Origin of the sequence: Rhizobium sp. 2MFCol3.1 (assembly GCF_000377565.1) — a bacterium.
Classification (GTDB): Bacteria; Pseudomonadota; Alphaproteobacteria; order Rhizobiales; family Rhizobiaceae; genus Rhizobium.
Genome location: NZ_KB898364.1, coordinates 112638 through 170308 on the forward strand (window position 1 = coordinate 112638; position 57671 = coordinate 170308).

Annotated in this window: 52 protein-coding genes, 1 pseudogene and 1 riboswitch (1 of these 54 only partly in view); of the genes and pseudogenes, 13 read left to right on the forward strand and 40 right to left on the reverse strand. The window is 59.8% G+C overall.

Annotation, left to right across the window (positions count from 1 at the left end; all coding sequences use genetic code 11):
• Positions 1–71: 71 nt before the first annotated feature.
• From D460_RS0121375 to D460_RS0121390, 4 genes are all read right to left on the reverse strand, one after another.
• Positions 72–1157, reverse strand: coding sequence for an ABC transporter ATP-binding protein (locus D460_RS0121375; RefSeq protein ID WP_018900635.1), 1086 nt, complete (start codon positions 1155–1157; stop codon positions 72–74).
• Between the two features lie 3 nt (positions 1158–1160).
• Positions 1161–2087, reverse strand: coding sequence for a carbohydrate ABC transporter permease (locus tag D460_RS0121380; RefSeq protein WP_026283375.1), 927 nt, complete (start codon positions 2085–2087; stop codon positions 1161–1163).
• A 4-nt stretch (positions 2088–2091) separates the two neighbouring features.
• Positions 2092–2997, reverse strand: coding sequence for a sugar ABC transporter permease (locus tag D460_RS0121385; protein ID WP_018900637.1), 906 nt, complete (start codon positions 2995–2997; stop codon positions 2092–2094).
• A gap of 219 nt (positions 2998–3216) precedes the next feature.
• The gene (locus D460_RS0121390) at positions 3217–4452 is read right to left on the reverse strand and encodes an ABC transporter substrate-binding protein (RefSeq protein WP_018900638.1); all 1236 of its coding nucleotides are present in this window, start codon (positions 4450–4452) and stop codon (positions 3217–3219) included.
• A 453-nt stretch (positions 4453–4905) separates the two neighbouring features.
• Here D460_RS0121390 and D460_RS0121395 point away from each other — a divergent pair, with 453 nt between their 5' ends.
• Entirely contained in the window at positions 4906–5946 is a 1041-nt protein-coding gene (locus D460_RS0121395) for a LacI family transcriptional regulator (protein ID WP_018900639.1), read from the forward strand.
• Positions 5947–5972: 26 nt separating this feature from the next.
• Positions 5973–6530, forward strand: coding sequence for a cysteine hydrolase family protein (locus tag D460_RS0121400; RefSeq protein ID WP_018900640.1), 558 nt, complete (start codon positions 5973–5975; stop codon positions 6528–6530).
• Positions 6531–6603: 73 nt separating this feature from the next.
• Here D460_RS0121400 and gndA read toward each other — a convergent pair whose 3' ends face one another.
• Complete coding sequence (gene gndA, locus D460_RS0121405) at positions 6604–8034, reverse strand: NADP-dependent phosphogluconate dehydrogenase (protein ID WP_018900641.1); 1431 nt, start codon at positions 8032–8034, stop codon at positions 6604–6606.
• A 229-nt stretch (positions 8035–8263) separates the two neighbouring features.
• Here gndA and D460_RS0121410 point away from each other — a divergent pair, with 229 nt between their 5' ends.
• Both D460_RS0121410 and D460_RS0121415 read left to right on the forward strand, forming a co-directional pair.
• The gene (locus D460_RS0121410; protein ID WP_018900642.1) at positions 8264–8662 is read left to right on the forward strand and encodes an SRPBCC family protein; all 399 of its coding nucleotides are present in this window, start codon (positions 8264–8266) and stop codon (positions 8660–8662) included.
• A 9-nt stretch (positions 8663–8671) separates the two neighbouring features.
• The gene (locus tag D460_RS0121415) at positions 8672–9025 is read left to right on the forward strand and encodes a VOC family protein (protein ID WP_018900643.1); all 354 of its coding nucleotides are present in this window, start codon (positions 8672–8674) and stop codon (positions 9023–9025) included.
• On the opposite strand, the gene D460_RS0121420 is transcribed toward D460_RS0121415, so the two are convergent.
• From D460_RS0121420 to D460_RS0121485, 14 genes are all read right to left on the reverse strand, one after another.
• Positions 9026–9760 (reverse strand): PAS domain-containing protein, encoded by a 735-nt coding sequence (locus tag D460_RS0121420; protein ID WP_037111805.1) that lies wholly within the window; start codon positions 9758–9760, stop codon positions 9026–9028.
• A 170-nt stretch (positions 9761–9930) separates the two neighbouring features.
• On the reverse strand, positions 9931–10863 hold the full coding sequence (locus tag D460_RS0121425; RefSeq protein ID WP_018900645.1) for a lipid A biosynthesis lauroyl acyltransferase: 933 nt from the start codon (positions 10861–10863) through the stop codon (positions 9931–9933).
• Positions 10864–10867: 4 nt separating this feature from the next.
• Complete coding sequence (locus D460_RS0121430) at positions 10868–11896, reverse strand: zinc-binding dehydrogenase (protein WP_018900646.1); 1029 nt, start codon at positions 11894–11896, stop codon at positions 10868–10870.
• A 120-nt stretch (positions 11897–12016) separates the two neighbouring features.
• Positions 12017–13303: a beta-ketoacyl-ACP synthase gene (locus D460_RS0121435; RefSeq protein WP_018900647.1), complete on the reverse strand. Its 1287-nt coding sequence runs from the start codon at positions 13301–13303 to the stop codon at positions 12017–12019.
• Between the two features lie 11 nt (positions 13304–13314).
• Positions 13315–14511, reverse strand: a complete 1197-nt coding sequence (locus D460_RS0121440) for a beta-ketoacyl-ACP synthase (RefSeq protein ID WP_018900648.1) — start codon at positions 14509–14511, stop codon at positions 13315–13317.
• Positions 14508–14990, reverse strand: a complete 483-nt coding sequence (locus D460_RS0121445; protein ID WP_026283376.1) for a 3-hydroxyacyl-ACP dehydratase FabZ family protein — start codon at positions 14988–14990, stop codon at positions 14508–14510. The genes D460_RS0121440 and D460_RS0121445 overlap by 4 nt, the downstream gene beginning before the upstream one ends.
• 222 nt (positions 14991–15212) lie before the next feature.
• Positions 15213–15491 (reverse strand): acyl carrier protein, encoded by a 279-nt coding sequence (locus D460_RS0121450; protein WP_018900650.1) that lies wholly within the window; start codon positions 15489–15491, stop codon positions 15213–15215.
• Between the two features lie 432 nt (positions 15492–15923).
• Entirely contained in the window at positions 15924–16352 is a 429-nt protein-coding gene (locus tag D460_RS0121455) for a L,D-transpeptidase (RefSeq protein ID WP_026283377.1), read from the reverse strand.
• A gap of 108 nt (positions 16353–16460) precedes the next feature.
• On the reverse strand, positions 16461–17441 hold the full coding sequence (cbiB, locus tag D460_RS0121460; protein ID WP_018900652.1) for an adenosylcobinamide-phosphate synthase CbiB: 981 nt from the start codon (positions 17439–17441) through the stop codon (positions 16461–16463).
• Positions 17438–18439: a threonine-phosphate decarboxylase CobD gene (gene cobD, locus D460_RS0121465; protein ID WP_018900653.1), complete on the reverse strand. Its 1002-nt coding sequence runs from the start codon at positions 18437–18439 to the stop codon at positions 17438–17440. Before cobD ends, cbiB begins: the two co-directional genes overlap by 4 nt.
• Positions 18436–19776, reverse strand: a complete 1341-nt coding sequence (locus D460_RS0121470) for a cobyrinate a,c-diamide synthase (RefSeq protein ID WP_018900654.1) — start codon at positions 19774–19776, stop codon at positions 18436–18438. Before D460_RS0121470 ends, cobD begins: the two co-directional genes overlap by 4 nt.
• Complete coding sequence (gene cobA, locus D460_RS0121475; RefSeq protein WP_026283378.1) at positions 19773–20615, reverse strand: uroporphyrinogen-III C-methyltransferase; 843 nt, start codon at positions 20613–20615, stop codon at positions 19773–19775. Before cobA ends, D460_RS0121470 begins: the two co-directional genes overlap by 4 nt.
• A gap of 177 nt (positions 20616–20792) precedes the next feature.
• On the reverse strand, positions 20793–21743 hold the full coding sequence (locus tag D460_RS0121480) for a nucleoside hydrolase (protein ID WP_018900657.1): 951 nt from the start codon (positions 21741–21743) through the stop codon (positions 20793–20795).
• An 89-nt stretch (positions 21744–21832) separates the two neighbouring features.
• Positions 21833–22252: a cobalamin biosynthesis protein gene (locus tag D460_RS0121485; protein WP_018900658.1), complete on the reverse strand. Its 420-nt coding sequence runs from the start codon at positions 22250–22252 to the stop codon at positions 21833–21835.
• 106 nt (positions 22253–22358) lie between these two features.
• Between D460_RS0121485 and D460_RS0121490 the strand changes: the two genes are divergently transcribed.
• Positions 22359–23144 carry a TSUP family transporter gene (locus D460_RS0121490; RefSeq protein WP_018900659.1) on the forward strand — a complete coding sequence of 262 codons (786 nt, stop codon included), beginning with the start codon at positions 22359–22361 and terminating at the stop codon, positions 23142–23144.
• A gap of 3 nt (positions 23145–23147) precedes the next feature.
• Here D460_RS0121490 and D460_RS37170 read toward each other — a convergent pair whose 3' ends face one another.
• From D460_RS37170 to cobU, 6 genes and pseudogenes are all read right to left on the reverse strand, one after another.
• Complete coding sequence (locus D460_RS37170; RefSeq protein ID WP_348625643.1) at positions 23148–23276, reverse strand: EamA family transporter; 129 nt, start codon at positions 23274–23276, stop codon at positions 23148–23150.
• Positions 23217–23572 (reverse strand): annotated as a pseudogene (locus tag D460_RS33450) (EamA family transporter); the annotation flags it as partial. The gene D460_RS37170 and the pseudogene D460_RS33450, both read right to left, overlap by 60 nt.
• Positions 23572–24216 carry a cob(I)yrinic acid a,c-diamide adenosyltransferase gene (gene cobO / locus D460_RS0121500; protein ID WP_018900660.1) on the reverse strand — a complete coding sequence of 215 codons (645 nt, stop codon included), beginning with the start codon at positions 24214–24216 and terminating at the stop codon, positions 23572–23574. The pseudogene D460_RS33450 and the gene cobO, both read right to left, overlap by 1 nt.
• A gap of 1 nt (position 24217) precedes the next feature.
• Entirely contained in the window at positions 24218–28330 is a 4113-nt protein-coding gene (gene cobN / locus D460_RS0121505; protein ID WP_018900661.1) for a cobaltochelatase subunit CobN, read from the reverse strand.
• Positions 28331–28595: 265 nt separating this feature from the next.
• Positions 28596–29645: a cobalamin biosynthesis protein CobW gene (gene cobW, locus D460_RS0121510; protein ID WP_018900662.1), complete on the reverse strand. Its 1050-nt coding sequence runs from the start codon at positions 29643–29645 to the stop codon at positions 28596–28598.
• Positions 29646–29649: 4 nt separating this feature from the next.
• On the reverse strand, positions 29650–30168 hold the full coding sequence (gene cobU, locus D460_RS0121515; RefSeq protein ID WP_018900663.1) for a bifunctional adenosylcobinamide kinase/adenosylcobinamide-phosphate guanylyltransferase: 519 nt from the start codon (positions 30166–30168) through the stop codon (positions 29650–29652).
• 110 nt (positions 30169–30278) lie between these two features.
• A riboswitch (cobalamin riboswitch) is annotated at positions 30279–30672 on the reverse strand.
• A 246-nt stretch (positions 30673–30918) separates the two neighbouring features.
• On the opposite strand from cobU, the gene D460_RS0121520 reads away from it, so the two are divergent.
• Positions 30919–32709: a chloride channel protein gene (locus D460_RS0121520; RefSeq protein WP_018900664.1), complete on the forward strand. Its 1791-nt coding sequence runs from the start codon at positions 30919–30921 to the stop codon at positions 32707–32709.
• Here D460_RS0121520 and D460_RS0121525 read toward each other — a convergent pair.
• Positions 32706–34160: a cobyric acid synthase gene (locus tag D460_RS0121525; protein WP_018900665.1), complete on the reverse strand. Its 1455-nt coding sequence runs from the start codon at positions 34158–34160 to the stop codon at positions 32706–32708. The two genes, D460_RS0121520 and D460_RS0121525, sit on opposite strands and share 4 nt — an antisense overlap.
• 447 nt (positions 34161–34607) lie before the next feature.
• Here D460_RS0121525 and D460_RS0121535 point away from each other — a divergent pair, with 447 nt between their 5' ends.
• Positions 34608–34955 (forward strand): hypothetical protein, encoded by a 348-nt coding sequence (locus D460_RS0121535; RefSeq protein WP_018900666.1) that lies wholly within the window; start codon positions 34608–34610, stop codon positions 34953–34955.
• A gap of 6 nt (positions 34956–34961) precedes the next feature.
• Here the strand turns inward: D460_RS0121535 and D460_RS0121540 are convergent, their stop codons facing one another.
• Positions 34962–35117: an entericidin A/B family lipoprotein gene (locus D460_RS0121540; protein ID WP_018900667.1), complete on the reverse strand. Its 156-nt coding sequence runs from the start codon at positions 35115–35117 to the stop codon at positions 34962–34964.
• A 153-nt stretch (positions 35118–35270) separates the two neighbouring features.
• Positions 35271–36212 carry a LysR family transcriptional regulator gene (locus D460_RS0121545; RefSeq protein ID WP_026283379.1) on the reverse strand — a complete coding sequence of 314 codons (942 nt, stop codon included), beginning with the start codon at positions 36210–36212 and terminating at the stop codon, positions 35271–35273.
• Between the two features lie 36 nt (positions 36213–36248).
• On the opposite strand from D460_RS0121545, the gene D460_RS0121550 reads away from it, so the two are divergent.
• The gene (locus D460_RS0121550) at positions 36249–36524 is read left to right on the forward strand and encodes a hypothetical protein (protein WP_026283380.1); all 276 of its coding nucleotides are present in this window, start codon (positions 36249–36251) and stop codon (positions 36522–36524) included.
• On the opposite strand, the gene D460_RS0121555 is transcribed toward D460_RS0121550, so the two are convergent.
• The 5 genes from D460_RS0121555 to D460_RS0121575 all read right to left on the reverse strand — a co-directional run bounded on the left by D460_RS0121555 (position 36521) and on the right by D460_RS0121575 (position 44408).
• Complete coding sequence (locus D460_RS0121555; RefSeq protein ID WP_155947804.1) at positions 36521–38149, reverse strand: hypothetical protein; 1629 nt, start codon at positions 38147–38149, stop codon at positions 36521–36523. The two genes, D460_RS0121550 and D460_RS0121555, sit on opposite strands and share 4 nt — an antisense overlap.
• Positions 38150–38475: 326 nt before the next feature.
• The gene (locus D460_RS0121560) at positions 38476–40092 is read right to left on the reverse strand and encodes a hypothetical protein (protein WP_155947805.1); all 1617 of its coding nucleotides are present in this window, start codon (positions 40090–40092) and stop codon (positions 38476–38478) included.
• 226 nt (positions 40093–40318) lie between these two features.
• Positions 40319–41275 (reverse strand): ATP-binding protein, encoded by a 957-nt coding sequence (locus tag D460_RS0121565; RefSeq protein WP_155947806.1) that lies wholly within the window; start codon positions 41273–41275, stop codon positions 40319–40321.
• 21 nt (positions 41276–41296) lie between these two features.
• Positions 41297–43528: a DDE-type integrase/transposase/recombinase gene (locus D460_RS0121570; RefSeq protein WP_196809351.1), complete on the reverse strand. Its 2232-nt coding sequence runs from the start codon at positions 43526–43528 to the stop codon at positions 41297–41299.
• A gap of 67 nt (positions 43529–43595) precedes the next feature.
• Positions 43596–44408 (reverse strand): hypothetical protein, encoded by an 813-nt coding sequence (locus D460_RS0121575; protein ID WP_018900674.1) that lies wholly within the window; start codon positions 44406–44408, stop codon positions 43596–43598.
• Positions 44409–44549: 141 nt separating this feature from the next.
• Here D460_RS0121575 and D460_RS0121580 point away from each other — a divergent pair, with 141 nt between their 5' ends.
• Positions 44550–45152: a hypothetical protein gene (locus D460_RS0121580; RefSeq protein ID WP_155947807.1), complete on the forward strand. Its 603-nt coding sequence runs from the start codon at positions 44550–44552 to the stop codon at positions 45150–45152.
• 425 nt (positions 45153–45577) lie between these two features.
• Here D460_RS0121580 and D460_RS36045 read toward each other — a convergent pair whose 3' ends face one another.
• Positions 45578–45730, reverse strand: a complete 153-nt coding sequence (locus D460_RS36045; protein WP_018900676.1) for a hypothetical protein — start codon at positions 45728–45730, stop codon at positions 45578–45580.
• 1863 nt (positions 45731–47593) lie between these two features.
• Here D460_RS36045 and D460_RS33455 point away from each other — a divergent pair.
• Together D460_RS33455 and D460_RS33460 are read left to right on the forward strand one after the other, a co-directional pair.
• Positions 47594–48097, forward strand: coding sequence for a hypothetical protein (locus D460_RS33455; protein WP_018900678.1), 504 nt, complete (start codon positions 47594–47596; stop codon positions 48095–48097).
• Positions 48098–48210: 113 nt separating this feature from the next.
• The gene (locus tag D460_RS33460; RefSeq protein WP_037111796.1) at positions 48211–48405 is read left to right on the forward strand and encodes a hypothetical protein; all 195 of its coding nucleotides are present in this window, start codon (positions 48211–48213) and stop codon (positions 48403–48405) included.
• A gap of 164 nt (positions 48406–48569) precedes the next feature.
• On the opposite strand, the gene D460_RS34615 is transcribed toward D460_RS33460, so the two are convergent.
• The 3 genes from D460_RS34615 to D460_RS0121625 form a co-directional block, all read right to left on the reverse strand.
• Positions 48570–49745, reverse strand: coding sequence for a GAF domain-containing protein (locus D460_RS34615; RefSeq protein ID WP_196809352.1), 1176 nt, complete (start codon positions 49743–49745; stop codon positions 48570–48572).
• A 139-nt stretch (positions 49746–49884) separates the two neighbouring features.
• A complete protein-coding gene (locus D460_RS0121615) occupies positions 49885–50283 on the reverse strand; it encodes a response regulator (RefSeq protein ID WP_018900680.1) in 399 nt (132 codons plus the stop codon).
• Positions 50284–51268: 985 nt separating this feature from the next.
• Entirely contained in the window at positions 51269–51592 is a 324-nt protein-coding gene (locus D460_RS0121625) for a hypothetical protein (RefSeq protein WP_018900682.1), read from the reverse strand.
• Positions 51593–52317: 725 nt separating this feature from the next.
• Here D460_RS0121625 and D460_RS0121640 point away from each other — a divergent pair.
• Both D460_RS0121640 and D460_RS0121645 read left to right on the forward strand, forming a co-directional pair.
• A complete protein-coding gene (locus D460_RS0121640; protein ID WP_018900685.1) occupies positions 52318–53208 on the forward strand; it encodes a Ku protein in 891 nt (296 codons plus the stop codon).
• A gap of 3 nt (positions 53209–53211) precedes the next feature.
• Positions 53212–54033, forward strand: coding sequence for a Ku protein (locus D460_RS0121645; RefSeq protein ID WP_018900686.1), 822 nt, complete (start codon positions 53212–53214; stop codon positions 54031–54033).
• A 146-nt stretch (positions 54034–54179) separates the two neighbouring features.
• Here the strand turns inward: D460_RS0121645 and D460_RS0121650 are convergent, their stop codons facing one another.
• The 3 genes in view from D460_RS0121650 to ligD are tightly spaced (at most 44 nt apart) and all read right to left on the reverse strand, a layout consistent with a single transcriptional unit that may run on beyond the window.
• Positions 54180–54461, reverse strand: a complete 282-nt coding sequence (locus tag D460_RS0121650; protein WP_018900687.1) for a hypothetical protein — start codon at positions 54459–54461, stop codon at positions 54180–54182.
• Positions 54462–54505: 44 nt separating this feature from the next.
• On the reverse strand, positions 54506–55522 hold the full coding sequence (locus D460_RS0121655; protein ID WP_018900688.1) for an ATP-dependent DNA ligase: 1017 nt from the start codon (positions 55520–55522) through the stop codon (positions 54506–54508).
• A protein-coding gene (ligD, locus tag D460_RS0121660) for a DNA ligase D (protein ID WP_018900689.1) crosses the window boundary here: on the reverse strand, positions 55522–57671 show its 3' portion. It continues 496 nt past the right edge of the window; only the last 2150 of its 2646 coding nucleotides appear in the window; its start codon lies beyond the right edge, outside the window — the gene reads right to left on this strand; it ends in the stop codon at positions 55522–55524. Before ligD ends, D460_RS0121655 begins: the two co-directional genes overlap by 1 nt.

Below are 57671 nucleotides of genomic sequence, written 5' to 3' on the forward strand. Positions count from 1 at the left end.
GCTGCGGCCGAATGTAGTATAGGAAGAACGGGCGGAACCGCTTGGGACGGCCCCGCCCGCAGCGTAGTCGTCTAAAGGCGCAGTTCCGTCTCGGCGTCGAAGATCGACGCCAGCGACATATCGAAGCCGAGCTTGACCTGTGAGCCCGGGCTGAAGCGGCGGGCGCCGTTGATGCGCACCGACATCGTATGTCCGGCATGCTTCAGCCAGAGCAGGTTGTCGGCGCCCATCGGCTCCTCGATATCGACGGTCGCGTCGTGAACCTCGGCGCCGAGGTTCTCGTTGACCTTGATATGCTCCGGCCGCACGCCGAGCGTCACCTTCCGGCCCGCCTGCAGCGGCCCGCTCGCCTCATAGGCATCGACATTGAAATCGACACCGTTCGCGGTGAACACGGTGGCGTCGCCCCGCTTGGCGATCTCGCCGCGAAGGAAGTTCATCGACGGCGACCCGATGAAGCCGGCAACGAACAGGCTGCGCGGCTTGTTGTAGATCGTCGTCGGATCGGCAAGCTGCTGAATCTCGCCGTTCTTCATGATCGCGATGCGGTCGGCGAGCGTCAGGGCCTCGATCTGGTCGTGCGTCACGTAGATCATCGTGTTCTTCAGCGACTGGTGCAGCCGCTTGATCTCGACGCGCAGCTCCGAACGCAGCTTGGCGTCGAGGTTGGAGAGCGGCTCGTCGAACAGGAACACGTCGACATCGCGCACCAATGCACGACCGATCGCCACGCGTTGGCGCTGGCCGCCGGAAAGCTCGGCCGGCTTGCGCTTCAGGAGCGGCTGGATCTGCAGGATTTCGGACGCGCGGGCCACGCGCTTGTCGATATCGGATTGCGGGATCTTGGCGACCTGCAGGCCGAAGGAGAGGTTCTTCTCCACCGTCATCTGCGGATAGAGCGCGTAGGACTGGAACACCATGCCGATGCCGCGGTCCTTGGGCTCTTCCCAGGTGACGTTCCGGCCCTTGATGTGGATCTGTCCCTCGCTGATGTCGAGCAGGCCGGCAATGCAGTTGAGCAGGGTCGACTTGCCGCAGCCGGACGAGCCGAGCAGCACCAGGAACTCGCCGTCATTGATCTCGAGGTTGAGATCCTTGAGCACGCTGACGGCGCCGAAGTTCAGCGAAAGGTCTTTGATGGAAACGCTTGAATTCATGGATCAGCCTTTCACTGCGCCGGCGGCGATACCGCGGACGAACAGACGTCCCGACACGAAATACACGATGAGCGGCACCAGACCCGTGAGGATGGTTGCGGCCATGTTGACGTTGTATTCCTTCACGCCCTGGACGGAATTGACGATGTTGTTGAGCTGCACGGTCATCGGATAGTATTCCGGCCGGGTGAAGACGACGCCGAACAGGAAGTCGTTCCAGATGCCGGTGACCTGCAGGATCATGGCGACGACGAAGATCGGCAGCGACATCGGCACCATGATCTTCAGGAAGATCTGCCAGAAACCGGCGCCATCGACGCGGGCGGCCTTGAACAGCTCCTGCGGCAGCGATGCGAAATAGTTGCGGAAGAGCAGCGTCAGGATCGGCATGCCGAAGATCGAATGCACGATGATCAGGCCCGTGAGCGTGCCGTAGATTCCCATTTCACGCAGCACGATAACAATCGGATAGATCATCACCTGGTAGGGAATGAACGCGCCGATGACGAGGATCGAGAAGAACAGTTCCGATCCCTTGAAGCGCCAGTTGGCGAGCGCATAGCCGTTGACCGAGGCAATCGCGATCGAGACGATCACGGATGGCACGGTGATCCTCACCGAGTTCCAGAAGCCGCGCGAGAGACCGTCGCAGTTGAGGCCCGTGCAGGCCGTGGCCCAGGCTTTGACCCACGGCTCGAAGGTGATTTCCATCGGCGGCGAGAAGATGTTGCCCATGCGGATTTCGGGCATCCCCTTCAGCGACGTGACGATCATCACGTAGAGCGGCAGCAGGTAGTAGGCGGCGGCGACGAACAGCGTGCCGTAGAGCATGATGTTGCGCGGCGAAAGCACCCGCTTCGGCTTCTTGCCGTTCGGTCCGTCGAAGGACTTGACCGGTGCCAGTGCGACGTCTGCCGTCTTGAGAGCGATGGTATCAGGCACGTTTACGCCCTCCCCCGAATTCCAGATAAGCCCATGGAATGATGATGATCGCGACCGTGATCAGCATCATGGTCGAGGCGGCGAAGCCCTGCCCCAGGTTCTGCGCCTGGAACATGTAGTCGTAGACATACTTGGCCGGCACTTCCGACGAGATGCCGGGTCCGCCCGACGTCTGCGCCACCACGAGGTCGTAGACCTTGACGATGCCGGAGGCGATGATGACGAGCGTGGTGATGAAGACGGGACGCATCATCGGGATGACGATGAAGAGATAGGTCTTCCACATCGGAATGCCGTCGACGCGCGAGGCCTTCCAGATGTCCTCGTCGATCCCGCGCAGGCCGGCGAGCATCAGGCACATCACAAGGCCCGTCCCCTGCCAGAGTGCTGCGATCAGCACGCCGTAGATGACAATGCTCGGCGTATAGAGCGGATCGAAGGTGAAGCTCGTCCAGCCGAGCGAACGCACCACCGACTGCACGCCGAACTCGGGATTGAGCACCCACTGCCAGACAAGGCCGGTGACGATGAAGGACAGCGCGAAGGGATAGAGAAAGATCGTCCGGAACGCATTCTCGAACCGGATCTTCTGATCCATCAGGGCGGCCAGCGTAAAGCCGATCACCAGGCTGAAGATCAGGGAAAAGATGCCGTAAAGGGCGAGATTCTCGATGGACACGATCCATCGCGGCGCGGCCCAGAGCCGCTTGTATTGGTCGAAACCAACGAAGCTCATCCTTGGCAGGAGCTTCGAGTTGGTGAAGGAATAGAACACCGTCCAGACCGTACCGCCGAGAAAGATGACCAGGGCGGTAAGGATCATTGGGATGGATGCAATTTTGGAATTCAGATTGCGCAGCAACTGATTTGGCCGGCCGGCTTTCGCTGGACCCGTCATTGTGTTTCCTCCTGACACGCACTTGCTTTTTTGACCGAGAGCAGCGGCCGATGCCGGACACCGCTCCCGTCTCTTGCCCCGGATGGTTCCGGCCGCATCCTCCGCAGCCGGAAATCATCGGGAAAGCACTGCCACGAGCCCGCCGCCACCGGCGGTTAGGGCAAATCCGGCTCCCCGTTCCTGGGCGGAAAGCCGGATCGCGGCAGTACGAGCAGACGATCAGTCGGCGGAGCCGATGATTTCGGCAAAGCGCTTCTGCGCCGCCTCAGGCGTCATCGAGGCATTGGCGAAGAACTCCGAGAAGAGGTCTTCCTTCTGCTTCTGGCTGTCGGCCGAAAGCAACTGGTCGGTGCCTTCGACGATGTTGCCCTTCTTCAGGATCTCGAGACCCTTCTTCATGCAGTCGTTGGCAGCCTCGAGATCGACATCACCGCGAACCGGCAGCGAGCCCTTCTTGAGGTTGAAGGCGACCTGGGTCTTCGGATCGAGCAGCGTCTTGGCGAGAACATCCTGCGCCTTAGACTTGGCTTCGTCCTTGAGCAGCGGGAAGTAGAACGCATCACCACCGGTGGAGATGATTTCGTTCACGCCCAGCCCCGGAAGGCAGGTGTAGTCGGTACCGGCCTTCTGACCGGCGAGAGCGAATTCGCCCTGCGCCCAGTCACCCATGATCTGGCCGCCGGCCTTGCCGGTGATGACCAGATTGGTTGCCTGGTTCCAATCCTGGACGTTGCTGCCCTTGGACATCTTGCGGGCGTCGTCTGCAGCCTTGAAGACCTTGGCGATCTCGGGACCGGCAGCCACGTCGGCGTCCTTGTCCTTGAATACCTTGTTGAACGTGTCCTTGCCGGCGATCGCCACCATCAGCGTGTCGAAAGCGCCTGCTGCCTGCCACGGCTGACCGCCGACGGCGAGCGGCACGATACCGACCTTTTCGAGAGCCGGAGCGGCGGCGACGAATTCATCCCAGTTCTTCGGCACGTCAACGCCGGCCTTCTTGAAGGCGGCGTTCGAGAGCCACAGCCACTGCCAGGAGTGGATGTTGACGGGGGCGCAATAGATCTTGCCGTCGATCGTGCAGCTGTCGAGCAGGCTTGCCGGACGGATGATGTCCTTCCAGTGCTCGGCGGTCGCGACATCGGTCAGGTCGCGCATCAGACCAGCCTGAACGAGTTCTTCCGCCTGACGGCCGTGGTTGAACTGGGTGGCGCCCATCGGATCGCCGCCGGTGATGCGGCTGACCATGATCGGACGCGCCGTGCCGCCGGAACCGGCGATGGCACCGTCAACCCACTTATTGCCGGTCGCGTCGAATGCCTTGGCGAGTTCGGCCACCGCAGCGGCTTCGCCGCCCGAGGTCCACCAGTGCGTGACTTCGAGATCGGTGGCGTGTGCCGCACCAAGCGGCAGGGCGACGGATGCGCACAGCGCTGCCGCCATCAAACGAATATTCATGAGTTCTCCTCCCTCACTGAAACGTTGCCGGAAAAACTTAGTTCAATCGATATTGCCGCGCAACAGCCACCCCTTAAAATTTTCTTTCAGGCCATGCTTTGCTACCTTTGCCTGCTGAAACAACGCCATTCCCGCAAGCCGGTGCAAAGGCGTGGCGCACCCATGTGCAAGTGCAAATCGCTTCTATATATCTGTTTTTATGTCTTTTATTCGACTGGTATCATGACGTAATTTCTCATTATCGTTCGCAGGTGCAAAAATTTCGCGCAAAAACCACCGATTCAACCATTGGGCGCATACGCGACAGAACCATCGCAAAAATCGCTCGACAATTTCACTGTAACGTTACAGATTTTAAGGCCCGTGGGAGGGAACGGCATTTGTGTATTCAGGCTTACAGCACTGCGAAAAGCATCTATAAGCGAACCAAATCGCGTAGGACGGCCTAGAGGGATGAAAAACAAAGCGAATTTCGGGACGACGGTGACCGAGGCATCTCGGGAGAGACCGACACTGAAGACGATTGCCTTCATGACCGGCCTCGGCATCACCACTGTGTCGCGCGCGTTGAAGGATGCACCCGACATCGGCGCGGAGACCAAGGAACGCGTGCGGATGGTGGCAAGCCAGCTCGGCTATCAGCCGAACCGCGCCGGCGTGCGCCTCAGAACCGGCAAGACAAACGTCATTGCGCTCGTTCTGAGCATAGATGAGGAGATCATGGGCTTCTCGAGCCAGCTGGTCTTCGGCATCTCGGAGGTCCTGACCGGCACGCCCTACCACATCGTCGTCACGCCGCATTCGCACAGCAAGGACCCGATGCTGCCGGTGCGCTACATCCTGGAGACAGGCTCGGCCGATGGCGTCATCATCTCCCGCATCGAGCCAGATGATCCGCGTGTGCGCCTGCTCAGCGAGCGCAACATGCCGTTCGCCACGCATGGACGCACCGACGCCGGGCTGATGCACCCGTTCCACGACTTCGACAATGAAGCCTTCGCCCACCAGGCCGTCGAGAAGCTGGTCGCGCGCGGTCGCAAGCGCATCGCCCTCCTCCAGCCTCCAAGCAAGCTAACCTATTACACGCACACGCGTATCGGCTTCCAGACCGGCCTGCATGACTACGGCGCCGAGGAAGTGCCGCTGCGCGTCACCATCGACACGCCGCTGGACGATATCCGCAACGCCGTCGAGACCATGATGCGCTCCAGCAACGCACCTGACGGCATCGTCTGTCTCGCCGGCAGCGCCGCCATCGCCGTCAACGCCGGCATCGAAGCCGCCGGCAAGCGCCTCGGCCACGATGTCGACATGGCCTCGAAGGAATCGGCGCCGATCCTCAACTGGATCCGCCCGGAGATCATCACCGCCTATGAAGACGTCCGCCACGCCGGCCGCGAAATGGCCAAGGCCGTCATCGCCCGCATCGACGGCGTCGAGCCGGAGCTGCTGCAGAGCGTCAGCCAGCCGGTCTGGACACGACCGGGCAGCTGAGGGAAGTCAACAAGGAAAGACAACGCATGACCAAGGCTCTCCTCATCATCGATGTGCAGAACGCCATCGTTGCGGGCAAAGGCACGCCCGAACGGCAGCCATTAATCGACGCCGCGCTTGATGAGACCGTCGCCCGCCTCGCGGCGCTCCGGGAACGCGCATGGCATAGCGGCGTCCCCGTCGTCCTCGTACAGCACGACGGCGATCCGGGCCATCGCCTCGCGATCGGCACGCAAGGCTGGGAAATCAGGCAGGAACTCGCGCCTGGCAGCGGCGACACCGTCGTTCACAAGAAGAGCGCCGACTCTTTCTTCGAGACTGATTTGACCGAGCGGCTGACGGAGCGCTCCGTGACCCATCTCGTCGTCGGCGGCTGCATGTCGCAGTTCTGCGTCGACACCACGGTGCGCCGCGCCGTCTCGCTTGGCTACAACGTCACCCTTATCGCCGACGGCCACACGACCGCCGATTCGGGCTCATTGACCTTCGCCGAGATCGTCTCCCACCATAACGAGACGTTGGATGATTTCGATGCCGGGTCCGCGCTGGCGATCGTTCGCGCCGCCGCCGAAATCCAGTTCTGAACCAGTTCAACTGGCCTAAACGCAAAACAGCCGGGCAAATGGCCCGGCTGTTGTCATTTTCAGAAAGCGAACCTTAGAAGGTCGCCGCACCGCTGCCCCATGGGCCGTGGTGGAAGTCCTTGCCGTCGAGGCGATCGAAGCCGTGGGCGCCGAAGAAGTCGCGCTGCGCCTGGATCAGGTTGGCAGTGCCGCGGCCCTGGCGGTAGGCGTCGAAGTAGGTGAGAGCCGAAGTGAGCGCCGGAACCGGCAGGCCGGCCTGCAGGGCAGCGCCGACAACGCGACGAAGCGCCGGCAGCGATTCCTTGACCATATCCGCGAAAGCAGGCGTCACGATCAGGTTGGCGACGTCAGGCGCCTTGGTGAAGGCCGAGGTGATTTCGTCGAGGAACTGCGAGCGGATGATGCAGCCATCGCGCCAGATCTTGGCAATAGTTGGCATCGGCAGCGACCACTTAAACTCGCGCGAGGCTTCCGCCATCACCGCGAAGCCCTGAGCGTAAGCGCCGATCTTGGCGGCGAACAGAGCCAGTTCCAGATCCTTGACCAGCTCGGGACCGTAAGCGACCGGGAAGTTGTATTCCGGCTTGCCGAAGATCTTCTCGGCGGCTTCGCGCTCGGTCTTCATCGACGACAGGCTGCGGGCGGCAACGGCCGCTTCGATCGCCGTTGCCGGGATGCCCATGTTCTGCGCTTCGATCGCCGACCATTTGCCGGTGCCCTTCTGGCCAGCCTTGTCGAGGATCATGTCGACCATCGCACCGCCGGAGATCGGATCGGTGGCGGCCAGAACCTTCTCGGAGATCTCGATCAGGTAGGAGTTCAGGCGGCCCTTGTTCCAGTCGCCGAAGATGCCGGAGATGTCCTTGGCGCTCTTGCCGAGACCGTCGCGCAGCACGCCGTAGATTTCGGCGATCATCTGCATGTCGGCATATTCGATGCCGTTGTGGATCGTCTTGACGAAGTGACCGGCGCCGTCATTGCCGAGCCAGGCAACGCAAGGGTCGCCCTTGTACTTGGCAGCGATCGAGGTCAGCACCGGCTCGACGCGCTTCCAGCTGTCTTCCGTGCCGCCGACCATGATCGACGGGCCGTGACGCGCACCTTCCTCACCACCGGAAACACCCATGCCGATAAAGGTCAGGTCGGTGTCCTTGAGGCGATCGAAGCGGGCGATCGTGTCGCGGAAATTGGCGTTGCCGGCATCGATCATGATGTCGCCCTTGGAGAGATGCGGACGCAGCAGCTCCATCTGCTGATCGACAGGCTCGCCGGCCTTGATCATGATGATGATCGGGCGCGGCGGGCGGATCGCCTCGACGAATTCCTCGATCGTCTTGCACGGAATGATCTGCTTCTTCAGATCGCCGGCGCTCTCGTAAAACTCGTCCGTCTTGTCGGGCGTCCGGTTGAACACCGCAATCTTGTTGCCCTTTTCCGCGATGTTCAGAGCGAGGTTGGAACCCATGACCGCAAGGCCGATCAGCCCGATTTCTGCCTTTTCCACGATAACTCTCCGGTTAGTCAAATTGGACGGGTGTTGTGGCACTCTCTGGCTCATACGGCAAGTTCGATTCGCCTCGGATCGGTCGCGTATTGCGTCCGGCGCCAAGTGAACCATATTGCCAACGAGGCCCTGATGTGGGCGGTTTTGGTGCCGTTGGCACCCAAGCGGCAGTGATGCACCGTAAATATGCGACGTTAAGCCGCCCGCGAAAATGAAGGAGGAGAACCCCGTGGCAACCATGCCTGCAAGAATCATTCATCGGTCCATCGAGCGGAACTTGCGCGACGTCTGGGCTTTTGCCGGCGCGCCTGAAAACATGCCGCTCTGGGCATCGGGCCTCGCATCCGGCCTCGAAAAAAGCGGCGACGACTGGATCGCCAAGGGCGTCCTCGGCACCGTTCGCGTCAGCTTCGCGCCACACAACGAATTCGGCGTTCTCGACCACACCGTCACGATCGCAAACGGCTTGCGGGTCTACAATGCGCTGAGGATCATCCCGAACGGCGACGGCTGCGAGGTGATGTTCACTTTGCTGCGGCTACCGGATATGACCGACGAGCAGTTCGAGGCCGACGCGGCGCATGTCGCGCGCGATCTGGAAGCGCTGAAGAAGCTGATGGAAATCTAGGAAGCACCGATGACATCTACGAAAACCGAGCTTCGCATCGACTATGTCGAGTTCAACGTCGCCGATATCGAGCGCTCCAAGGCCTTCTACGGCAAGGCGTTCGGCTGGCGCTTCACCGATTACGGCCCCAATTACTGCGAATTCGACGATGGACGTCTGAAAGGCGGCTTCACCAATCTTGAGGCACCCCGCCCCGGCGGCCCGCTCGTCATTCTTTACGCCGATGACCTTGAGGCGGCGCTACGATCCGTCGAAGACGCGGGCGGCAAGATCGTTCGCCCGATCTTCGGATTCCCGGGCGGCAGCCGCTTTCACTTCGCAGATCCCGATGGATACGAACTGGCGGTGTGGACGAAGGCCTGATCAGGCGGCGAGGTTAGCCGCCGACGATGAAGATCCGGCATCCTGCGAGACAACAAGTGCGCCGATGATGTAGCCGGACGAATCGCGCAGCGGCGACATGCGATACCGTGTTCTCTGTACGACGTTTTCCTCGCGCCGTTCATAGGTCTGGTCGCATGATTCGCCCGAGAAACATGCGTCGAGCATGCCCTTGACGCAGTCCACGAACCGCGCTTCCCCGAGAACATCCTTCACATGCCGCCCGACCATCTCGAATGGCTTGCGCTTGGCGTAAGCGGAGCTCGCGGCATTGGCGTAGAGGTAGCGGTAGTCCTTGGTCAGGACCGCAACGCGGTCCGGCAGGGCTTCGAGGATGGCCGAATTCAGGAAATTGCCATTGTCGGTATTGGGCACATAGGCAGCAGGCGCGGTTACCCGTTCGCGGTCCATGCGCTCAAGCGGCGGCATCTGCCAGCGCGGAACGGTCGAACCGAGATACTGCTCCATCATATAGGCAAGCAGCTTGACATGCTCGCGCACGGATTCGCTGTCTTCGGCATACTGATCGATCAGGCAGCCGACAAACTGCATCTGCATATGCGCGTAGAACAGATTGGTAGCGCGGTAGCCAAGAATCGTCTCGATCAGCGCGTCGATGGAGCCGTCGAGGCTGCTCACCCGCGCATCATCACCGAGCCGTATGGCCTCGTCAATTTGCGAACACCGCAACGAGAACGCCTGAAAAAGCCCGAGCACGACACCTCCCATGCCGATTTCCGTGAGGGAATTGCTTTAACACCAAGGATCGCCACGGCATCTTTACCGTTCATAATCCTTCCTGTCAGAAATCGGTAACATGACGCCACTTCATGTTCAATGACGAAGAGACCTTGTTTTTCAATGACAAGATGTAGTGGGACGTCCCACTACATGATTTGGCGCTTGATTTCCCACCGGTCGTGATACCAGAGCCACTGCTCAGGATACTCGCGCACCCAGCTTTCGACCTTGTCGTTCAACAGCTGCGCCGTACCGACCATATCGAGGTTGCCGTTCGCATCGCGCGGCAACTCGACCTTAGGCTCGATTTCCAGCCGGTAGCGATTGCCGGGCAGGCGGATGCAGCGGGCCGGATAGACCTCGCAGTTGAACTGACGCACCAGCTTTCCAAGCAACGGATTGGTCTTCACCGGCAGGCCGAAGAATTCGGTCTTCAGGCCACGGCCGAACTTCTGGTCGACGAGCACGCCAACCCCCTGCTCCGCTTCCAGCTGGCGCGCGAGCGCAAACGACGATCCGGCATGCGACGGCACCAGCTTGCCCATGCGGGCACTGCGGAAGTCGAACACCTTCTGCGCCACGTAGGGATTGTTCGGCGGACGGAAGAGGACGCTGACGTAGAGGCCGAAGGCGGCACCAGCCACCGGCAGCAGCTCGAAATTGCCGGTATGGCCGGTAAAGACGATGAAGGGACGCGGGTTTTCCAGGAGATCGAGGAAGATCGGGATCCCCGACACTTCTACCCTGCCCGGCTCGCTCTTCTCAGGATCGAAATCGAACAGCCGGTCAAGAAACACGTACTCCGCCGCAAGCCGGCCCATATTGGCCCAGCTGCCAAGCGCGATCTGGTTGATCTCCTCTTCGCTCTTTTCGGGAAAGGCGTTGCGGAGATTGGCAAGTATAAGCTTGTGGCGCTTCATCTTCGGGCCGATCTTGCGCATCAGCCAGTCGATGAAATTGATCGCCCCGTCGGCCGGGAAGATCTTCAGGAAGTTCAGGAAGCCGAACATCACCTGCGCGATCAGCCACTGGCGAAAATGGTCCAGTTTCAGGACGATCCGGGTGATGAACAGCTCCAAGGGATCAATCCATCTTCAGGATGATCTTGCCGAAGATCTGGCGCGATTCCATGCGCTCCAGCGCCCGGTCGATGTCGTCGAAACCGACTTCGGTATCGATGACGGGATGCACGAGGCCACGGCCCATCTTCTGCATGGCGTCGGCCATGTTCTCCATGCGGCAACCGAAGGAGCCGAGCAGCTTCAGCTGCTGCTGGAACAACATCATAAGGTTCATGTCGGTGGAGACGCCCGATGTCGAGCCGCAGGTAACGAGACGCCCGCCGCGCTTCAGGCAGAGCATCGAGCCCGCCCAGGTATCCTTGCCCACATGTTCGAAGACGACGTCGACGCCCTTCTTCTTGGTGAGCTTGCGCACCACGCCCTCGAAGCGGTCCGTGCGATAGTTGATGACGTGATCGGCGCCGAGCGCCTTGGCCTTCTCGATCTTGTCGTCGGAACCAACGGTGGTGATGACGGTGCAGCCGATCTTCTTGGCAAGCTGGATCGCCGCCGTGCCGATACCGGACCCGCCGGCATGCACGAGGATCGTTTCGCCCGGCTCAAGCTTGGCGTTGTCGAACAGCATGTGCTCGACGGTGCCGAAAGTAACCGGTGCGACGGCCGCGCCAACGGCATCGACGCCGGGAGGTGCCGGAACGAGCAAGCGAGCCGGAAGATTGACCTTCTCCTGCGCGAAACCGTCAAGATGGAAACCGTGAACGCCCGAGACATGTTCGCAAAGATTGTCGCGACCCTCGCGGCACGGACGGCAGAGACCGCAGGTGCGCGCGCCATAGACGGCGACCAGCTGGCCCGGAAGCACGTTGGAGACGCCCGGCCCGATCGCCTCGACGACACCGGATGCTTCCGCGCCGATGACGAGCGGCATCTTGCGCTTGGCAAACGCCATGCCGCGCCAGCCCCAAACGTCGATATGGTTGAGCGCGACCGCCTTGACGCGCAGCGTCACTTCGCCGGCGCCGGGCGCATCGGGTTCAGGCAGATCGGTGATCTCGAGCTTGCGGTCGTCGATCAGTTGCAGAGCGCGCATGGCAAAATCCTTCGCGGTCGCACCAGCCGGACGGCCGATGCGCGGTTTATGTTTGCTGTTGCGTCCCGCAGGCCCTTGCCGGGCGCGGCCGCAACAATGGAATTTATGGTCGCAAACCGCTTAAGCCGGTTCCAGCGCCATGACAAGGCTGGCGTTCTGGCCGCCGAAGCCGAAGGAGTTGGAAAGCACGGCGTTGACCTGCGCATCCCGCTTCACATTCGGCACCACGTCGAGAACGATCGCCGGATCCGGGTTGGTGTAGTTGATGGTCGGCGGCAGCGTGCCGGTGCGCATCGTCTGCAGCGAGAACACGGCTTCGACGGCACCGGCAGCCGTCAGCGTATGGCCGATCATCGACTTGTTGGATGACAGCGGGATGGAGGCCATGCGGTCGCCGAAGACAGCGAGCATCGAGCCATATTCCATCTTGTCGTTCTCGGGCGTCGAAGTGCCATGAGCGTTGATGTAGCCGATATCGCCTTCATCCATGCCGGCATCGGCAAGTGCCGCGCGGATCGTCGCGATCGCCGGGCCGCCATCCGGCGAGGACCGGGTGCGGTGGAAGCTGTCGGCCTTTTCGCCGGCGCCCTTCATGATGCCCAGCACCTTGGCGCCACGCGCGATCGCCGATTCCAGCGATTCCAGCACCAGCGTCGCGGCACCTTCGGCGATGACGAAGCCGTCGCGATCCTTGCTGAAGGGCTTGGAGGCCTTGGTCGGGTTGTCGTTCTGCGTCGACAGGGCCGAGAGCAGAGAGAAGCGGATCAGCGCTTCGGCGCTGACCGAGCCGTCGGTCGCAACGGCAAGCGCCCGGTTTGTGCGGCCCTGGCGGATCGCCTCGATGCCGAGCTGGATCGCGGTCGCGCCCGAAGCACAGGCCGTCGACAACGTCACCGGAAGACCGCGCGTACCGAAACGATCGGCCAGACGCTCCGAGATGGCGCCGAACAACGCAGCCTCATGGAAGGCCGGATCGGGACGCTGGCGCATCGCGGTCAGGAAGCGGTCGTAGGCATCACCCGGCTGCGAGGGCGGCGGCGAACGATCGCCGAGTTCGAAGCGGGCAATCCATTCCGGCTCGATCGGAGGTGCTGCCAGAAACAGCGGACCGTTGAAATCGCCTGCGATGTCGGCATCGGCCAGTGCCTCGATCGTCGTCTCGCGTGCGAATGCATAGGAACGCTCGACGGCGTTCGGTGCCGGAACGTCGATGAAATCGACTGTGCCGGCGATCCGCGTCGAAAGACCGTCCGTCGGAAAACGATTGATGTCGTGGATACCGGATTTGCCCGATATCAGCGCCGACCAGTTGTCCTTGAGGCCCTGCCCCAGCGAGGTCATGATGCCGACGCCGGTAACAGCCACGATCGGGCGGCCGAGATGATCCTTGTAAGCTTGATCCGTCATGTGCCTGCTCCTCACGCGTCCGCCGACAGAACGGCGACGCCTTCGCCACGCTGATGCCCGACCGTCGTGACGACAGCGGCCTTCGTGCCTGAACTCATGGATTTTTCATGTGCGCCGTCGAATGCCGGCACCTTGGCCTCGCCGTCGATGGCAAGGGCGGCCAGCGCCAGCCCGAGGGTGAAGTGCGCCTCCAGCCCATGGCCGGTCACGCCGCCGAAGCCGCGGATGGCAGCGCCCGGCAGCTGATGCTCCAGAACAGCCTTCTCACGCGACGCGAGCTCGGGCATGCCGGAAGAACCGGAGAAGATCGCCGTGCTTTCGGCCGGCAGGCCCCGGGCGGGTTCAAGCAGCCGCTCAAGGCGCTTTTCGAGATTGCCGGCGCCGCGATTGCCGCGATCCCCCTCGATGGACGAGATCGTCGAATAAATATGGGCGCCGCGCGCTTCGGCATGCGCCCGCGATTCGAGCACCAGGAAGGCGCCGAGCGAACCGCTCGTGATGCCGCCGTCCTTGCGCGACCACAAAGGCTGCCATTCGCCGCGCGAATGCGAGCCGATCGCCTCGAACAGCAGAACCATGTCGAGACGCTCGGCCGAAAACGCGCCGCCAACCAGCGCATGCGAGGATTCGCCTGACTTGATGCGGTAGAAGGCCGTCTCGACGGCGGAAATACCGGCCGATTCCTCACCCATGAAGGTGCGCGACGAGCCGGTGACCTTGTGAACGATCGAGATATTGCCGGCGAGCAGGTTGGAGAGCTGCGCCAGGAAGAGCGTCGGGCGAAGCTCGGTCGTGAGCTTCTCGTTGAGCAGCACTTCGCGGTCGTTGCGCTTCAGGCCTTCATCGACGATCAGCGTGTCGACATTGATGTCGCGCTCGCCGCCACCGGCCGCCACGATCATGTCCATCGTGCCGCAGGCTTCGACATTGTCCTTGAGGCCGGCGTCGTCGAGCGCAAGGCCCGCCGCGAACACGCCGATGCGCTGCCAGTTTTCCATCTGTCGCTGATCGCCGCGCTTGGCGATCTGCAGTGACCAGTCCACTTCGGGCAGCGGATGGATCGGATAGGGCTTGAACTTCTCGGTCTCGACAACAGTCTTCGGCGCTTCGGCGGCGTTGAGCAACGCGATATGCGGCTCCTTGCCGACGCCCTGACAGGTTACGATACCTACGCCCGTGATGACGACATCATTCTGAGCCTTGCTCATCCATTCACTCCCTGCGCAGCGATTGCATCCATCAGGCCGATTTCACTGGCGCGTTTCTTGACGATGTCACCGAGCGGAATTTCGCTGAAAGGCATGGTGCGCAGCTTCAGCTGCGCGTCGCAAACCTTCTTGCCGCCACTGGTGATCTTGGCCTTGGTGACCGCGAAGCCCGAACCGTCGTGCTCCAGAAACGCCTCGATATCGAGGACCGCTTCCGGCTCGACGAAGGTGCGCATCTTCGCACCGTCGACCGACATCAGGAACGGCATGGCCGCGAAATCGGTCGCCGCCAGCACCAGCATACCGGATGCCTGCGCCATGGTTTCAATGAGAAGCACGCCCGGGACAAGGGGCATGCCGGGAAAATGACCTTCGAACACCGGGCTCTTCGCCGGCACGACGGAGCGTGCCTTGAGTGTCTTGGTCTGAAGGTCGACCGCCTCGACGCGATCGATCATCTGGAAGTATTCCAGGAGCATCGGATCCTCCGGCCGCACAGGCAACATGCCGTCGGCTAGAGCGCCGTGCATCCGAATGGACGCACAAAGGACGCTCTATCATTTTTTAATCGACAGGACCAAGCATTGCGAAAATCGGAGCCGATTTCGCAAAGCGCGACCCTGTGGGCCTACTTAGTAACAAAACCGCCCGGCCGCCATGGTGAATGGCGACAGGGCGGAGAAAAAAATTGTGCGTATCGATCAGGCCTTGGCGGCGCGCAGTTCGTCGATCTTGGCGCAGAGGTTCTTCAGAACAAAGTACTCCGACGTAGAGACCTTGCCCTCGTTGACTTCCTGCGTCCACTTTTCGAGCGGGATCTTGATGCCGAATTCCTTGTCGATGGCGAAAACGATATCGAGGAAGTCGAGGCTGTCGATACCGAGGTCGTCGATCGTATGGCTTTCCGGCGTGATCGTATCACGATCGATCTCGCTGGTTTCTGCAATGATGTCGGCAACTTTATCGAATGTAGCGGTCACGCCTGTACCTCTTGGAAATGATAGTTTTCCCCCTCATAGGCAAATCCATTTCAAAAGCCAATGCTTTCGTCCAGCCCGAGGTGCAATTTGCGCAGGCACTGTTGCTCAAACAGCATGCACTCAAAGGCAGCCGGCAACCGTTTCCGCGACGTTTCGCCTCGCCAAGAGCCTTTCCTGGTTAGCTTGAAGCATTCTGCCGGAGCAGGTTTTCGTCAGGGCAAAGGCGATTGGCGAAGGGCATACCCCAGGTACGGTCGAGCCGATCGCCTTTGATCCTGGCGGAAAGATGCCCGGCCCTTCGGGTTGCCTGAAACGGGCCGCCTGATCGTCCGGCCGGCTTGGCCGTATGCGTGGGCTACGACACGCGCCAGCCGGACGACCATCCGACTCCGTTTGAGGCAACAGAATGCTTCAATCTAACCAGGAAAGGCTCTAGTTCGTGACGACAACCCGCGTATTGGCCAAGCCCGCCTGCCGCGTCATGTCGAAAAACTGCGCCGCATTGTTGGGATGCAGGCGAATGCATCCATGCGATGCCGGGCGGCCGAGACGCTTGAGATCGAAGGTCGCATGCACGGCATAGCCACCATTGAAGAACACCGCGTATGGCATCGGCGCATCGTCGTATTTCTTCGAGCGATGGTCACGCGACAGCCACTTGGCGCTCCAGGAACCGACAGGTGTCCTGTAACCGGAGCGCGCCGTCGAAACCTTCCAGCGGTATTTGACGAAGCCGTTCTCGGTGACCGTCATGGTTTGCGAGCTGATGCTGATCTTCGCGATCAAGGTCGAGGCCTCGGCAGCAACGGCCGATAACTGCAGCAATACGATCGCCGCAGCTCCTGCAAGTATAGTTCTCATCGTCCCCTCGTTCATTCTGCATGAATACAGTTGAACAAGACTACGCCGGGAGACGTTACATCCGCTTAAGGAGAATGGTAATCAACATGATAACAGTATCGCGCTGATCTATAGAAGAAACAGGAAGATCACCAGAGCGACAAAGGCGAGAACCGAGCAGCTGGCATAGAAGACGGAGACCGCGCTCTCGATATCCTCGATGACAGCGGTCTCTCTTCCTCCGCCATTGATCATCGGCTCCATCACCACGACACCGGAATAGACGCGAGGTCCAGCGAGCTGCACGTTGAGCGCGCCAGCCATCGCCGCTTCCGGGCGGCCAGAATTCGGCGAGCGATGCATGCCGCCGTCGCGCATCGCGATTTTGAACGCCTCGCGGCAAGCATCGCCGCCGCGTCGTAGCCACGCACCCGCCGCGATCAGCGCGATCGACAGCCGCGCCGCCGGCCAGTTGGCGAGATCATCGAGCCTCGCCGACGCCCAGCCGAAATCAACATAGCGCTCCGACTTGTGACCGATCATCGAATCCGCCGTGTTCAGCATCTTGTAGGCAAGCAGACCCGGCAGACCGAACACCAGGTACCAAAGTGCCGGCGCGACGACGCCATCGGAGAAATTCTCCGCAAGGCTCTCGATCGCCGCCCGGCAGACGGCCGGCTCGTCAAGTGTTTCCGGATCGCGCCCGACGATCATCGACACGGCCTTTCGCCCACCATCGAGGCCGCCCTGCCGAAGACCGGTGGCAACCGCCTCGACGTGATCGGCAAGGCTCTTCTGCGCCAGGAACACTGTGACGCAGAGAACTTCAAGCAGGATGCCCGCAAGCCCGAACAGCGCGAAGAACAGATGCAGCGCGACACCAGCAGCGACGGCGATCAGAAGCAGGGCTGCGATGACGAGCATGCCGTTGCGCCGGCGGCTCTTGCCTGGCAGTTCCGTCCGGTTGAACAGCGTCTCCATCCGCGAGATCGCCTTGCCGAAGAGCACGATCGGGTGCGGCAGCCGCGCCCACAGCACATCCGGATCGCCAACGATCCTGTCGAGCATCAGAGCAAGCACCAGCACGAGAAGATTCAGTTCAAAAATCATCGATTGAAGCTCATCAGGGCATCGGCGAGCCTGAGGTCGCCAGTGGTATCCGGGGTCACGCCGAAGCGCAGCCAGGAAGGGGCATAATCGAACTTGCGGACCAGAATGTGGTGCACGCACAGATGTGCCTGCAACGCATCCGCCGCCTCGTCTTCGACCAGCGAGAAAAGCGCGGTCCCGCCACGAATGCGAAGCCCGCCCTTGCTCAGAACCTCACGCATCGCCTCGCTGCGCTGATCGATCGCGCGTCTGAGCGGCTCGGTATCCGTGCGCAGCAGGGAAGCAGCGATCGACAGCGCCGGCCCGGAAACGGCCCAGGGGCCGAGCAGGCTCTCGAACCGATCGACAAGCTCCCGCGCCGCGATCACGAAGCCAAGCCGCAGCCCGGCAAGCCCGAAAAACTTGCCGAAGGAGCGAAAGACGATGAGATTGGCGTGATCCGCGACATGACCGACGACGCTGGCCTCGGGCACGGTGTCGCCGAACGCTTCATCGACCACGAGAAGCCCTCCCCGCGCCGCCAACCCACGCGCAAGATCAAGCAGCACCTCGGGCTGGTAGATCCGGCCATCGGGATTGTTCGGATTGACGATGACGACAAGCGCGTGATGGTCGCCGACCTCGTCGATCCCATCAAGCCGATCGACAGCCGCTCCGGCCATCACGAAGGCCCGCTCATATTCACCGTAGGTCGGCCCGAGAACCGCGACGCGCCCCCCCGCCGCAATCAGTCGCGGCAGAAGCTGGATGACCGATTGAGTGCCGGGCACCGGCAACGGCAGGCTGACGCCGCTCCTGTAATAATCCCGCGCCGCCTCGCGCGCCTCGTGGACGAGATGCTGATCCGGCAACCGGTGCCAGGCGCGCATGGGGATATCAGGCAGGACCGCCGGAAACGGGCTGATACCGGTGGAAAGGTCGAGCCAATCTTCCGGCTTGCCGCCATAAAAGGCCGCGGCGGCCGTTATGCCGCCACCATGAATGATCGGGGCATTCATCGTGCCGGTCCGCCCGCGCTACCCGCCGGTCCGCTCACCTGCGCCGCCACATCGATCAGATGCATATAGGACCCGGCCACCTGCCAGCGCTGCAGTCCGGCCGTGCCGAGATCGTTGTTCAATGCGTCGGTCACCTTGAAAAGCCGGTCCGCCTCGCCTTCCGAAACCACCGACGAATAGTGAAACTCGTGCGCCGTCATCGGCTGCGTGAAGAACGAGCCGTTGATCGGATAGACGCGCCGATAGCCGAGATGGCGCCTGCGTTCCTCATAGCTGGTAACCAGCGGCAAAAGCCCGAGCATCTCGTGGCGTTCGCCGCTGGCATCCACCAGCCCGTCGCCCATCACCATATAACCGCCGCACTCCCCGTAGATCCGCACCCCGCCTTCGGCCGCCTGGCGCATGCTCTCGCGAAAGGTTGACGCGGCCGCGATTCGTCCGGCGTGCAGCTCCGGGTAGCCGCCGGGGAGATAGATGGCGTCGGCGGTGCGCTCCGGCGGCTCGTCGGCAAGCGGCGAGAAAAACGAGATATCGGCGCCGCGCCGCCGCCAGCCGAGCAGCATGTGCTCGTAGCAGAAGGCAAAGGCGATATCGCGCGCAACCGCGATCCGGCTGCCGAGCGGCGGCAGGCGATCGATATTGGCCGTCGAGGGACGTGCGAAACCCTGTCTGGCGACACGCATAAGAAAGTCGAAATTGCAGTTCTGCGAGACCGCCTGCGCCGCATGCTCGACGAATTTCTCCAGCGCCTCATGCTCGCCGGCCTGCACCAGACCGAGATGCCGCTCCGGCAGCGCGATCTCGGCGTCACGGCGCACGACCGCGATCACAGGCATGCGGCTCGCCTCGAGCGCCTGGCGCAGCATCATTTCATGCCGATCACCGCCAACCTTGTTCAAGATGACGCCGGCAATCCGGACATCGGCGCGAAAGCCCGCAAAGCCGGCCACAAGTGCCGCGACGGACTGGGACATATGTGACGCATCGACCACCAGCACGACGGAAAGCCCAAGCATCGCCGCCAGATCCGCCGCCGTACCCTTGCCGTCGGCCGCCCCGTCGAAGAGGCCCATCATCGCCTCGATGACAAGCAGCCGGTCGCCGGAGCGATGCAGCGTCGCATTGGCAGCGATCAGCTCGGGGCGCATCGCCCAGGGATCGAAATTGAGGCAGGCGACGCCGCTCGCAGCGGCATGAAAGGCCGGATCGATATAGTCAGGCCCCGCCTTGCCAGGCGCGACCTCCACCCCGCGCTTGCGAAGCGCCCTGAGGAGCCCAAGCGTCACCGTCGTCTTTCCCGACCCGGAGGACGGGGCTGCAATCAACAGACCACTCATGCCGTCTCCTTACTGCCGGACCTCCGGAACGGATCGGGATGCAACCGTCGTCCGGCCAGCGCACCCAGCCAATCGAGAGAACCACGCAACCGCACCACCTCACCGACCACCACGATCGCCGGCGGCTCGATACCCGACGTCAGCGCCGCGGCCGGCGCCTCGCCGAGCGTTGTTTCCAGCACCTGCTGCGCGCTCGTCGACGCGTTACAGACGAAGGCGACCGGCTCGTTGCGCGAGCGCCCCGCGGCAATCAGGTTGGCACTGATCTCGGCAATATGCTTCATCGCCATATACATGACGATGACGGGCGAGCCCTTGCCTATAGCATCCCAGTTTATCGCGTCCGGCACCAGCCCCGATGAATTGTGGCCGGTCAAAAACGTCACCGCATGATTGATGTCGCGGTGGGTAACGGGGATGCCCGCATAGGCAAGCCCGCCGATCCCCGCCGAGATGCCCGGCACGATGCGAAACGGCACGTTATACTCGACCAGCGTCAGCGCCTCTTCGCCGCCACGCCCGAAGACGAATGGATCTCCGCCCTTCAGCCTGAGAACGCGATTTCCCGCCTGCGCGAGTTCGACGAGGCGAAGCGAGATATCGCGCTGTTTGGCCGACGGCTTGCCGCCACGCTTGCCGGCATATTCGAGAACGGCGCCCGGTCGCGCCAGCTTCAGGCACTCGGCATCGACCAATGCATCATGCACGATGACATCGGCTTCCATCAGCCCCTTGACGGCAAGCAACGTCAAAAGACCCGGATCGCCGGGCCCCGCGCCCACGAGCCAGGCACTGCCGGGATCCATCGCCGGGAGGTGAGAAAGTACCGTTTCGATCATGACGATGATCTATGCCCGGCGGCGGACGACGTCAACGCCGCAAACGCGGTGAAGATGGCTATCACGATCACGCCGATTGCAGAGCCCAAAGCGGACTCAAATTATGAGGATATCGGCGCAAGCGGCTGAATGGATTCGCCAATGCGCTTGCGCCGAAATACCGATGATGATTGCCGACTAAGCGTTGAGCAACGTGTCGCGGATCAGGTCGATGACCTCTTGCGACTGAATACCGGTGCAGGCGATCTGGCTCGGCAGGCCGTCCCAGTCGCCCGGCGGAAAACGACGGCCGTCCTGCTTGATGATCGTCTGGCCGTCAGCGATACCACCGCACGCCACGCGCATGGCCCCTGAGATCGTGGTGAACAGTTCCGGCGCCACGACATAGACGCAGGCGCAGCTGTCATGCACCATCATCCCGTCATCGACGGCGTGCTTGTAGAAATCGATGTAGAACTGCGAGAGCTTGTCGAGCAGTTGCACGGCCTTGTCGCCCTTGGCCGCCATCTCGCCGAGATAGCCACGGCTCATCGTGGTGATCGCGGTGACATCCAGACCGATGACGACAACCTGCCACGGCGCAGTCAAAACGATATCGGCAGCCTCGGGGTCGCCATGAATATTGGCTTCGGCAACAGGCGTCACATTACCAGGCACATAGAAATTGCCGCCCATGATGACCACCTGCTTCACCAGGCCGGCAATCTCAGGATCTTCCTTCAGCGCCAGCGCCAGGTTGGTCATGCGCCCAACCGCCACCAGCGTCACCTCGCCAGGATTGGCGCGCACGGTGTCGATGATGAACTTGTAGGCCGGACGCGGATCGAGCGGCACGTCGACGACCTCGGGAACGTTGATGTTGCCGAGCCCGTCATCGCCATGCACGAAGGTCGGCCAGGCGCCTTCCTTGCGCGACGGATCGATCGTGACACTCGCGCCCTTGGCGACGGGTGCCGGAATGTTCCATTCGCGCTTGAGGAACAGCGCATTGCGCGTCGTCGTCTCGATCGAGGCGTTGCCGAACACGGTCGTGATGCCGATCAGATCGATGTCGGCATGGCGGTGCAGGAAAAGCAGCGCCATCGCATCGTCAACACCCGGATCCGTATCGTAAATCACCTTATGCATTATCGTCCCTCTTGCATGTTTTCATGTCATGGATTGGCAGCCGCGCGACAGAACCGCTGCGGCTGCATCGGCGGTCACCATAGCGAGCGCTATTCTTTCCGCAACAGGGCGCGTGCGATCGCGACTGTCGCATGCGCCGATTTGATTTTCGGCAGCACAAGCTCGGCATCGCGCCCGATAGCAGCCAATGCCGCAGATTCAGCAACCCCATGGCAGCCCACCCGCGCAAAGACGACATCGGAAGGGTTCTTGATCCTCGGCGTCTCCCGCTCGAGCGTTTTGGCATCGAAGAACACCGAGGGAACCGCAAGGCGCGCGGCAACCAACGCCATCGCCGGCTCGTCGCGGCGGGAATCGATCGACGCCAGCCCGGCCACCTGACCGGGCTCGACACCCGCCATCTCCAAAGCCGAAGCGACCAGCGCCATGACCTCGTCTGGCGATGCCGCGCGCTCGCAGCCGAGGCCGAGCACGTAGCGGCGGGTGGTATCGAAGGAGAGTGCGGTCATATGCGCGAAATGCCGGTTGCCTGTGTCACGCAAGCCATTGCAGCCCCGTCAGGTAAATGCAACAAGCGCGACGACACAGCGCATTAGCAGCCCCACAGGTTTCCCCTTGTCCGATCTTGCCCCCCACCTGCTTTTTCTCCTCGCCCTCGCAGCTTTCCTTGCCGGTTTCGTGGATGCCATCGCCGGTGGTGGCGGCCTGATCACCGTTCCGGCCATGCTGATCGCGGGCATCCCGCCCCTGCAGACGCTCGGCACCAACAAGGTGCAATCGGTCTTCGGCGCGGCATCGGCCACCATCGCCTATGCCCGTAAGGGCCACGTGAACCTGCGCGATCAGCTGCCGATGGCGTTGATGGCGGTCATGGGTGGCGCGCTCGGCGCGGCACTTGCGACGATCGTGCCGGGCGATGTGCTGAGGGCAATCATGCCGGTGCTCCTGATCGCGATCGCGCTCTACTTCGCGCTGAAGCCGAATCTTGGCGACGTCGACAAGCACCGCCGCATCACACCCTTCGCCTTCGGCCTCACGCTGGTGCCTGCCATCGGCTTTTACGACGGCGTCTTTGGCCCCGGCACCGGCTCGTTCCTCATGCTCGGCTTCGTGTCGCTGGCGGGCTTCGGCATGCTGAAGGCAACTGCGCACACCAAGCTCTTGAACTTCGGCTCGAACGTCGGCGCGCTCGCCGTCTTTGTCTCCTTCGGCGCGATCCTCTGGAAGGTCGGCCTGCTGATGGGCGTCTGCCAGTTTCTCGGCGCCCAGCTCGGTTCGCGGCTTGCGATGCGCATCGGCGCAAAGCTGATCAAGCCGCTGCTCGTCATCGTCTGCATCGCGTTCACGATCAAGCTCTTGTCCGACCCCGCCAATCCGCTGCGCGTCTGGCTGGGGGTCTAAGCCTTAGAACAGCGCGAGAAGCAACGCTCCTGCGGCGATCAGGCTGACGCCGAGCCAGTTCATCATGTTCAGCTTCTCGCCGAGGAACACGACGCCGAAGATGGCGACGAGCACGATCGACAGCTTGTCGATCGGCGCGACGCGTGCGGCATCGCCGATCTTCAAGGCGCGGAAATAGGCAAGCCACGACGCCCCGGTCGCAGCCCCGACAGGCATAGAAACAGCCAGGTCTTCGACGAGATGCTGGAGAACGGCTGCCACTGCCCGCTTGCCATCACGATGGCGCTGATGATGACAAGAATGACGACGGTGCGGATGAGCGTCGCGAAATCGGAATTGACACCGGCCACGCCGATCTTGGCGAAAATCGCCGTCAGCGCCGCGAACGCGGCCGAGAGAATGGCCCAGAAAACCCAACTCTGCGTCATCAGAACTCCACGCCCGCCTGCCCCTTGATGCCCGAGCGAAACGGATGCTTGATCAGCTCCATCTCGGTCACAAGGTCGGCGATCTCGATCAGCTCGTCCTTGGCATTACGCCCCGTCAACACGACGTGAGTCATATAGGGCTTTTCCGTCTTCAGGAACTCCACGACCTCGTTGATATCGATGTAATCGTAGCGCAGCGCGATGTTGATCTCATCGAGCAGCACCATCGAGTTTCGCTCGTCGCGGATAAGCTCCTTGGCCTTCTCCCAGGCAGCGCCGGCGGCCGCGACATCGCGGGCGCGGTCCTGCGTTTCCCAGGTGAAACCCTCGCCCATCGTGTGGAACTGGCAGACATCGGAGAAATGCTTCTCGATCAGGTCGCGCTCGCCCGTCCACATCGCACCCTTGATGAACTGCACCACGGCGGATGGCTTACCATGCGCGATATGGCGGAAGATCATCCCGAAGGCCGAGGACGATTTTCCCTTGCCCTTGCCGGTGTGAACGATGATCAGGCCCTTCTCGCCCGTCTTCGTCGCCATGATCTTGTCACGCGCGGCCTTCTTCTTGGCCATCTTCTCGCTGTGACGCGCGTCGTCGTGGCCAGTGGCCTCCGTCGTGGTCTCGGTGGTTTCCTCAATCATGTCAAACTTCCCCGGATGCAATCTTCAATCGGTCGGCGGTGTCGACACCGCCTGATCCGTCGTGTGAGTTGTCTGTAGCAGCAAGATCGAACCGCGCCGAATTGCTGCGCGGCGTCCACAGCCGTCGTTCGATCGCCTCCAGCAACCGCTCTCTCATTTCCTCGTAGGCTGCAGGGTTCTTCTCGATCATGAAATCGCGCACGCGCTGATCGACGACGAAGGCCTGATAGACCGCCTCGAAATGGTGATTGCCGACAGCACCGGTCGTCGCCGCGAAGGCGAAGAGATAATCGACCGTGGCGGCGATCTCGAACGCGCCCTTGTAGCCATGGCGCATGACGCCATCGATCCACTTCGGATTGACGACGCGGCCGCGCACCACGCGGGCGATCTCTTCCTCCAGCGAGCGGATGACGGGCTTTTCCGGCATGGAGTGATCATTGTGATAGATCGACGGCCTGCTGCCGCCAAGCGTTTCCGCCGCCGCCGCCATGCCGCCTTCGAACTGGTAGTAGTCGTCGCTGTCGAGCAGATCGTGCTCGCGATTGTCCTGGTTCTGCACGACAGCCTGGATGGAGCGCAGCCGCTCTTCGAACACGCCGCGCTCGGCCCGACCCTCTTCGCCGGCGCCATAGGCATAGCTGCCCCAGACCAGATAGGCCTCCGCCAGATCGGCGCGCCGCTCCCAGCCCTTCTCGTCGATCAGCGCCTGCAGCCCGGCGCCATAGGCTCCCGGCTTAGACCCGAAAATCCGATACCCTGCCCGTCTCCTGGCCTGCGCCGCGTCGAGCCCGGCCTCTTCAAGCCGCGCCGCCTCGCCGCGCATCCGCGCCGCAATCGGATTGTCTTGCCCGTCCTCATCCAGCGCGCCGACGGCCCGGATCGCCTTGTCGAACAGCGCGATCTGCTCCGGAAAGGCATCGCGGAAAAAGCCCGAAATCCGCAGTGTCACATCCACACGCGGCCGCCGGAGCAGAGCCTGCGGAATGATCTCATAGCCGGTCACCCGCCGTGATGTCATATCCCAGACCGGCTTGACGCCGATCAGCGCCAGCGCCTGGGCGATATCGTCGCCGCCGGTGCGCATGTTCGACGTGCCCCAGGCCGTCAGCCCGAAGGATACCGGCCACTCGCCATGATCCTGCACATAACGGCGCACCAGAAGCTCCGCCGATTTCCTGCCCAGCTCATAGGCCGCCGGCGTCGGCACCGCACGGCTGTCCACCGAGTAAAAATTCCGCCCCGTCGGCAACACATCAGGCCGCCCGCGCGTCGGTGCGCCCGAGGGACCTGGGGGCACGAAGCGGCCGTCGAGGCCACGGAGCAAGCCTTCGATCTCGGCGTCGCCGCAGGCGAGGATGGCGGGTTTCAGGCGGGTTTCGATCTCGTGGAGGACCGCTTGGGTGGCGTGCCAATTGTCAGCGCATGGCAGTTCACCGGACACGAATTTGGCTGCCAGCAGCTCGATGCGCTCTACGGTATCGCCCTGGGTGCGCCACGGGTCGGACGAGACGTCCGCGAGGATATCGGGGCGTGGCCCAGTCCATGCGGCGGCCATGTTGCAGTCGAGGGGGTCGAAGGAAGACCCCTCCCCAACCCCTCCCCACAAGGGGGAGGGACTTTCCGTCGAGATTGCCTCGCTGGTTCGATCAGCCGCAGCCTCGTCAGCTATGATGGATTGAAACGGCGACAACGTGTTAAGCCCCTCCCCCTCGTGGGGAGGGGTTGGGGAGGGGTTTTGCCCGTTTACGACACTCCCAAAAACATCCCCAGCAATCGCGCGCTGCAAGCTCCGGTCACCGCCTTCACCCAGCCCGCGCGGCACTCGCGCCAGCGCCACCGTCAGATCCGTCAGCAATCGCCCTTCCGGCGACACCCCAAACACATGCAACCCATCCCGGATCTGCATCTCCTTGAGATCGCACAAATAGGCGTCGAGCTTCTTCAGCGCCTCGCTCTCGCTTTCCCCCTTAGCAATCCCCGCATCCTGATCGAGCCCGATATCCGCAACCAGTTCGAGGATCTGCTTGCCCAACAGCCGGATACGCCGAGGATCGCCGCCCGACGCCTCGTAATATTCGTCGACCAGCGCCTCCAGATCCTTCAACGGGCCGTAGCTCTCCGCCCGCGTCAAAGGCGGCGTCAGATGGTCGATGATCACGGCGGCGGTGCGGCGCTTGGCCTGCGTTCCCTCGCCTGGATCGTTGACGATGAAGGGATAGAGATGCGGCAACGGCCCCAGGATCGCCTCGGGGTAGCAGCTTTCCGACAGCGCCAGCGCCTTGCCCGGCAGCCACTCGATATTGCCATGCTTGCCCATGTGGATCACCGCATGCGCATCGAACTTATGGCGCAGGAAGGCGTAGAACGCCAGATAGCCATGCGGCGGCACGAGATCCGGCGAGTGATAGCTTTCCTTGGGATCGATATTGTAACCACGCGCCGGCTGGATGCCGACAAGCACATCGCCGAAGCGCGTGAACGGCAGCGCAAACGCGCCATCCACGACATAGGGATCCGCCTCCGGCTCGCCCCAGCGCGCGCAGATCTCCTCTTGAATCTTTTTCGGAAGAGTTGCGAGGAAATCCTTGTAACGACTCACGGAAAGCGTCTCGCGGATGACCTTTCCGTCGCACCCGGAATTGGTCGGCCCATCCATGATATGACGCATCAGCGCATCGCCATCCTCAGGGATGTCACCAACAGAATAACCAGCCTTGCGCATCGCCTGAAGCACCTCGATCGTACCCGCAGGCGTGTCCAGCCCGACGCCGTTTCCGAGCCGTCCGTCGCGGTTCGGGTAATTCGCCATGACAAGCGCCACCCGCCGCTCGGCCCGCTTCGCATGCCGCAGCCGCGCCCAGTTGGCGGCGAGCCGCGCCGTATAAGCCATGCGTCCGGCATCCGGCTCGCTGGCGACGATATTAGCCTCGACCAGCGCATCATACCGCGCCGCCGACTTGAACGAGACGGCACGGGCAAGAACCCGGCCATCGACCTCGGGCAACGCCACGTTCATACCAAGATCACGCGCTGACAGCCCCTGCGAAGAGTTTTCCCATGCCTCCTTCGAGGATGCGGAAAAGATCGCCTGCAACACCACCGCGTCGCTCGCTTCCAGCACCGTCGGCTGCCGCTCCGCACCCGGCGCCGAGACGGCGAAGCCCGTCGTGTTGATGACAACGTCGGGCTTGGTGGCCGCGAACACGCTTTCCAGAATGCCCTTGGAGACGGGGTCCTTGAGACTATAGGCGAAGACCGGGAGCGGACGGATTCCTTGAGCGGTCAGGGCTTCGATCAGCGCCTCGACGGGGCGAGTTTCGCCGCTTTGCACGAGGGCGCGGTAGAAGGAGATGGCGATGGTGGGTCTTCCCTTCTCCCCGACGGGGAGAAGGTGGCCCGAAGGGTCGGATGAGGGGGAGGCGCCACAAGTGATGTCATCGCCGTCCTGTTGCTGCTCACTCCTTGCGTCGTTCGCCCCCCTCATCTGCCCTGCCGGGCATCTTCTCCCCGCTGGGGAGAAGAGGAGATCAACGTGAGACTTCCACTCCTCAACCCCAACAACACCCCGGCCCGGCCACCAGATCCCGGCCTTCATCAACGGCGCCGCCGCCTCCGGCTTCTCGCCCCCCGACAGCATCGCCTCGGCATAATCGAGAAACGCATGCGTATTCGCATCACCGCCCTCGATCAGATAGGCCCAGAGCGCATTCAGATCCTCAAGCGGCACATTCGAAAACGGCGTCAACCCCGCATCCGGCTTCGAATCCCCCGGCAGCACCGCGATCAGCGCCCCATGCCGCGCCGCCGCCGCATGCAGCGCTTCCAGCGCGTAATGGAAATAGCTGGCGCCGCCGAGTGCTCTGACGATGATCAGCTTCGCATGCCGCGCCGTGCGCTCCACATAGGCATCGACGGACATCGGATGCTTGAGGTTCATCAGGCTCGCGATGCGCAGCGACCGTGCACCGACTCGTCGACCATGCGTAGCCGCTACCGCCGCCAGTTCCGTGTCGGCGGCGGAGAGGAACAGGATGTCTCCGGGAGACTGACCAAGATCGATCGCCTCCTCGCCGTCGCTGATCGTTCCCTGCTGGGCTAGAAGGAGGTGCATGTCGGTGTGTCTTTACGGAGAATGTTATTCGTAGGCGTAGAGTGCGCGGCCTCCTCATCCGCCTGCCGGCACCTTCTCCCCATCGGGAAGAAGGGAAGATTGGCGCGAGCGACCGGCCCCGAGTCTCTTCTCCCCGACGGGGGTCCGAAGGACGGGTCGAGACCGGCGGCTCGACCCCGGTCGGTGCCGGCAGGCGGATGAGGGGGCCACACGGCACCACTCAAGCAATCTTCGAAATCGGACGCGCCCATCCCAACCATCAACCTTAAACCAGACCCTCGATCGCCTCACGCACCGCACCCTCATCCATCTCATGCAGTCCGATCACCACCAGCCGCGTACCGCGCGTCTCGCCGGCCGCCCAGGCGCGGTCGAAATAGTGGTCGATACGGCTACCAACGGCCTGTAGCTGCAGCCGCATCGGCTTGCCGGGAACGTCGACGAAGCCCTTGAGGCGCAGAACGTCGTGCTCGGCGATGATGCCCTTCAGGCTCTCGACGAAGGCCGAGGGATCGGCGATCGGGCCGAGTTCGACGACGAAGCTGTCGAACTCGTCGTGATCGTGCGGCGTGCCGTCCTCATGTTCAAGCTCGTGATGGGATTTGCGGTTGCCGATATCCTCCTCGGTGCCGATGCCAAGGCCGAGCAGCACTGATGCCGGCACGTCGCCGTTCTTCGCCTCGATCATCGCGGGCTTGCGCGCCGTGCGCGAAGCAACCTCGTCGCGGACACGGGCAAGGCCGGCGCCATCGATGAGGTCGGTCTTGTTGAGCACGATCAGGTCGGCGCAGGTCAGCTGGTCCTCGAACAGTTCCTCGATCGGGCTTTCGTGATCGAGCGTTTCGTCCTCGACGCGGCGGGCATCGACGGCATCATGATCGTCGGCGAAACGGCCGGCCGCGACGGCGGCGCTGTCGACCACGGTGATCACGCCATCGACGGTCACCTGTGTGCGGATGTCGGGCCAGTTGAAGGCGGCGACCAGCGGCTGCGGCAAGGCAAGGCCGGAGGTTTCAATGACGATATGATCAGGCCGGTTCTCGCGCTCCAGGAGCTTGCTCATCGTCGGGATGAAATCGTCGGCCACGGTGCAGCAGATGCAGCCATTGGTGAGCTCGATGATATCGTCCTCGGTGCAGTTTTCCGCGCCGCAGCCCTTCAGCACCTCGCCATCGACACCAAGATCGCCGAACTCGTTGATGATGAGCGCGATTTTCTTGCCGCCCGCATTGGTCAACAGGTTGCGGATCATCGTCGTCTTGCCGGCGCCGAGGAAGCCGGTGATGACGGTGGCGGGGATCTTCTGCTGGTTCATCAATTCAACCCTTCATTTTCAGCGGCAGTCCCGCCGCGATAAAATACACATCCGCGGCGACCGCCGCGATCATCTGGTGCAGCCGTCCGGCATGGTCGCGAAACTCGCGCGCCATCCGGTTCTCGGGCACGATGCCGAGGCCGACTTCATTGGAAACGATGACGAGGCGCGCCTTGGCCTTCGGCAGATAGGCGGCGAGTGCAGCAAATTCCGCCGCCATGTCGCGCTCTTCCATCATCAGATTGGTCACCCACAGCGTCAGGCAATCGACAAGCACCGCCCGCCCCTCGCCGTCGATCGCGGCAACCCGGCCCGCGAGATCGAGCGGCTCCTCATGGGTGGTCCAGAGGTCGCCGCGATCGGCCTTGTGCTGATCGATCCGCGCGCGCATCTCCTCGTCCCAGGCGCGGCCGGTGGCGATGTAGTGGCGCTCAAAGCCGCTGTCGATGACGAGCTGTTCGGCAAAGCGCGACTTGCCGGAGCGGGCGCCGCCGAGAACAAGCGTAGAGGATGCGGTCGTCATGCGTGGACGACTTCAAAGGAGCGCGTCCGGCCTGACGCCGACGCCAAAATCTCATTGTCTGCCATGACAACCTCCGTGCTGGCATTGGGCACACTTGCCCAGGGTTAGGCTTTGCGCCCGGCACGATTGGCAGGTCTCCTGGCTCGCGGGTCCAGGCGACGATCGGGATAGCCGCATGGGCCATCCCGATCGTGCCATCGGTTCTTCCTCGCCTTCCCGGCTGCAATCATGAAAAGGCGGACGATTCGTAGATTTAGAGGCGTCCAACCCTGGTTGATCATGGCTTGCATTGCCAGTGGCTTTTCCGCCGCCTTCAGCCCCTCGCCCGCCTGCACCACGCAGGCAGCCGACAAGAGAATATCCGACGCCGGACGGAAGACCCTGACCGCTCTACAGTCGCGGGGTCGGCTGTGATGAAGGCGCCCTGGTTGGGTCCACCCCGTCACATTCCCTTTTCATCCGCACCGCTTTTGGCGATCCGGAACCATCCGTTATCGATCCATGGTTAGGCAAGCGCGACAGCGAAGTCAATCGACCGCCAATCGCGGCCACCAGCCAAATTGACTGACATCAACCCTCAAGACGATCATCTCTACCAGATTTATCGTCTATTATCAGGCACTTAATGTCATAAAAACTTGTTGCGTCAGCCGGGTTTTTGCCGCATTTGCAGCGCATGCGGCGCAGCACCGCAAATGTCCCCTCCTTCGCCACCCTTGAACGGGCTTTCGCCCGCCTAGTTTCCCCACCATGCGCCTGAAAATCAATCTTAGACGGCTCGGCCCGCTACACACACTGCTCGATGCGGGGCGCATGCGCGCGCTCCTGAGACGCAGCGAGATGGGCATGGTGCTGGCCGGCGCGCTGATCGGCGTCACGTCAGGCCTCGCCGTCACCGGCATGAGCCTGATTTCACGCGAGATGCACAGCCTGATCTTCGGCATCAGCGATGTCGAGCGTCTGAGCTCCTCGCAGATCGACGACAAGTTCCTGCTGATGGCGGCCCCCGTCTGCGGCGGCATCCTGCTCGGCCTGTTGATGTATGTGCTGGCGAAGACCCGCAAGAAGCCGATGGTCGACCCGATCGAGGCCAACGCGCTGCACGGTGGCCGCCTGTCCTTGACGGACAGCATCATCGTCGCCATCCAGAACCTGATCTCCAACGGCTTCGGCGCCTCCGTCGGCCTTGAGGCCGGCTATACGCAGTTGGCGTCCGGCATCGCCTCGAAGCTCGGCTTCAAGCTTCAGCTGCGCCGCGCCGACCTACGCGTTCTCGTCGGCTGCGGCGCCGCCGGCGCCATCGCCGCTGCCTTCAACGCCCCACTGACCGGCGCCTTCTACGCCTTCGAGCTCATCATCGGCACCTATACGATCGTGTCACTGACGCCGGTCGTCGTCTCGGCGCTCGTTTCCACGCTGGTCGCCCGGCTGCTGGCCGGCAGCGATTTCATCATCGATGTCGGCGATTTCGGAACGGTCATGCCGGCCGATTACGTGCCCGCCATCCTGCTCGGCGCCTTCTGCGCCGGCATCGGCATCCTGATCATGCAGGGCGTCGCCTTTATCGAGGAGCTCGCACGCCGCAGCTCGATCGCGCTGCCCTTCCGCCCGGCGCTTGGCGGCATCATCGTCGGGCTGCTGGCGCTGGTGACGCCGCAGGTGCTGTCCGCAGGCCATGGCGCCCTGCATCTCAATCTCGACCGTGAGGTCGTGATTCCCGTGCTGATCGGACTTTTCCTGCTCAAGGCGCTGGCCTCGGCAATCTCGATCGGCTCCGGCTTCCGTGGTGGCCTGTTCTTCGCCTCGCTGTTCATGGGCGCGCTGCTCGGCAAGTTCTTCGCCTATTCGGCCCCTTATTTCGCCCACGCAACGCTGACGCCGATCATCTATGCCGTCGTCGGCATGAGCTCGCTTGCCGTCGCCGTCATCGGCGGACCGCTGACCATGACCTTCCTGGCGCTGGAGATCACCGGCGACTTCCCGATTACGGCGCTGGTTCTCGCCGCCGTCATCACCTCGTCGCTCGTCGTGCGCAGCACCTTCGGTTACTCCTTCGCCACATGGCGTTTCCACTTGCGCGGTGAAAGCATCCGCAGCGCCCACGACGTCGGCTGGATCCGCAACCTGACGGTCAACAAGCTGATGCGCGCCGACGTCAAGACCGCGAAGGTCGGTATCAGCATCGAGCAATTCAAGGAAAGCTTCCCGATCGGCTCGGCCCAGCGCGTGATCCTGGTCGAGGACAGCGGCAAATATGCCGGCCTCGTGCTTGTGCCCGATATCTACGCCAACCTCACCGACACCGCCGACGAGAGCAAGGGCCTCGACGAATTCGTGCGCTACCGCAACGACTTCCTGACGCCACAGATGAACGCCAAGCAGGCCGCCGCGATCTTCGACAAGACCGAGAGCGAAGCGCTCGCCGTCGTCAACAACCTCGTGGAGCGCACCGTGGTCGGCCAGCTCAGCGAAGCCCACACGCTGCGCCGCTACAGCGAAGAACTGGACCGCCGCCGCCGCGAGGTCTCCGGCGAGATTTAAGTGAGCAGACTATCCAGCCAGCGCTTATCGAGATGCGTTTCGAGTTCGGCGGCAACCTCGTCGAGCGCCTGCTCGACGCCGGCGCGATAGTCGCGGCTCTGGCCTGTCAGGCCGAAGCTTGCGAGCAGCCGGGACCGATAGCCATCGCTGGCAAACAGCCCGTGCAGATAGGTCCCGACGATCTGCCCATCGCCCGAGATCGCGCCATCAGGCTTGCCATCGACGATCGCGAAGGGCCGCACGCGGCCGGCGCCTTCGGTAATCCCGAGATGAATCTGGTAGCCTGAGAGCGCCTCACCATTCTCCGCCGAAACCGCCACGCTGTTGCGCACCGTCTTCTCCGCGTCCATGACGGTCTCGACGTCGAGCAAGCCGAGCCCCTCGATCTCGCGCACGCTCCCTTCGATGCCCAACGGATCACGCACCATGCGACCGAGCATCTGGTAGCCGCCACAGATTCCGATGATCCGTCCGCCGCGCCTGATATGCGCGGCGAGATCGTTATCCCAGCCTTGAGCCCTGAAATCCGCAAGATCGGAAATGGTCGATTTCGACCCCGGAAGGATGATCAGCTGCGCATCGACAGGCAACTGTTCGCCGGCGCGAACGAAAACAAGCTCCACATCCGGCTCCGCCAGCAGCGGATCGAGATCGTCGAAGTTGGCGATCCGCGGCAACACGGGAACCGCGATCTTCAGCGCCCCGGCCTGCCCCCGCGCCAGCCGCTCCAGCGCCACCGAATCCTCGGCCGGCAGCCGCGCGGCGGCCTTCAGCCAAGGCACGACGCCGAAACAAGGCCAGCCGGTGAAACGCCCGACAGCAGCAATCCCGTCGTCGAACAGCGACACGTCGCCGCGAAACTTGTTGATGATATAGCCCGAGATCATCGCCCGATCCTCGTCGGACAGGATCGTGTGCGTCCCGACCAGCGAAGCGATCACCCCGCCGCGATCGATATCACCGACGAGAACCACGGGCACGCCGGCCCTCGTCGCAAAGCCCATATTGGCGATATCGCCCGGCCGCAGGTTGATTTCAGCCGGCGACCCCGCCCCCTCGACGATCACGAGATCGGCGCCGCGCGAGATCGTCTGAAAGCTCTCGGTGACATAGTCGAGCAACTGCGGCTTGAGACGCTGGTAGTCGCGGCCCTTGGCCTGCCCCCAGACCTTGCCCTGCACGATGATCTGGCTGCCGACATCCGATTGCGGCTTGAGCAACACCGGGTTCATGTGCACGGAAGACGGCACGCGCGCGGCCATCGACTGCAGCCACTGCGCCCGCCCGATCTCGCCGCCATCATCGGCGACGGCTGCGTTGTTCGACATATTCTGTGGTTTGAACGGGCGCACCGAGATGCCGCGATTGGCCGCCAGCCGGCAAAGGCCGGCAACGAGCACCGTCTTGCCGACATCCGAGCCGGTTCCTTGCAGCATGATGGCTTGGGTCATTGGCGGCGGCGTCTCCACAAAACTGAAGACGGCGTACAACGGCGTTTCAGCCTCGGTCAATCGCAACGGCTCAATCGCAGCCGCTTTAAATGCGAAAGCCGCGCAGACCTAAGGTCGCGCGGCTTGCCGAAATACGCTGGCGCTTTGCCCATACACGGCCAAGCTCACGTTCCCCGGGACGCAATACCTGATCCGGAGAAGCAGCGGTTGTCCCCCGCCACGCAGCTATTCTTAGCGCCACATTGTTACCGGATGGTTAGTGAGCACTTAACCAAATATGAATTCGCGCCCTTTTGACGATTTTGTTTCGGCAACGATATGAGCGGGTTGAGACAGGCTGCCGCACGGGCGACAGGTTTCCGCAAGCCAGCGCGTTGCATATAAGTCGCCAAAGACGACTCGCCGCTTGCAGCGACGAACGAAATACAGACGACATGGAGAATGACGATGACCTCAGCCCCGTTTCCCGATTCCGAGACGATCGCCGCCAAGTTTTCCGCGCTGGGCGAACAGGACAAGTCCTATCTCGGGCTGATCATGGAAAATCCGGCGCAGGACGACAGCCTGCTCGATGGCATCCACCGTCACCTCGACAATGCGTCGCGCGCACCGTTCCTGAACACGCTGAAGCTCGAGGCATTGGGGAAATGGGTTGGAGACGCAGCACCGCCGCGTCTCCAGATTCGTTTGATGGAAGCGTCCAAGTCCAGCCAGCATCCCGCCTATGCCGCCTTCCGCAAGGGCCTGACGGCATCGGATGGGCTGGAAAAAGCCTATCCGCAGGCGAAAATCTGAGCCGGCTTACTTCTTGGCAGCGTGATTGACGCTACGGCCGGCATCCTGCGTGGCGTTGACGGCGTTCGCCGTATCGCGACCGACGCCACGGATGGTGTTGGCGCAAGAGGCCAGAGTGAACAGAAGCATGATGGCAGCACCAATCTTTACCGTGGTGGTCATAGTCGGAAATCCCTTGTTAAAAACCGCTCTCCGCAGCCAGTCGCACGACTGCTGCGCGCTGATAACGCACTGAACCCAAAAAGGTTTCAGCCAGACTTCTCTTTTTTAAATGAACGATATTAGCCGGGCATCGGTCACATGCCTGGTCGGCCGTCAGGCGGCGATCGCCTTGGCCTTTTCGCTGAACGCCAGCCGAATGCTTTCGGCCACCGTCTTCATCGGCGCCGTCATCTGTGAGACGGTCAAGAGACGGATATCGAACGAGCCGAGCTCGGGCAGCCCGTCCTGCGCGCCGAGGATTTCCATATCCTCTCCGACATAGGAGCGCGGTAGCGGCGCGATGGCGAGATCAGAGACCACGGCGGCGCGCTGCGCCATCGTGTGACCGCTCAGAAACGCCACGCGGAAATCCCGTTTCATCCGCTCAAGCTGCGCAAGCGCTTCCAGCCGCCAGATGCATCCCTCTTCCCAGATGGAGATCGGCAGCGGCTCGCGGCGATGCGCGGTGCCGCACTTGGCGCCGGCCCAGACCAGCCGCTCGCGATAGACGATCTCACCATCGGTCGGCAGCGGACGCGTGGCGCAGTTGATCAGCGCCAGATCGAGCCTCTGCTCCTCCATGCGCTTGCGAAGCCCCAGGCTCATATCGATGGTCACATCGACCATGATGCCGGGAAAGTTCTCGGCGAAGTTCTTCAGGATGCCGGGCAGGATGCGCTCGCCGATATCCTCGGGCGCCCCAAGCCGCACGACGCCGCTGAGCTCCGGCATGATGAAGCGCGACACGGCCTCATTGGAAAGAGCGAGCATGTTGCGCGCATAGGAGAGAAGCACCTCGCCATGCTGCGTCAGCGACACCGAGCGCGCGTCGCGCAAAAACAGCGTCGCGCCGAGCTGCTCTTCGAGTTTCTTGATCTGCATGGACACAGCCGAAGGCGTTCGGAACACGGCTTCGGCGGCCGTTGAAAAATTGCCGGTCTCGGCGATCGCCACGAAGGTGCGCAGCACATCGTTGTCGAGGAGCGGAATGGGACGGCGAAGCGGAGCTGTCATCATCTCATCTTTCAATTTTCTTGATACATAACACAATATCATTTTGTTTGATTGAAAGTCAACGGAGGTTCAATCTGGTTGGCATCGGATCACTTCGATGAAGGAGACAAACCGATGACCACTCGAACCCTGATAGACAGCCTGCGCGACTTCATCGCTCGCCGCCGCGTTCTGGCGATGCGACGCACCGCCATCGAACAGATCGCCCGCCAGCCCGGCCATCTTGCCGCCGACGTGAACGTGCCGCGCCGGTATGCGCCAGCGGGCATCACCGTCGTGATCGTCAGCGCCATGTGGACGGAAAAAACTCTTGATTCCGGAAATGGAAGTTATGTTGATTCCTCGCTTTGCTAAACGTAACGAACGCCTAGTTTAAACGCAGCCAAGTACGCTTCGGCATCCTCTCTTTTATAGATACGAACCTCAGGCGTCATTCGAGATATTCCAGATTTATCAATGTCTTCCATTAGGATATTTGGATACTGGTTCATCCCCATTACAAGCAGGTGGGAGCTTATGTCTTGAAACGTCATGTAGCGTAGCTGCAGTTCCCAGATCATTCCTAAAGTCAGTTTTCCAGGAGGGATTAAGCCCGTGCCGCGCAAAATCGCCCGCGATGTTCGGCACATTCGTAGATAGAACATCACATCATCGAGGTGTATCTGGGTGTCTGGGCTGAGAGCTGACTCGTGATACTGACAAATCTCCCGCACCTGATCGATTTCTTTTGTGAAAATACATTTCGAGAACCGAGTACTGCTACCCTTTGAAGTCTGCAGAGCTACTTTTAGTTCCCCCTTCAGGATGGCCTGATAAACAGACGCCCATGGATGCCTCGATGGCCGGCATGAGTGCACCAGTTCGAAAACAGGCAACCCTTGGGCTTTTTTTGTTTCGCTCGATCTAAAGGATTCGAGATCGAGAGCCGGGGCATTCGGCGACGCTCCCAGCAGCGACCCAAGCGATGCATCTGGGCACTGTATTGACCCAACCTTGTACAAATTCAGGACTTCGCAGCGGGGTAGACCCAAGGATTTAGCTTGGGATTTCACTGTCTTTGGAAAGAAGATGGGGGGGTCTTCAGCTTGGCTTGTCGTCGACGTCGGGTGACGGAAACGCAGTCGTTGCCCTTTTCCGAAAACGACATTCAATTCCTTTCGGATGAACCACTTGAGGTCTTGCAACTGTAGAGGAATGCTCGCGACCAACGGATGGGTCTTCTGGCGAGTGGAGCTGGCAATTTTGCTGTCTTCTATAGATATCGCCATCTCAATAAACCCATTCGGCCAGTGAAGGACACTACGGGCAGCCTTCAGCAGTACAGCGGGCGGGATGGTGTAGTCATTCACCCTCTTGTCTTTCCGGCCCGTCATCTGGAGATTCAACAATTTTGCTGACTCCACGATCAGCGTAAATATTTCTCCCCGAGAGAATCTCCTCAGGCTCTCCCCGATGTTCCACCGCCTCGAGCGATCCGCGCATGGATCAATCAGCGTGAGAAAGAAATCGAGCGCCGTACCGTCGATGATATCGACCATCGGTGATTTCAGTTCCCGCAAGTCCGCGCCGCATTTAGTGCACGTAAAGAACGCCGCTGTTTGCCCGAACAGAAGGCGACGTCCGCAGTCGCAGCGATCTATAAGCTCCTCACGTTTTTCCGGATCAAATGAAAAGCAACGAAGCCCCCAGAGGGCCTTTTGATATCCATGCAGCTTCAAATGTGTCGGTGATACTTTTCGCGCTCCGCCCAAATTGAAAGACGTAATTTTCGCGCCAAAAAAATTTATCAGCCCTGGACGCATTCCGTAAAGGATCGCTTCGATACGTTCGGGTTCCAAACCCAGCATCGTCGCTATCGCCACCGGGTCGATAGGGCGTTTTGTCAACGCGCTGTGAGACCACTGTTTGTCACTGGAGCAACCCAACATCAAATTGACGGCTCGCATATCGGGGAAGCCATTTTCGCACGTTGCTCTCATGAGCAAATCCGGGACGCCCTCGTCCTGTCGAGGGTCTATGGGGAATGCGTACTGCGGTCTCTCGGACTGTTGTAGAACCAATATGTAGGGTCGGGCATGGAGTTTGGTCACAGCGACTCCTTTGAAATGCGCGTTCTGCGCCCGGGAATTTTGAGATTTTGGTGCTCTCCGTTCGTGAAAGACACAATAATCGTCGAGCAAATTCGCTAATCTGCCTCAAGTGAAGAATACATCGGGAGACGGCACTCTAGCTTGAATGCTCGTAGACACTACGCCAGTCGCGTTTCATCGGTCTTTGCGCCTCAAGCCGCCGATGGATCAGTAAGCTAGAGGGAAAGTAGTCCGAGTTTAGACAGGGCTTCGTTTCGATCCCAAAAGGTCACATCACCAGATGTCACGCGCTTGACATCAACGTGCGTCAGCGTCCTATGTAGATTTTTGACCGGACCGCATCGGATTTTTGCAAGGGTTTGCAGCTCAAAGCCGAACGCCCACTTTTTTCGCAACTGTGCCAGCTTCCCCGCTGTAGAAATCCCCGTGATCAGCCCCGAGTTGACAATGTTGGCGGCGACAGACCGTGTCCGATCTATGATCATCGAGAGCTCGTTCTGGCTCATCGGAGCATTGAGGACGTCATCGCTGGTGGGCTGCGTCTTAATAAGAGAGCTCAGAAACGAAAAGTCTTTGACGACAAGTTCCGATATCAACCCACGCGCTGGTCTCTGTCCGCGCCAAACCCCAAGCCGGCCGTCCAAGATCGCGCGTAGTATTGTGGACCAACTAAACGTCAGCGACGGGTCCAAAGCAAAGCAACATGACACAAGGCCGATGGCACCGCTTCTGGTCCCGGGGCGAATGGACTTCGAGATACCGCAAAGCAAATCTCTGTCGATGGCCGGTGTTATAAGACTTCCAAGATGAACGATCGCAGGTGCCAATTCAGGTGCCAGACCGGTCTTGAGGAGCTCAAAAACCGCCGGAACCGGCACCCCTAAATCCTGCGAAAAACGTCTCACGGGTTCAATGTCTCTCAGGGCGGCGATGTAGGTATGCGCAGTCGCCGCACGAGGATCATCCACTACTGTCCCTCTGCTTCTAATCAGACTTAGAACTGCCTCCCTCGGGCGCTTCAGTCGACTTCCGTGTTCGACCGGGGACGCATCGGCGAAGTCCGGCGTGAACGATCTTGAACTTACGGCTTCAACGCGCCGAGCTTTGTCCAGAACAACCTTGATGCGCCTTCTGATCGTCTCTGGCACCGTCGGGTCAAACTGCAGCTTGCGGAGCGGTTTGCTTTTGAACCATCCGAGGTCCTTGCCCCCTGGTGGCGCTGCAGATACTACTTCCACCAGTTCTTCGAAGCCGTGCGGCCATTCGAGGAGGGCCCTTCCAGCTCTTTCGAGGTGTTGGGGTTCGATCACGCCGCGACGATCAATGAGTTCGTTACGCTGGCAAGTTTGAGCAATGCGCACAACGAATTGAAAAAGGTTACTGTGGCTCTCGTCTGCCAACTCTGATGCCGGGGAAAGATAGGTTCTTCGTCCAGTAGCTTCGGGATCGAGAAGACGAGCGGCGAAATCCAAGGCCTTCTCGTCTTGAGGTTCGTAAATTTTAACCGCCAGGTCTCGAAGGTCCCCCATGCACTGGTCACACATCCATGGATCACAAGAGAGTTCCCATCCCAGTCGCGCACCGCATGGGCAGCGATCGGCTAGGTATTCTCGACTAATGGGGTCTATGGCGAGAGGCTTTAGTGACCAGATAGCTTTTAGCCCCTCACCCTTAGCTAACATCTGTGGGGCAATACGTCGGGCACTGGAGATGTGACCGCGCCGAAGGGGATGACCGAAGAACATCACAAAATCCCGGCTTGCGTGGATCGGCAGTTTTTCCCTTGATAGTCTTTCGCGATCGTCAGGATTAAGGCTGAGAATTTCCGCCAATTCCAAAATCTCACTTCGGCTCTCGCATGTAGCGAGCGCCGACAGCTTTCGAACGGACGTACATCCAGCAAGGTCCAGGATGACCGAAGGTCGGGGAAACGCATTCCATAAGCAAGCCCGATGAAGAGCCTCTCTTAGCCCCTCGCCGCATCCAACCTCTATCGGTAGTGCAAATCTTGAACTGCCACCTGTCGTGCGCCTTGACAGTTCGGTTGGCGGGTAACCTTCAGCCACGAGAACGTCCACCCCGCGCCTTCGCGCGTCCAGATACCTGGCGATCTCTGGTAAACGGATTGACTGTGCAGAAGCCGTGCGGGATCGCATAGAGGTCGGTTGCGACCTCGAGATGTCTTACTTCTACACAGCTGGCTCCCTCATCTCGCGCCAAATACGACGCGCGCTCGACAAGGCGCGAAATCCGCCCTGTCCAGCCCCCTGATGCCTCCGCAAGGCACGCGAGGGTATTACCTACCACGAAATTGCTCCGGGTCTCGAACAGGCCATGCTCCTTTAACTTGATGCCCAATTGCGTGCAGTACTTGACCAGAACGGCTGCATCTTTTGGATTTTCTAGCTGCAGCTCATTCATCACCACGGGAAAGTCGATGCTGCAAATCTGCCCGTCGCTACCAATTCTAGCTTTCGCCTCTTCGGTTCCGACTACGGCGATCGGGCAGCCAAAGAGTTTTGCGAAACCTCTAAGATTATTGTGCGTCCTGCTCGCGTCTTTGTCGCTGGCGGTTCGCATTCTCAAATTGTTGGCCTCATCGAAAATAATCAGCAGCATCGGGGATTTTACGATGAGATTTTCGATGCGCTCCAACATCTCATGCGGCTTACCTAAGGTCGGCAGCGGGTCGCCCAACCCTTTGAGGACCTGCGTCAAGAATGCACTTTGTGCAGATTCGCCGTTCAAGGTTATCAACGCGACTTTCGTCTCTTTTTGATTGTAATTGCCGCCAAGATACTTTTCGTGAAACCAATTGATGATGGTTGTTTTCCCGGCATGGGACGGGGCGAAAATCGTCACGCATCCCGCCTCGGCATTAGAGGGACGATTGTCGTTCAGCGCTGCCATGCGGCTATCTATCAAGCGGTTAAACGCCTGATGGGCCTCATCGATCTTTGGCAAGGGTATCCGCATATGGCGGAACTCCAAGGAAATGTCCGGTAGTGGTTTCACCTTATCCGCTCCTTCAATGGTTCAGTGTCGCGTCGCTTCCATTTCCGCTTCCATCTGGTCGAGCAAAGCCTCGCTTTCCGCCGCGGTAAACGTGTAGTTCGCCTCCGACGTGGGAGGCTCCCATTTTGGGATTTGCGAGTCTGCCGCCAAAGTTTTCGACGTCCGCGGTGGGCCCTTCCGCTTGGGCGGCGTGGGCGGGTCGCGTCCGTCGGCGGCTGCGGATGCAATTGGGATATCGACATTCGCGAGACCAAGGTTCGTGACGGGAATGGTGATATCGAAGCTCCGCACGTCCGCCGGGATGACGACCCCTCGTCCCCCCTCAAGCAACCTTGTCGTCTTTTTTCCCGCCTTGTGACTCTGCCTCGGGAGCAGCTGCTCCAGCCGCTCATAGAACTCTCTCAGGTACCTTGCCCTTAGCTCGGGCGGATATTGGAGCTCGAATATCTTCTGGTTGGCCTTTTTCGCAGCAGCGGCAAAGGCGTACGACATAGGAGTCCGAGCGAAAACCGGGTCTACATTTGACAGTTCAACGACCGCCTTCCCTCCCGGACCGGTGACGCCGATTGAAGAGCAATCACCAGGTTTCCAGAGAATCGTGATCTTCAGGCTGACGGCCTCCCCAATTTGCCCTTTTGTTTTGGCAACGAACTCTTGGAGAAGACGACTTACAGCTCCTTCATTATGGAACCGATGCCCTTTGAAGACGACGCCGTTTCTTGTAAGTGTCGCGTTGATCTTCCGTCGCCGAAGCATGAGGTCGAGTTGGCGCAGATCGGGCAAAGTACCTCTTCCGTACTTTTTGATACCTTGCACAAAACGCGCGCCGGGTGGTTCGTCTGTCCCGCCGTGGGGCTTCATATGGTGTTCAGTAATAAGCTTGAACGTTGCCATTTCGTCGATCTCGTCCAGATCGAGCGCCGCATACTTTTGGTGGTCCGAGGAGTTGACATTGGGATAGTCTATGGAGAACCCGCCAGGGAGGCCTTCCATCACTCTCTTGACGGTTCCGATGGCTCTCTCGACGATCGCCTTCCATTCTGGCGACGCTAGCGCCGCATATTCGACTCCTATGTTCATCGCCAGCAGACCCAACTGAACGCTGTCCGTAATGTGAACTCTTAGGTTGTCAAGCACGACGGTCTCCGGGGGGCCGTGGCCTTCCGTTGCGTCCGGGAGGTCTGGAAATCGCCTCTTCCACTCAAGCTTGGGTGTCATGACCATTTTCAGACACGCCATGAACGTGTTGATGGATGGCGGCTCAAAAGTAAGAATGAGAGCAAGCGTCTTTCGCGAGAAGACGTCCACGGCGTAGACGATTTCCGGTCTTTTTGCGGTTAGCACCTCCTTCCGCGTCTCGTCCGAAGGCATGTCTGGCTCGATCGTCCCTGGCGGAAGCGCTCTATTCACTAACCCGTTGGACCGACTTTTCACCGCAGACCAGATATTGCCGACGGTCTGGTCTATGATCACGATCTGGAGCGGACGCACCGCGTCCTGCGGCTTGATCACGCCCTTCAGGCTCTTGTTGACTTTGCGTGATCCATGAATGCGCTCGAGGTTTTGCTTCGTTGACGCCTGTTTGAACCAATTGCGGAAAACACGATCCGTGGGTGGGTCGGGGCGACCACCTTCAATTCCAATGCCGTCGTCGCGCTCTTTATAGAATTGGCCGAAGAACCATTCATAGGCCTGCGCGGGTTTCTTGAGCTCACGCCGGAAAACCTTTTCGATCGCCTCTTGAGCAAGGATGTAAGTCCACTCCGGCCAGATTCCGCGCTTGCGCACGGCCGGCTCCTTGCGCATGCAATCAACCAAGCTCACGTGCCTTGTTCGATTGAAGACAAGCACCCGGATTACAGTTGCTGAGGGTATCCATTCACCGAGCCCGAGCTTATCCGCCTCCGGGTGCAAATCCTTCATGAACTGCGCAAGATCATCCTCGGTTTTCGTATAGTCGCAATTGAATTTCCGCTGGTCTAGGTATTTATTCCCATAAAATTGCTTGGTTGCGGCATGAATCAATCCCTCCCTCTGCTTCTCCCAGTCTTCCATCTCTCCTACAGTTACTTTCCGGCCTTCCGGCTTGAGCAGGGCCAGCAGAAGTCGAGCTGTGAAGGTGTTGAGTTTCTGCCCCGCTTGGGCAGTTTGCATGATCTTGCCGGCAGCATAGTGTATGGCAAACTCGGTTGTGTCCTTGCGCAACAGCTCGCCGTCAGGGAATCGCCTGAGCGTTATTTCGTTGGCATCCAAGCTAACCGCCGAAAATTCCCCGGGCTCGGGGACACACGTCAGCAGGAATCTGTCGTCGATACATATATTAAGCATCTCGTCCGATTTCCGCGTGTTGTCTCAACCAAACTTGGGCGTCCGCGACAAGGCCGCGGCGCAAATCAATGGAAAGGAACTGCTTGTAATGCAGAGCCTTAACCAACCTCTCACCTAATGGCTGACCTCCCAAGGCCTCGCTCAGCGCTCCATAGGTCAGGCACTTTTCTCGTCCGAACTCGAACAAACAACGGGATCGCTCGAGGTCTCCGACTGCGTCCCTCGCCCCGGCTTCAAGGTGAGTGATGACGCCCATCAACGCCGAGTTGATATGTGGTTTCTCGGTGAGGATGAAGAAAGGTCGCTCAACGTGGGCGTAGATGGCCTTGACGATATCCATCTTCGCTTGGTCTGAGGGGTCATTTAAGCTACCATCAAGCATCGATTTCATCTCAAAAACGACGGGTACGGCGTCTTCGAAGGCAATCTGAGTTTGGAACGGCTCGGCTACAGCTTCGTACAACGGCCTCTCCGCCAGCAACTCACAAAGCAAGCTTGGATGGACATAGGCCTCAATGTCGGGCGTATATCTGAACTGCCAATTCACCTCTCGCACTTTAAAGAAAATAGAGTGTGGCTGCGAGTTGACCCTAACCACTCGGGAACACGCGGACAGCATTCTCATCGCGTCCCGCTCCACATCCCGGCTCTCCCAAGGCACCCCGTGATGTTTCAGTTTATTTAATGGAATCAGCCCGACGGCATGCGTTCGACGTCCATTTGCCACCCATCTTGTCGGGGCATCGCCCTCTGCTCGGGCGAAGGCGAAATAATCGAGATGGTAGGGTTCTTTCTTCTTCGACAATCACACCTCCTCATCGTCTGAATTCATGGAAACAGCGCGGTCGACCGTGATCGACCCACCTACCCGCATGACAAAAAAGCTACAAAAAGATAGACTCAACCTAGCAGACCAAGATCATTTACCCCGAAAAGATTCCTCCAGTTGCCACGTTCAAAACAAGATATCATTCCGCCCAAGACGGAAACCGAGAATTCTTTCTTTCAACAGAAAGATTCCGATATGCGGTCAGCTCATCTCGACCTCACTGCCTGGGCGGGTGAACTTAAACGCAAGATCGCCACATCCGAGGAAGAGACCGCTGTCTTTCGTCGTCAGGCCGCCTCACTGCGGACGCGAGCAGATGTCTTACTCGATATGGCGAACCAGGCTGACGCAGAAGCGCAGGCGTTGCGCCGGCTGCTCCAACAGGTCGAAACGACAGAAGTCTCGATCAAATCTGGGCCGAGCTCCCAAAAGCCCCCCCCCGAAGCCGAGCGCAAAAACCTAGCCTCACGTGTCCGAACGCACGTCAAGATCATCCTTAAGGCCGCCGGACGCCCCCTCGGGCGAACTGAAATTCTATCGCAACTTATAGACGGCGGCATCAACATACCCGGTAGCAATCCAGCGCAAAGGGTTGGAAAGATACTCTGGGAGGCAAACGAATTTGAGTACAAGGAGAAAGGTTATTGGCTCGCAGGCGAACCGATGTCTAAACACCTTATCCCCTCGAAACGTTACAGAGCGCCAAACCGCTTGAAATAGCTTGCCACCCGGTTGTTGCCGAACTCGACCGACCTTTCAGGTACTTTACAATCTTAATGCTCGCGGTCTCACGGATCATTTCGTTAGTCGATAAACCATTCCTCTCACACGGATAGAATCTCAGAGATCAACTGGTATCATCCCAAAATCGCGATCATCTTCTCCCACCAGCGCCCACATCGCGCCCCAAAGGAAGGGTGGAAAGAAACCAGCTTTTACGGCTTCGCCCACGGCGTCGAGCCAGCATGGTGTCTGGCTCGACGCATTTTGGACCAAGAGACCGTCGAGTTGCTTTCAGTTGCCCTCGACGCTTGCCCCTCGTTCAACCTTGGCTTTGGTTGATTATGTCGCTTTCGCATGACACGTCGTCGACGCAGTGAGAGGCATGTCCTCCCTCCGCCGAATGATCCACGTCAGGGGCGAGACTACTCGCTGTCCCGGCCGATACGATCCATTCGTCGGAGGAAAATCGAGCGGCGAAAGTCCATGAGTTCCTCGATCGCGTCCTCATACGGCTGCAAATCAAACTCACGGACAAGGACGGGAACATTCTTGGAAGGCGGGGTAAACGGCTTCATTCGAGTACTCCTCTATCCGTTCACTCAGGGGAACGGCGCGCGAACAACCACCACGGCGGTTATACCGTTCTGTAGATGGAAGGTCGCGATGGTTCAGTGAACGCCCTTTTTGGGCATATGCGGGCAAGTCGGCCAGGTAATCAAACTGCCTGGAGCGACTCTTAACTGTCGCAGTTGTAGAAATTCACCGTTTTTTAAGAACCGGAGCTCGGTAGAAGATCGTTTTCTGTTGTTTTCGCAGAATGTTCGAGATAGAACGATGCGTGATGTAATTCATCTGGTCTAATCCTCTGTTAGGCCATTCGGCAAAGTCGCTTCGATTGGCTTTGCCGGGCTTCTGGATCGGGCCGCACTGCTAATGCGGCCTTTTCCTATTTAGCCGATCGCATCGTGAGCGAGACTTGTTGACGTCGGCCACCGCAAATAAGCGTCACCGCCGCTTTTTTTCAAGGCTTTCTTTTTCGACAGGAGCCGACAGCGGCATACATAAGCCGTACCTAAAATACTGACCTTTACATTTCCACGAATCGCGGTGCCGATTCTGTGCGAGACTGCGCCGCGTCATGCGCACCTCAAATCGCCGGGCGATACCGATGTGCTCCGCGATCGACAGTGGGAAGGCTTTGGACAACCGAAGACTTGCATTACCTACCTCAATTTTTTTTGCTCGGAATGAGAGGGCATCAACCTTCGTCCACGGTGAAATGTAGACGTCAGGCCGCTATCTCACTTCGCTAGGGGAATAGACGGGTTCTTATGATTGTGACGTTGGCCGCCGTGCTTAACACCTACCAAGAAAGACCCCAACTTCGATTGAAGTCTTCGTACACGCCAAATCTCAGAATATTGTAGACACCGGTCTATAGCCGGCAGCGACAGTGCGATGTCAGTTCGGCGGCAGTTTCATATTCTAATTCAAGGATTATTGGAGCCTTCTAATTTCCCAGGACTACATGGAAAACCTCTAGGTCCGAAGGCTGATCCCGCGACGATCTCGACAGAACGCTTTTGCTGCGGTTTTCGGTTACTGATGGGGTTCGAGCGGGTGCTTTGGGCGGCGCAGCAGGCAGTCATTTCATGCAAGCGCTATCAAGCGGAACACTCGAGTTTGTTCTTGCTTTTTTGCGAGAAGATACCCGTTGCGGATTTTAGGACGATTCGTTCAAAGCTTGAAAAAAAAATAAAACTTCGGCTATGGGCGCGAAATCGTTCACGACGCTCATATCAGGCGCGAATCGATGTGGACTTGGCTGCGAAGACCGATCTCGATTCACACGGCCATGTATGGAATCGCATTAGAAAGTAAGCTTGGTTGACCGCCTTACTCTCGTCAGCGGTCATGCAACGATAATCGCCCGGGGTCCGATCGCACTCCCGCTGTGTCACAGATGAGGTCGATGATTTGCAAGCTATCTGCCGGCAGCATCTGGGAGAAGCTGCAGCCCTCCGACCGAAAGAGCTCCAGCAGACGAGCGCTGGCGCATTGGCGCTCCTGTTCAGATAGGTAGTTCTGTTGGCTCGGCATGAAGGGTCTCTGCATCCATCCATTGGACGACGCGTGTTTGCCGGCGTCAATCGCGGAGCTCTCGAAGGAAAGCTCTACTGATCGCCGCTTTGTCGGAACGATCCGGTAAACAGCAAACGGCTGGTGTTGTTTAACTGCTTCGGAGATTGACGAGTGCATCCTAGTCCTTTTCGAGCCGAGCATCAGGCAGATAGCCGCTGCCCAAAAACCATCAGAGAGTGATGGGCCGCGATCGACAGGGTCAGGTCCAGCGCGTCTCACACCCGCGATTGATCCAATAACTGACGGCAACATCATCGCGGCTACAGCGCTCGACCGAAAACCTCGGGATCGACGGCGTGCTCCGTCTCCAGGCGATCATCGACGTTGAGGTTGATAGCGAGGGTGCGTTTCGATTTTCGACAAAATTCGATTACAGAAGGTTTCATACCCAAGAGGCTGCAGTCAAACATACTTGTCTGATGTCAGCCTTAAACAGGAATTACGGATTGCCAGAGTACCCGACGACACCCGACAGGCGATATTTTGTAGTGCGCGGCCGCCTGTGGCGGCAGTGCAATCCCGCCCTTGATCAAGAAACCCATGATCGCCTAGTCGCCGAACTCATGGCGGCGCGCCGGGCCGTTCGCGATGCACAAGCGGGTAGTTGTGAGATGGCGGAGGCCCGTACGAGAGTTAACGATGCGAAATTAGCGCTTGGCGAGCGGGGGCCCGCATGGTGGGACGACGGCGCGCCCGACTACAATCGGTACCTGGCCCGGAACACGCCCTATGCCGACTGGTATGCCGATCTGCAAGATCGTTCATTTACCGCGAAACAATCCGGCGATGTGAAACGTTAGTTGGCTCAGTCGGTTAAGCGATACCGATTGAGCTGCCAATGACGCGGCGAGCGCTGCTAGCTCGCGCTGGCTCCTGGCACGCCACTGCGGAACGGTGTTGCGGAGGACCGAAGTTGACCAAGTACTTCTTTCACCTACGGACCGATGACGTCCTCGAACTGGATGAAGTCGGCGCGGAATTCGATACAGACGATTTAGCCATGCTCGAGGCGTCAAACGCTGCCCGCGAGATGGTACTCGACGCCGTTGTCTCGGGAGGAGGCCCCTTGTTCAGCAGTTCGAAATCACTCGCGAAGACGGTACGATAGTCAGCATTCTACCATTCAAAGCGGTTATTCGCCTTGGGTAGCTCGATTTAGTTGCCTCCCATACACGGACGTCGCCTGGGTGAAACTTGACCCAAACTACTCGAATACGCTTGCCGCCGGTTTAGCGCCCGTTCGCCTTCCAACGCTCTGCGCATTTCACTCCATCAGGCTGGGACGGATAAAAAGCTGAGGGGAAGCTCGATCAAGATATCAAGACCCTCACTGCTCCAGTCGTATGAAAGCTTGCCGCGAAGGCTCCCGACAGTCCTTTTGACCAGGGTCGACCCAAATCCAGATTGCACGGGAGCGGAACCGCCTGGGCCTCCTCTTTCGCTCCACGTGATCCGGAGGTCTTTATCTCGTGTACATACAACAATGAGGCGACCGTCATCGACACTCAGCGATCCGTATTTGGCGGCATTCGTTGCAAGCTCATGGAGGATCAGGGCGATAGCCGTGATATTGGCTGTAGGGATTTTGACGTCGTCGGCACCGATGATGGCTATTTTCTCAGGGAACGCCTCATTTCCATAGGGCGCAAGTATGTCCATCAATATCTGTTTGAGCGAAATGGCCGGCTGTTCAGTCCCATCTCCCGTTGGAGTGGCCTTTGGGCGAACAAGATCGTGAGCGCGGCTAAGTGCGCGCAACCGTCCCCTGACTGCAGTCGCGAACTGCTCCGCGCTGCTAGCGGTCTTAGCGGACATCGCCAGCATCGCGTCGGCGAGCGCAAACACGTTTTTTACCCGGTGATTCAGCTCGTTGATCAGCAGAATGCGTTGCTCTTCGGCTCGGTCTCGTGCGAGTTCGTTGCGATATCTCTCAATAGCGATAGCTGTCGTACGGGTTACCATCCCGATGACTTCGAGATCGCGCGCGGTAGGCTCCCGCGGCTCGTGATAGTAATTGGCGAAGGTTCCGAGGATACGACCTTCAGCGGAACGGATCGGCATCGACCAACAGGCGCGGAGGTTGTGTTTCAAGGCGATGTCTTTGTAGTCGACCCAACGCGGGTCTGTCGCGATATCGACGGCCATGACCTGTTCCCCGGTGAAGGCCGCCGTACCACAGGACCCGACACCGTTACCGACCGGAATGCCGTCAACCGCCGCATTGTATTCAGCCGGCAGAGTTGGAGCTGCACCTTCTACGAGATTCTTACCGTCTTCGGTCGTTAATAGGATCGACGCGAGGAGCTCTCCGTTCGCAGGCTTCTCCACCAACAAGATAATGTCGCGCAGGACGTCCTTCAGCGGTCCGCCGAGGGCGACGCGGGCCAGGATGTCTCGTTCGGCGATGATGAGGTCGGATGATGCTGCATGATTGCTTTTAAACGTCACAGTCCAGTCTTCTCTATCTGAGAGCCGGATGTCGACGACAGCGGCAATTCTCGTCACTACTTAGCGCATCGACCTTGAAAGTCATCCACTGACAGCCGACTGCCAATGAATTTCAGACATCGGCGCATTCGTCGGTGCTCTAAGAAGCTACGGCTTCTTCGCTACCCCGGCGTCGCTGGATCACGCTTTCGACCGTCGCGATGGCTACCGTCGCATTGTAAGGCTTCGGCAAGAACTTCGCTCCCGCTGGCAGGTCGGACGGATTGACATCCGCCCTGCCCGAAGTCACGACAACACCCATGTGCGGGCTAACACTTGCCACCATGTTGGCAAGGTCTATGCCGCTCAGGCCACCAGGCATGTCGACATCGGTGAAGATCGCGTCGACATCCGTTCGCATGCCAAGCACGCCTACGGCTTCCAGCACCGATCCGGCCTCCAAAACAGCGAACCCAGCGCCTTCCAACGCATCCGCAATAAACAAGCGGATCAACGGTTCGTCTTCAACCACAATCACAATCCGGGCGGGCATCGTCATATCGGTTCCCCTAGTTGTCAGAGGAGTAACGCGGCTTTCCGCGAGGTGGCCTCAAAACATCCACAGCGAGTTGGAAACATATTTAATAAAATGCGAACAAAACCTCGAAGGATCACTGCGCGCATAGGCACTGCATCCCGCGAGCCTGCCATTCTTGAGCATGCCCAGCAGGACACCACCTGCGTTTTCGACTTCAGTGTAGGGTCGAAGTAGCGTGACGGCTTGAGACGACCTTGCGAACGGCACCGACGAGGCGAGCGGTAGACATCACGATCTCGCTCGCCACATCTGCATCTCCCTCAGCTACATCGGCTGCGAGCTCCCCGATTGACATAGTGGCGTCTCTCACCAGTTCGGCTAACCGCTCGCTGTCTTCAGGTAGTTGCCGGGCAAACGCCGCCAAGAGTTCGCTGAATTGGAGATGGACGGCCCGTATCTGCTCGGTCGTCAATGACCTGCGTGGCGAATGTTCCGACATCCATCGTCCTCTATGATGGTTTCATTGCAAAAAGGTCGGGTGGCTGTTGGCACCCGACCTTTTTACTGTCTCTACGACTGCCAGCCTGACCTCCATGGCTGACGTCGGAAACGCTTGCATTGCAATTACTTAGCGCGGTCGCGGCCTAGTTCAATGGCCAGCGTATGGTTTTGGATCGGAAGCGGCCCGCCTTCTCAATTCGAGTTTTGCACGGGCGCTGGAGTAGACACATGCCCTGAGCCTGCAGACCCGCCGGGTGTGGGTGACGTTGGACTGCGAGGAGTGAAAACGAGCAAAGCCGCGATCACACCAAGGAAGACGACGACGGCGGCCAGACCCAATCGAGACCTGTCCCCCAGCCGCCGCGACACGGCTGGCCTGCTCGCCTCATACGGCGTGTCCTGTTCAATCGAGCCGTCGTCTCTTTTGGTTGCCATGGCTGCCTCCTCGTACGAACAAGCCTATCTTTGGCCTACTCCGCTAGGCTAGATCAGCACAACGCCGACCTCACGATCGATTTCTGAGCGAATAGATCGCAATTGTGCTTAACCCTAGCAGCCCCACGAAGATGGCACCAAGCGATATCGATGGGTCCTGTTTCAGGCTTGCATTACGGCTCAGGGTGGTCTCCGCATCTCTCTCAGAGATTTTTTCCCGAAGAAGTGCTACCTGCCGCCGCAAGTTTTCGTGCTGCTCGATCAATGACGCAAGCTCTTTCTCCTCTAAGCCTTCCAGGGCGCTTTGCTCATCCGTCACCGTGTCCTCATCGAGATCGATCTCATCTCGCAGCAATGCCTGCAGGTCGATCTTTTCTGAATCCGCTGTCCGCATTTTCACTCTCCTCCATTGCCATACGTGCTATCGTTCTTGGCTTTCGCAGCTGATCGGGGCCTCGCGACAACGGCGGCTGACATACAGCCCCCTTTTCAGCAACTTACGTATCCAGTCCTGGGTCATCACTGGGTGGTGCTCCAAGGCAGGGCGCTTGGTCGCCGCCCGTGCTTCGCTTCCGACCAAAAAAACGTGTGCAATGACGATGTGTTCCGCACCGTCCACCTCAAGAGAATCCGAGATAGCCGACCGGAAACACAAGGACATCAATGTCCGAAAGGTACCGTGGGCCTATCCTGTTGTCGGAGTAGCCGAGGGCTCAGTTTTTTGGCGACAAATAGGACCTGGTGCCAACGTTCGAGAGCCGTTCGGACCTGTTTCGACGGCATCATGATCTTTTCGCTTGCTTGCGCGTTAGCAGGCTATGGACAACCCAAGCGCTCCAACGAATGCAGAAACTGATCGGGCCTTAGCCCGGCTGCGCCTGTCCCAAATGGAAATTATCGAAAGTCTTCTCGAATTCGATATCAGCTCTCTTCAGTCGTACGCCGACGGTATAGCGGAGGAGCGACAATTTCTCACGAAAATCACCGAACACGGTAGGAGATGACTTGGCTCGCGTGAGAGACTGGTTTCCTCGGTGAGAATTTCGCCACCAGCCCCGCGAGGTGGGAACCATGAATTCCAATTTGAGTTGTTGCATCGGCAAGTTGGAGGATACACGTATGACTGCGCACCGGGCCCAATGGAAAGGCCACCTCAAGGTCGGCGAACTTACCTGCGCCGTCGGGCTATACACGGCAGCGTCCACGTCGGAGCGGATCAGCTTTCATATGCTGAACGCAAAGACCGGCAATCGACTCAAGCGCGAATTCATCGATAGCGATACCGAGGAGGTCGTTGAGCACGACAGCCAAGTTAAGGGCTTTGACACGGGCAACGGCGACTACGTCATGATCGACCCGGAAGAAGTCGCCGCCGTCGTGCCGGACGCCGACAAGATGTTAGAGGCCGAGGCCTTCATACCACATGAGAAGGTCGACGACATTTACTTCGACAAGCCGTACTACCTCGTGCCGACCAATGACGAAGACCAGGATGCTTTCGCCAGCATCCGAGATGCTTTGGTAAAGACCAAGGCCACAGCAATCGCGCGAACCGTTCTCTTCCGAAGGGCGCGAACCGTCCTGATACGACCGCACGGCAGAGGACTGATCGCGACGATGCTCAACTTCGACTACGAGGTGCGGTCTTCCAAGGAAGCGTTCGAGAACGTCGCCAAGGTCAAGGTAGAAGGCGAAATGCTGGACCTCGCCAGACACATCATTGAAACCAAAAAGGGCGAATTCGATCCCGCCAAGACGGATGACCGTTACGAAACTGCCCTGGCGGCACTGGTCAAGGCAAAGTCCGAAGGCAAGACGCTACCGAAACCAAAGCCTATCAAAGTGTCCAAGCCTAACGACCTGCTGAATGCACTGCGCGAGAGCGCCGGAATGGACAAGGGCTCATCCAGGAAGCCAAAAGCGGCTAACGCTAACTCCAAGAAGAAAGCTGCATCTGCGGCAAAGAAGCCAAAGGCGCGAGCAAAAACCGCGCATAAGAAGGCGAGTTAAAAAATGCCAGCCAGTCGCCCGTATTGGAAAGGCTACCTCAAGCTCTCACTCGTCACCTGCCCCGTGGCCATGACACCCGCGACTTCGGAATCCGAGAAAGTGCGGTTCCATACCCTCAACGAGAAGACCGGTAACCGCGTCGTCTCCCAGTACGTGGATAGTGTCACGGGCAAGCCTGTCTCAGATGAGCAGGAGGCCAAGGGTTATGAGCGTGGAGAGAACAACTATGTCATTCTGACCGACGAGGACTTGGAAGCTGTCGAATTGGAAACCGTTCGGACCATCGACATCGAGAAGTTCGTCCCGCGCGAAAGCATCGACTGGATTTATCTCGATACCCCTTTCTACCTGACGGCCAACGAGAAGATCGGCGACGAAGCCTTTGCCGTCATCCGCGACGCGATGAAGGCCCAGGATATGGTGGGTGTGTCTCGTGTCGTGTTAGGCCGCCGGGAACGTGTCGTGATGTTGGAAGCCAGGGATCAAGGCATTGTTGTGTGGACGCTGCGCTTCGGCGACGAGGTTCGGCCGGAGAGCGAGTATTTTACGGGCATCGAGAAGAAGGGGGATGCCAAGGGCACTTCTGCTCTGGAGACGATTATCAAGAAAAAGATGGCTGACTGGTCGCCCGAGATGGCGTCCGACCCTGTCCAGGAGAGCCTCATCAAGCTCATAGCTGACAAAAAGAAGGCCAAAATGCCATCCGGGAAGACGAAGTCGAAAGCTTCGAAAAGCGACGACCAACACGAGAGCAATGTCGTCAACATAATGGACGCTTTGAAAAAGTCGGTTGCCAAAGAGCTGAAAGCTCGCAAAGCGGGCTGACCGCTTCGCATTATCTGGCGGGCGTCAGATGGTATCCGCGCGACGGTATCATCCAGAAACTTTGGGCAAAGGTCTCGGCAATGTGCCAAAGGGTGTTTCGACGACACACCGATGGTCGAATACGCCCTCTTCCTGCGACGTCGTCATCATGTCATTCTGCCCACGAGTTCCGCATACTGTGCGAACGTGTAACTTCTTCCGTGCTGACTGGCTTGATTGGCGAGAGACAAGACGCGGATGGGAAACACCGTTGCCGCCTGATTTGAGTCAGAGACGCCGTCGCCATCAGGACGCGAGGCTGCGTTCTCGGCGCTGGCTAGGGCTTGGCCAATCTCTTCGTGGGTCATAAGCCCCTTTCGAACGATGGCTTCCGACACAGCGGCAACTGCCATAATGAGCCCTTCCACCTGCAAGTTCGCGGTATTCATGTCCTGCTCCTTCAGTTTTGCTGTTTCTAGGTTACGTTTATCGATCAAATGATTTGGTCGAAGCGACATTGCTCAGGCTTCTTGTCGGGATGCCACCGGACGATCCTCGTCCCGTGCCGAAATCGACGAGCTGTGACCTGATCGAACTTCACTTCGACGACCAATTCTGACTTTATCGGCACCCACTCCGCTGAACGCGCCGTGCTCCAGCGGCTCGGGCCACCGGGAGCTTTACCTGTGAAACCCGGCGCTTGTTGACGGGCTTCCAGTTTCGCTGTTAGCTCTGCTCGGTCGGCATCCGATATTCCCGACATGAAGCCGACGTGGTCAAGCTCTCCCTCATCGTTGTACAAACCGAGCAGCAGCGATCCGACCATTTTGCTGTCACTTTCATACCTGAACCCGCCGACCACACAGTCGGCGGTCCTGATCCGCTTGACCTTCACCATGGCCCGCTCGCCCGGCCGATAAGGGTCTGTCAGGCGTTTGCAAACGACGCCATCGGTGTCGCTTCCCGAGTCCGCCAGCCATTTAGTGGCATCAGCTATTTTGGTGGTCGTCGGGGATAGCTGGATTATCGCGGACGCTACGTTCTTAGTGAACGATTCTAACGCGGTCCGTCTTTCTGAGAGAGGCTGGCCCAACAGAATATGGCCAGCCGGGTCCATCAGCATGTCGAAAGCAACCAGTCTCGCCGGCGTCTCCACCGACAGCTTTTTGATCCGGCTTTCCGCCGGGTGCAATCTCATCTGGAGAGCATCGAACGAAAGCTTTCCGTCCAGATCGATGATCAGCTCACCGTCGATGACAAACTGCTGGATATCTATCGAAGCCAGGAATGCGATGACTTCAGGAAAATAACGGCCAAGCGGCTTACCAGACTTGGCACGAATATCGACCTCGCGGCCGTTCTTGAAGGCGAGGCACCGAAAGCCATCCCACTTCGGCTCGTACGACCATCCGTCCCCCTCGGGCAGAGTCTCCGCAAGCTTGGCCTCCATTGGCTCGGTCTCGATCGACAGTTCCGATGGCGTGATCGCTGACTTGGTATTCTTGGCCATCACGCGGCCGCCTTGGTGGACCTGGCGAGACGCTTGATCGCCTCCCCCAGGGGACGTCCAGCGTCGGAATAGTCCTCCCATGCCGATGTCTTTGCCAAGAGCGCGGGGACCGTCCTTATCGTAAACTTCTTGGGATCGAGATCAGCCCTGACCTGTCGCCAGGTGATCGGCATCGACACGGTGGCTCCGGCCCTCGCCCGAGGCGACAACGGAGCGACGGCCGTCGCCATTCGATCATTGCGGAGATAGTCGAGGAAAATGCGGCCTTCACGCAGCTTTTTGGACATCTTGACCAGGAATTGATCAGGGGCGTCCTGAGCCATCTGATTGCAGACGTCGTGGGCGAACTGCTTGGCTTCCGGCCACCCAAGCTTGGTCTTCCGCCTGGCTAAAGGCGTCACGACATGCAGTCCCTTGCCCCCGGTTGTCTTGCAGAAGCTTGTCAACCCGAGAGCCTCCAACCGATCACGCATCTCCTTGGCGGCCTCGATGACAGTCGAGAACGGCACGTCGGGCGCAGGGTCCAGGTCAAAGACAAGGCGGCCAGGTACCTCCGGCTCGTCGGGCTGGCAGTTCCAGGGGTGAATTTCCATGGCAGCGACCTGTGCCACCGCTGCCAGCCCCTCAATCCGGTCGATCTGCAGGTACGGCTTGCGGTCGCCGAAGACGGTGACAAGCTCCAGGAGATTGGAAGTGCCCTGCATCGCGTGGCGCTGGAAGAACTCCTCACCGCCAATGCCATCCGGGCAGCGTATAACGGATGACGGACGTCCCTTGATGTGTTCGATCATCCAGGGCCCGACTGCCTCGAAATACCGCGCCAGGTCTTCCTTGGTGACGGGCTGGCCATCTCCGGCGTCGGGCCACAGCGGCTTGTCGGGGTGGGAGATCATGACACCCATGACGTTGGCCTTGGCATTGGAACGCCGATTATATGGCTTCGGCTTCACGACCGGGTCTGGGACAAAATGCTCCTCAGGCTTGGCTGGCTTCTCTGCCTCAACCTCGTCGGCAGGTTTGTCCTCCCGCAGGCCCTTGAAGGCTGCCTGGCGGACGAGACCATCGGCCGTCCATCCGGCAAACTCGATTTCCGCCACCAGTTCAGGCTTGACCCAAACGACATCGGGGTCCTTTTTCGGCGCACCAACGCCAGTGAACGGCGATGTCTTCGCGGCCACCTCTTCCAGCTTCGGCAGCAGCGTTTTCACCTTCGCCGCGCCATATCCAGTGCCCACGCGGCCCACATAGACGAAGTTTTCACCACGATGGACACCGACGAGCAGTGAGCGAAACCTTCCATTGGTTTTGGCCCACCCCCCGATGACGACTTCATGCCCTGCCCTGCATTTCGACTTTGCCCAAGTGTCGGTTCGCCCGGAAACGTAAGGGGCGTCGGCCTTCTTCGAGACGATGCCTTCAAGTGACAGCTGGCAGGCCGACTTGAGAACGGCGTCGCCACCGGTATCGAAATGCTCCACGAACCGAAGGCGAGCTTCGTCTTCACCTGCCTCCAACAGACCCTGAAGGCGTTCCTTTCGCTCGGTGAGCGGCTGCTCTCGCAGATCGTCACCTCCGTTGAATAGTAGGTCGAACGCGAAAAACACTAGGTCGTCGGTCTTCTTTTCAGATAGCGACGCCTGCAGAGCCGCGAAGTCCGGAGCCCCGTGTTCGTCCAGGGCGCAGATTTCACCATCGATGATGCAATCAGCCAGCTCGGACGCTGCGGCCGCGATGGCCGGATACTTCGCCGTCCAGTCGAGGCCTTTCCGGGTTTTGAGGGTGACCTCACCGTCGAGAACCCGCATCTGGATGCGGTATCCATCGAACTTGATCTCGTGAATCCAGCCGTCGGCACCCGGCGGTCGAGCCAGCGTCTCGCAGAGCTGCGGTGGAATGAAGTCCGGTACTTTAGCAGTCGGTTTTTTCTTGGTCGTATTTTGCTTGGCGGGTTTCCCTGCTGCTCCCCGCTCATCGGCCGCGAGGCCAACATTGCTGTCCCATACGGCGTCCGGTCCAATTGCTTCGCCCGCAACCATGAAAGGCTTTGGCTTCTTGCCCTTGCCGCCCGCTATTGCCTCCATCGTTCGACCGGAGGCAACGGATGTATCCTTCTCCAGGATCGCCGCGCCATCGCCGTCAACTGCATCGT

Coding starts and splice junctions, on each gene's coding strand:
- D460_RS0121615 (WP_018900680.1), bottom strand. CDS start 50,283: ATGACGATGCCCGCCCGGATTGTGATTGTGGTTGAAGACGAACCGTTG.
- cobN (WP_018900661.1), bottom strand. CDS start 28,330: ATGCACCTCCTTCTAGCCCAGCAGGGAACGATCAGCGACGGCGAGGAG.
- D460_RS0121400 (WP_018900640.1), top strand. CDS start 5,973: ATGACCAAGGCTCTCCTCATCATCGATGTGCAGAACGCCATCGTTGCG.
- D460_RS0121480 (WP_018900657.1), bottom strand. CDS start 21,743: ATGCATAAGGTGATTTACGATACGGATCCGGGTGTTGACGATGCGATG.
- D460_RS0121435 (WP_018900647.1), bottom strand. CDS start 13,303: ATGACGGATCAAGCTTACAAGGATCATCTCGGCCGCCCGATCGTGGCT.
- D460_RS0121655 (WP_018900688.1), bottom strand. CDS start 55,522: ATGGCCAAGAATACCAAGTCAGCGATCACGCCATCGGAACTGTCGATC.
- D460_RS0121455 (WP_026283377.1), bottom strand. CDS start 16,352: ATGAGAACTATACTTGCAGGAGCTGCGGCGATCGTATTGCTGCAGTTA.
- D460_RS0121445 (WP_026283376.1), bottom strand. CDS start 14,990: ATGCTCCTGGAATACTTCCAGATGATCGATCGCGTCGAGGCGGTCGAC.
- D460_RS0121645 (WP_018900686.1), top strand. CDS start 53,212: ATGCCAGCCAGTCGCCCGTATTGGAAAGGCTACCTCAAGCTCTCACTC.
- D460_RS0121440 (WP_018900648.1), bottom strand. CDS start 14,511: ATGAGCAAGGCTCAGAATGATGTCGTCATCACGGGCGTAGGTATCGTA.
- D460_RS0121385 (WP_018900637.1), bottom strand. CDS start 2,997: ATGACGGGTCCAGCGAAAGCCGGCCGGCCAAATCAGTTGCTGCGCAAT.
- D460_RS0121625 (WP_018900682.1), bottom strand. CDS start 51,592: ATGCGGACAGCGGATTCAGAAAAGATCGACCTGCAGGCATTGCTGCGA.
- D460_RS0121470 (WP_018900654.1), bottom strand. CDS start 19,776: ATGAGTGGTCTGTTGATTGCAGCCCCGTCCTCCGGGTCGGGAAAGACG.
- cobU (WP_018900663.1), bottom strand. CDS start 30,168: ATGACGACCGCATCCTCTACGCTTGTTCTCGGCGGCGCCCGCTCCGGC.
- D460_RS0121555 (WP_155947804.1), bottom strand. CDS start 38,149: ATGAGAGCAACGTGCGAAAATGGCTTCCCCGATATGCGAGCCGTCAAT.
- D460_RS0121650 (WP_018900687.1), bottom strand. CDS start 54,461: ATGAATACCGCGAACTTGCAGGTGGAAGGGCTCATTATGGCAGTTGCC.
- cobW (WP_018900662.1), bottom strand. CDS start 29,645: ATGAACCAGCAGAAGATCCCCGCCACCGTCATCACCGGCTTCCTCGGC.
- D460_RS0121375 (WP_018900635.1), bottom strand. CDS start 1,157: ATGAATTCAAGCGTTTCCATCAAAGACCTTTCGCTGAACTTCGGCGCC.
- cobA (WP_026283378.1), bottom strand. CDS start 20,615: ATGATCGAAACGGTACTTTCTCACCTCCCGGCGATGGATCCCGGCAGT.
- D460_RS0121415 (WP_018900643.1), top strand. CDS start 8,672: ATGACATCTACGAAAACCGAGCTTCGCATCGACTATGTCGAGTTCAAC.
- D460_RS0121525 (WP_018900665.1), bottom strand. CDS start 34,160: ATGACCCAAGCCATCATGCTGCAAGGAACCGGCTCGGATGTCGGCAAG.
- D460_RS0121540 (WP_018900667.1), bottom strand. CDS start 35,117: ATGACCACCACGGTAAAGATTGGTGCTGCCATCATGCTTCTGTTCACT.
- D460_RS0121520 (WP_018900664.1), top strand. CDS start 30,919: ATGCGCCTGAAAATCAATCTTAGACGGCTCGGCCCGCTACACACACTG.
- D460_RS0121535 (WP_018900666.1), top strand. CDS start 34,608: ATGACCTCAGCCCCGTTTCCCGATTCCGAGACGATCGCCGCCAAGTTT.
- D460_RS0121430 (WP_018900646.1), bottom strand. CDS start 11,896: ATGCGCGCTCTGCAACTGATCGACGACCGCAAGCTCGAGATCACCGAT.
- D460_RS0121390 (WP_018900638.1), bottom strand. CDS start 4,452: ATGAATATTCGTTTGATGGCGGCAGCGCTGTGCGCATCCGTCGCCCTG.
- D460_RS0121395 (WP_018900639.1), top strand. CDS start 4,906: ATGAAAAACAAAGCGAATTTCGGGACGACGGTGACCGAGGCATCTCGG.
- cbiB (WP_018900652.1), bottom strand. CDS start 17,441: ATGATTTTTGAACTGAATCTTCTCGTGCTGGTGCTTGCTCTGATGCTC.
- D460_RS0121545 (WP_026283379.1), bottom strand. CDS start 36,212: ATGATATTGTGTTATGTATCAAGAAAATTGAAAGATGAGATGATGACA.
- cobD (WP_018900653.1), bottom strand. CDS start 18,439: ATGAATGCCCCGATCATTCATGGTGGCGGCATAACGGCCGCCGCGGCC.
- D460_RS0121640 (WP_018900685.1), top strand. CDS start 52,318: ATGACTGCGCACCGGGCCCAATGGAAAGGCCACCTCAAGGTCGGCGAA.
- D460_RS0121485 (WP_018900658.1), bottom strand. CDS start 22,252: ATGACCGCACTCTCCTTCGATACCACCCGCCGCTACGTGCTCGGCCTC.
- D460_RS36045 (WP_018900676.1), bottom strand. CDS start 45,730: ATGAAGCCGTTTACCCCGCCTTCCAAGAATGTTCCCGTCCTTGTCCGT.
- cobO (WP_018900660.1), bottom strand. CDS start 24,216: ATGATTGAGGAAACCACCGAGACCACGACGGAGGCCACTGGCCACGAC.